Source organism: Sinorhizobium medicae (assembly GCF_007827695.1).
In the GTDB taxonomy this organism is placed as follows: domain Bacteria; phylum Pseudomonadota; class Alphaproteobacteria; order Rhizobiales; family Rhizobiaceae; genus Sinorhizobium; species Sinorhizobium medicae.
Genome location: NZ_VITA01000028.1, coordinates 1 through 50,136, shown reverse-complemented (window position 1 = coordinate 50,136; position 50,136 = coordinate 1). Strand labels below are relative to the sequence as shown.

Here is a 50,136-nt window from a genome sequence, read left to right as displayed (position 1 = left end):
GAGGCGATCGCGGCAAGGTTTCTTGCCATGTCGACCTCATCTATCCTTACACCGCGTCCGTACCGGTCGGACCGTTTGAAGACACAGCGGGCGATGGCGACCTCAGCCTGCGGGTCGAGGCGCGGCGGATCGTCCGGCTGGCTGTCATTGGCGAGGTCGATGGCAGTGTAGCCGATCTTGTCGCGAACCGCCCGGATCTGCTCAAATGCGACATCGTCGACCTCGAGGAGCTGTGAAAGACGAAGCCGGTTCACACCGGGGCGTTCGGGGCGATTTTCGTCCGCGTCCGCCGCGTACATGAAATCGGGTCCGGGGCCACCGTCCATCGCAACGAGGGCAATACGCCGTTGGTTGATCGTGGCGATGCTCGCACGCGAGACTTCTTGCGCGTTGCGGCCGAGACCGGCATGGAGAAAGCCTCGTTTCTCCACCTCCTCCAGCGTCGAAAGCACACCTGAAGGTCCGAGGTCGAAGGCATGATTGTTCGAAAGGGACAGTGCCTGAAAGCCGATGGCGCCAAGTGCATCGAGAACGGCCGGGTCGCTGCACCCGAAGAACGAACCTTTGAGCGGCCACCCGCCGTGACGCCCAAGGATCGTTCCCTCGAAGTTGGTAAATGAGAGATCCGCCTGGCGAAGGAGGGACTGAACCTCACGGAAGGCAGGAGCAGGAATGTCGCGGATATCGTGCTTGATGAGCGATTGGCCGGTTACGGCCAATGTGAACCTGTCATTCATTGAGGTGACCTTCTGTGGCTATGCGTGCGCGTTTCGAAAATTTGGCTGTCTCAGCCTGGATCCTGTCGGTGAGGCGTGCCGCGCCGCTCAGCATGTGAACCGCTGGGGTCGGGCGTTGATGAGGGCGCGGGTGTAGGGATTGTCGGATCGCGAGAAGATGAACTCGGTGGGCCCGAAATCCTCGATCCGGCCGTCCTTGAAGATGAAGACGGAGCTGCACATCGCTTGAACGATCGCGAGGTCATGGGAGATGAAGACCATTGTCATCGCCCGCTCCGCGATCGTGTCCTTCAGGAGACCGACGATCTCGGCCTGAACCGAGACGTCGAGCGCGGACGTCGGCTCGTCCGCGACGATGATCTCAGGCCGTGCCAACAGGGCGCGAGCGATACAGACACGCTGCTTTTGGCCACCGGAGAGCTGATGCGGATGGCGGGCGAGCAGGCTTCGCGGCAGACCAAGCCGATCCATCATTGCGGCCAGGTCCGCCGGCTCTTTGCTGGAGCCGGTCCTCCCGCCGAAGCGGATGCTTTCATCGAGCGTCTCGCCGATGGTCATGCGGGGGTTGAGGGAGACGGATGGATCCTGGAAGATCATCTGGACGCGGCCGAGAAGACCGCTGCGGCGGCCACTTCGCGAAACGTTGAAGGCGTGTTCCCCGATCGTGATCCTGCCGGTCGGTGCCGTATCGAGGCCCGCGAGGATGCGGCCGAAGGTCGTCTTTCCACTGCCGCTCTCGCCGACGATCCCGGTGATCGACCCGCGCGGCAGCCGGATGCCGACGTCGCGCAGGCCGAATCTCGGCTTGCCCCGGCCGATGCCCCAGGCAAAACCCTGCGGCGCGAACTGTTTCGAAAGGCCTTCCGCGACCAGAAGCGGGTTCTGGTCGCCGTCTATGGCGGAAGAGCCTGCTTGGCCGCCATCATCTTCCGCCTTGACAGTGCGTGTCGGGATGCGAAGCCTTGGGACGGCGGCAAGCAGCTTCTTCGTATAGTCGTGGCGGGGCTGATCGAGAATGGTGGCTGTGCGGTCCGCTTCGACCACCTGGCCCTTTCGCATGACGAGAACCCGGTTGGTGATTTCGGAGATCACGCCCATGTCGTGGGTGACGAGGATGATCGAGACACCGGTTTCGTCGACAAGTATCTTTAGAAGTTCCAGAACCTGCTTCTGAACCGTCGCATCGAGCGCCGACGTCGGCTCGTCGGCGATGATGATGTCGGGAGAGCCGGCAAGCGCAATGGCGATGACGACGCGTTGCCTCTGCCCGCCGGAGAACTGGTGCGGGTAATTGCGGTATCGCCGCTCCGGTTCGGGAATGCCGACACGGGCAAGCAAATCAATCGCGCGAGCACGCGCCTCGCGCTTGGAAAGCGAGCTGTCGAGCGTAAGGCAGGTTTCTTCGACTTGGGCGCCGACGCTCATCAGCGGATCGAGCGAGGCGGTGTGGTCCTGGAAGATCGCCGATATCCGCCGTCCTCGAAGCGTCTGGCGCTCGTCGGCAGTCATGCCGTCGATCGCCTTGCCATTGAACTCGATTGTTCCGGAGGTTTGCTGGAACTCGGGCGAAAGCAGCCCGAGGATGGCATTGCCGACGGTCGATTTGCCGGCGCCGGACTCGCCGATGATGCCGAGGATCTCGCCTCGCCCGAGTTCGAAACTCACGTCGGACAGGATTGGTGTTGTGGCCGAGCCCGAGACATGGCGAAGGCCAAGGTTCTGCACCCGCAGCAGGGGTGCCGTCACGTGTTCCACTGTCATAGCGAATGGTTCCTTGGATCGAGGCTGCGGCGAACGTCTTCGCCGACGAGATTGATGCTGGCGATCAGGCCGAAGAGGGCGAGGCCCGGGAACAGGCTGATCCAGTATTGGCCGGTCAGGAGGTACTGGAACCCGTTTGCGACCGCTGAGCCGAGCGAGGGCTTGTCGATCGGGACGCCCAGCCCGAGAAAGGAGAGGGTCGCCTCGAGTGCGACGGCATGGCCGACCTCGATCGGTATCAAGGTGACGGCGGGCGCGATGCTGTTCGGAAGCAGGTGGCGGAAGATGATCCGGGACGTTGGCAGCCGCATCAAGCGGGCCGCATCCATGTAAGGCTTGTTCGCTTCGCTGAGTGCGACGCCGCGGGCGATCCGGGCATAGGTCGCCCATTGCGCGATGATCAACGCCAGGATGATACGGTCTATGCCCGGCCCGAGCGTGACGATGGCGATGAGCGCAATCAGGATCGTCGGCAGGCTGAGCTGAAGGTCGACCAGCCGCATAATCGCGATGTCGACCCATTTCCCGAAATACGCGGCACTGACGCCGGCGGTCAGCCCGATCAGCGCCGCGAGCGCGCTACTGACGATCGACACCACCAGGCTGATGCGTAGGCCGTAGAGAATGGTGCTGACGATGTCTCGGCCGAGACCGTCGGTTCCAAGCAGGTAGAGATAGCCGCCGCTGCCACGTGTACCGGGTGGCGAGGACGCCTCCCAGCCGTAGATCTGCAGCGGGTCATAGGGGTTTTGCGGCGCGATTAGGGGTGCAGCGATGGCAACCAGGATGTAGCTTGCCAGCAGCAGCTTGGACGCGGTCAGGACCGGTCCGTGTCGGCGCCTCTTAAGCGCGCTTACGATTTGGGCTTTCATGACGGGTCACCTTTCATGAAGACAGGCGCACGCGCGGGTCGAGCACGGCATAGAACAAGTCGACGAGGGCATTCAGCGCGACGAAGGCGACGGCAATGAAGGTCAGCGTCGCCATCACCACGGGCCGGTCGAGGAGCTGGATGGAGTCGATCAGAAGTTTGCCGACACCCGGCCACGAGAAGATCGTTTCCACGACCACGGCAAAAGCGAGCATGCCGCCAAATTGCAGGCCGATGATTGTGACGATCGGCACGCTGATGTTTGGAAGCGTGTGGCGAAGCAGGATCCTTCGGGAGGACAGCCCCTTGGCGCGGCAAAACCTTGTGAAATCCAGGTTCTCGACTTCGATTGTTCCCGATCGCGAAAGCCGCGCGATCAGAGCGATGTTCGGTATCGCCAGCGCCAGGGCAGGAAGGACCATGTGCCAGAGCCCGTTCCCGGTCAGAAAACTCCATTCCTGACCGAGGAAGCTTGCAGTCAAGCCGCGACCACCGGACGGGAACCAGCCGGTCAGGATAGCGCCGACGAGGATCAGCATCATCGCCAGCCAGAAGGAAGGGATGCTCAGCGCCGACACGCTCGCCTTGACCATGGTTCTGTCGAACAGCGTGCCGCTGCGTCGGCCGGCCAGGAGACCGAGTCCCGTCCCGAGCGGTGCGGCGATCAGCATCGCGATGGAGGCGAGCTCAAGCGTTGCCGGCAGTTTGCTCATCACCAACTCGAAGGCGGGCAGATGATAGATGTAGGAGGTGCCGAAGTTGCCGCTGACGACATTGCCGATGAATGCGAGGTATTGGCGCCAGATCGGCTGATCAAGACCGAGCGCGATTGTTGCGGCGTGAATATCCTCGGGCGTAGCTGTTTCGATGTTGACGACATTGAAAACCGGATTGCCGACGCTGTGGACGCCAATGAAGCCGATCAGCGACATGGCGATGAGGAGCAGGAAGGCTTGCGACAGCCTGCCGAGGACAACAGAAATCAGGGGCATGATCGCTTACTCCGTCGCGGCAAGTGTCTGCATCGCCGTGGTCCAGCCGCGGGGATGCATCGCATAGGAGGCAACGCGCGGGCCGTAGCCGACGATGTGATGGAAGTGGTAAAGCGGTATGATCGGCTGATCGGCCATCACGAACTCGGTCGCTTCGGCGAGCGCCCTGTTGCGCTCAGGGCCCTCCTGGATGCTTTCCGCCCTTGCGAGCATCGCGTCGAAAGCCTGGTTGCGATAATGCCCGAAGTTCAAGGCGCCGTTCCCGCTTTCAGGGTCCGGTGAGGCCAGCAGGGCGTGGAGGATGATGTCCACCGCTTCGCCGGAAGCGCCGCCGTACCAGACGGCATAGTCGCCGGCGGCACGCTTTGTATTGAAAACCGAAAACGGCGCCGCCGCCGGCTGCACCTTGACGCCGATGCGGGCCCAGCTTTGCGCAATCGCCTGAAGGCTCTCGCCATCGCCGGGATAGCGCCCGGCCGGTCCGGCGAGAAGGAGGTTGAACCCGTCCGGGAAACCAGCCTTGGCGAGAAGCGCCTTTGCTTCGTCATACTTCGGAGCCTCCGGCTGCAAGGTTTCCGAGGTACCCGGCAAGCCGACGGGAAAGACCTGTGCTGCGGCCGTGCCATAGCCCGAGAGGATCTTGTCGACCAGAATTCCGCGATCGGTGGCCATGGCGAGCGCACGACGGACCAAGGCGTCCTTGAACGGATTGGCGATCGGCTCGCCGGACTTGTCGGTCACGCCGGGAAGCCTGTCTCGCTCCACGTCGAACTGCAGGAAGTTGATCCGCGCCGCGCCGACGCTGGCTATCCTGGCGCCGCGCTGCTTCAAAGAGGCAACGTCGCGTGCGGGAATAGCATCCGCCAGGTCGACTTCGCCGGTGCTGAGTGCCGCCACGCGGGCAGCCGGGCTTTCGATGACCCGAAACGTTACCTGCGGCCAGCCAGGCCTGCCGCCCCAGTAATCGTCGTTCCTGGCGAGCTTCAGCACCTCGCCGGAACTCCAGCTTTCGAATGTATACGGCCCTGTGCCGACCGGAGGGTGGCCGGCCCTGCCGGCATTGAGCTCTTCGGTGGTCTGGAACCCCTGTGCCGGCCGGTTCATCACAAAGATCGACGAGAACGACAGCGGCAGATTGGGGATATTGCCATTGGTGTCGATGACGACGGTGAGGGGATCGGGTGCCGAGACCGATTCGATGCCGGTCACATAGGACCGGAAGCCGCCGCTCGGGGATTTGAGGAAATCCCGTATGCGCTCGATCGTGTAGACGACGTCGTCCGCCGTCAAGGGCGAGCCGTCATGGAAGCGGACATTCTCGCGAAGCTTGAACTGCCACTGCCTGTCCGATACCGCGCGCCAGGAGACGGCGAGACCGGGTTGCAGATCGAGACGGTCATCCTGGTAGACCAGACGCTCGTAGATATGGGAGAGCAGCGAGGTGTTTTCGTTGAGATTTGCGTAATGCGGATCGAGCGTCATCAGCTTGTACGATGTCGCGATCCGAAGCTCCTCCTGCGCATGAACCGGCCCTGGAAGACCGCTCCAGAAGGTGAGCGAGATCAGCAATGCGGCAAGCCGATGTGAACAAAACCTGCTTTGAATTTGCATTTTGAAGTTCCCTCTTTTTTGAGTTTTTGCCGCAGCCGGCATCGCCGCGGTGGGGCGCTCCCCATTTCGCGTTCAGCCGTCGGCCACAAAGATCCGGATTTCACTTTTGTAGAGTATACTCTGTAGATGAATACGCTACATGGCAGGACCACTCTGGTTATGAAAGTCCGAGAAACCGTTGCACGAAATCTGAGAATTGCCAGGAACGACCGCCAGCTGAGCCAGGAGGAACTGGGGCTGCGGGCGAATGTTCACCGCACCTACATCGGCATGCTGGAGCGTGAAGAATACAATCCCACGATCGAGATGCTGGAGAAGCTTGCGACCGCCCTCGATCTTAAAGTGGTGGATTTCTTCAAAACCGATGCGAACCAATGAACAATCCGGCACCGAACAACTCTGGCAATCGTCTCCACGCTGTCTTGCGCCATATCCTCAGCCATCTCGAGATGCTCCGCGCGTTTCGGGCACCGCCAGCCGGTGAAGCCCGCTTCGGTGAAACGACATCTCTGCATCTATCTTCAGCAGGTCGGCGATGACGGCGCGCAGTTGTGGCCACGGATACTCGTCGCTGGTGACGGATGGCTGCCATCTGCTGACGATGGCATGGAGCTTGGCGGTTGCGCCGGCGAGCGACTGTGCCGGCGTCTTCCACAAGGTGTCCGCCACGATGCTTTCTGCGGTCGCCGCACGTCCCTCCGCCTCCACGGCCTCGCTATATCCGATTTCCTTATCGGCGGCCTTCCAGGCTTCGGGTGCGGTGAGCCGCGAGCCGACCGTTGCAAAGAGCTTTGTCTCGAGCCGCTGTTGTTTCACGCATGATTGGACCAGACGCTCCCGTGCGACGCACCACTCACGCCAGACTTCCAATGCCGGATCGTCATCGCACGCGTCCGGCAGCGCGTCCAACAATCGGGAAGGCCCCGGATCTGAGGTTAAAGAAGCAGCGACAAAGGAATGGAAGTCTCCCCGGGTGACCGCGGGCAAAGTTCTGCTATTGTCGGAATCAGCCATGATCCGAGCTCCTGACAGCTTGGTTGTGGTTAGGCTGTGTTCGGTGCTCGTAACACCGAGCACAGCCGCTAACTGTCCCCCCGATATACAAGGCAACTTCAACATGCGCAACAAAAATCACCATGGCATGGTGATATGAAGGGAATTCAGTGTAAATTGGCGCGGGTCGCCCTGGGGTGGGGAGTCCTCGATCTCGCGAAGGCAGCGAGTGTCTCAACCCAGACCGTCACCCGTCTTGAGCGGGGCGACCCGCTGCGGCCGGCCACACTGGAAAGCATCAAACGCGTACTGGAAGACGCTGGCATTGAGTTTATTTCGGAGAATGGCGGTGGTGTTGGCGTTCGGTTCAAGAAGGCGATGTCGTGAGGCGGCTGAAGGCGGGCGCAATCAAGTCAAAAGGCATCCGATCCGTCAACTAACCGGCGATGTGATCTCCGTTAGGTCGCGGATCTTACCGCGTCTTACGACCTCGAGGAAGCTTTCGACGCCGGCGGCATCACTGCCGTCGACGAACTGCCGAAGTCCATCGACCCCCTAGGGCAGCCGCGTGATCTGGTGCTTCGGCGTGCATCCTGTTGCCGAGGCGACTTGCGCGAGGTGTATCGACGATGCCACGCAAATCGCCGATGACCAGAGTCCTGAGAGAAGAGGCTTTTCGTTTCTGACTATTTGCCCCAGGACCCGCGATCCCGGCGGAGATCGCGGGTCTCGCTGCGGTTCACGAAAGCGGCACCTAAGCCACCTTCTGTTGGAAACTGCTCAGGACTGTTAAGTGGGGCTGCAATCACAGGAATCGCCTACCCGAAGGCGTGACGCCGTTCACCTTGCTTTGGAAATCAGCCTGGCCATCGCCATTGACGTCGCCCGATATGATCCCGGAGCGGAAGTTGAGCTCACCAGGCATTACCGCCAATGTAAGTGAAGCTCTGGTTTCCGCTCCAGGTCGCGTCCGCATCGATCGTCGCAAGATCGATGACGTCGAATTCCGACCTATGAAAATCGGTGATCAGATCGCGCCGGCCACCTACGAGCTTTCCGATTAATACCGCGGCTGGACGATACGCGTTACCCGCATCCGAAAGGGCAACAGAAGGAGCAGCTGGCGTGCTCGCAGAGCTTCGGCGATCAGCGGTACCGCGCCAAGATAAACCGGAGCGCTAAACCCTTGGGGCCACTAGAGTTTCGGCATGATTGCCCGAAGTGCGAACGCGGTACCTTAACATCCAATCGACAGATACGAGAAAGCAATCCTGGGCTCTTTAATCGCTCGAGAGATCGGAAAAGCAGAGTTGAAAGTGATTGAGTATTTCTAAATTAAGTAGTATTGGTAACTTTCTCTTGTACAACGCAGAGTATCTTCGGGCCGGCGATTTCGGCCCTCAGATCCGTTGGCGCCCTTTCGATTTATCCGCTGTCCGCCAAGTGGCTAGAGGACTTCTTTATGATTCTAAAGGGAACCAATCTGGCCGACACGATCCGCGGTTTTCTCGCTGACGACGTCATCTGGGGCTACGAGGGCGACGATTACCTCTATGGCGATGCCGGCAATGACAGAATTTTCGGTGGATCCGGGAACGACTTCATCAATGCTGGTCTCGGTAACGATTATGCCGAAGGCGGCGATGGCAATGATCGTCTTGAAGGCGGCTTGGGCGACGACACCCTGGATGGCGGTTTAGGCAACGACACCTTCGATGGTGGCAACGGCAACGATATTGTGAAGGGCGGCGACGGTCATGATCAGATACTCGGCGGCCGAGGACACGACACGATCTATGGTGGCGCGGGCGAAGAATACATCGACGCAGGCGATGGCGACGACGTCATTTACGCCGGCTCGGGCAATGATGGTTTCAGTAACCGAATAAATCCCGCAACCGGGAAACTCACGCAGCAGGCGGTCGGTGGCGGCGCCGGCAATGATACGATCTATGGTGAAGAGGGCAATGATGCGTTGAAGGGCCAGGCGGGCAACGACAAGGTCTATGGCGGTATAGGGGACGACATCGTCGACGGCGGCAATGGGGATAACTTCCTTGACGGTGGCGATGGAAATGACGTGCTGGACTCCGAGGGTGGCATCGACGTCGCCTATGGTGGCGTCGGCAAGGATAAGATCGCAGTGGGCGCCGGAAACGATCTGGCATACGGGGATGACGGCGATGACATCCTGTCGGGCGAAGCAGGTGCCGACGTCCTCCACGGCGGCACCGGCAATGACTTGATTTATGGCGGCAATGGCAACGATATCGTGCGCGGTGACGTAGGGAAAGATACCCTCGTGGGTGAGGCGGGAAGCGACATACTTTGGGGCGGGGCTGATTCCGATCGCTTTGTCTTTAAAGGAACGCCCACGCTCAGTGGTCAGGATTCGGTTATGGATTTCCAGGACGGCTTCGACATCCTAGTTATCGAGAACCTAGGGGTGACTCGCTATTCCAGTTCCGGTGCCAACGGCACTGTCTTTGCTTATGACACCACGGGCGGCGACGTGCTTATCAAGGGCAACGACTCCGTCGGTCGCGTATTCTCCATCCTTGTGGACGACCCTATTGGCACCCTCAGTGCCGCGCAGTTTTCGAAGGCCGATTTCCTTTTCGCCTAACCTAACAGCCATCTTGTGTTGGGTGGAATTTGGAAAATCATAGCTGGGGTAGGCATATTAAGAATGCATGCAGGTGCCAGGACCAAGCGCAGGCGGTGCTAGGCGCGCAGAAGTTTATCTGTCGTTTCTTTCGTCAGGCTGCCAAAAACAAATCCGGCGATGCGTCTTCCCGAGTTTTGCAAATAGAACTCTGGATGGAGAGACAAGGACGAGACGCGTCGATCTTATTGCATAAGATCTGAACCGGACATCCACGGCGAGGTTTCGGCCAGGAACAAGAGGGAAGCGGCCGAACGCCGGCCGCGTCCTGTGACTTAGTTGACCTCCGTCACGGTAAGCTTGCCGTTGACGCGCTCGGCAGCGAACTCGACGTTCGCACCTTCCTTCAGCTTCTCCAGAATTGCGTCATCCTGGACGCGGAACACCATGGTCATGGCGGGCATCTCGAGGCTCTTCAATTCCTCGTGGATCAGCGTGACTTTCTTCGCCTTGACATCGACCTTCTTGAGGGTGGCCTTTGTGAACTCCTGTGCGAGCGCGCCGTAGGCTGTTCCGACGGCGAGCGCAGTGGCGAGCGTGAGCTTGATGAGGCATTTCATGATGGACTCCTTTCGATAATCACTTCTTGGCAACGGTGACGTCGCCGTGCATGCCCGCGTCGTAGTGACCCGGCACCAGGCAGGCGATCTTGAACGTGCCATCGTTCGTGAACTTCCAGACGATCTCGCCGGACTCTCCGGCGGCGAGACGGATGGCGTTCGGATCGTCGTGCTCCATCTCCGGGAACTTCTCCATCACCGCCTTGTGCTCCATGATCTTGTCCTCCTGGTCGAGCACGAACTCGTGATCGAGCCCACCGGCGTTCTTGATCGCGAAGCGGATGGTCTGGCCCTTGCTGACCTTGAAGGTCGGCGGCGTGAAGATCATCCGGCCGTCGTCCGTCTCCTTCATCGTGACCCGGATCGTCTGGGTGGCGTTGGCCTTCTTGCCGGGCTCGCCGACCGCCATGGCTTCGCCGTGTTCGCCGGCGTGATTGCCGCCGGCGAGCGCCGGGGTGGCGAGCGCCGCGACGAGAAGTCCGAAGATATGAGCTTTCATTGTGTGATCCTTAGGTTGGTTGAACATCGGCATGCTGGATCAGCCGTGGTTTCCATGTTTTGGCGTGATCTGGGTCTTGGCGTCCTTGGCTTTGGTCGCGTCGGGGAGTTCGCCCGTCCACTCCCACGCCTGCGTTCCGGGCGGGTTTTCGTACCAGCCGGGATCAGAGTAATCGCCCGCGGAAATGCCCTCGCGCACCTTGACGACCGAGAACATGCCGCCCATTTCGATCGGACCGTGCGGTCCCCATCCGGTCATCATCGGGATGGTGTTTTCGGGAATCTCCATTTCCATCTCGCCCATGTCGGCCATGCCTTTGGTGCCCATCGGCATGTATTCCGGGCGGAGCTTCCTGATCTTCTCTGCGACCTTCGATTTGTCGACGCCGATGAAGGTCGGAATGTCATGTCCCATGGCGTTCATCGTGTGGTGCGACTTGTGGCAGTGGATCGCCCAATCGCCCTCGTATCTGGCGTCGAACTCGTAGGCCCGCATCGCGCCGACCGGAATGTCGATGCTGACCTCCGGCCATCGCGCCTCCGGGCGGACCCAGCCGCCGTCGGTGCAGGTGACCTCGAAGTCGTAGCCGTGCATGTGGATCGGGTGGTTGGTCATGGTGAGGTTGCCGACCCGTACCCGCACGCGGTCGTTCTTGGAGACCACGAGCGGGCTGATGTCCGGGAATATCCGGCTGTTCCAGCACCACATGTTGAAGTCGGTCATTTCCATGACGCGCGGCACGTAGGAGCCGGGATCGATGTCGTAGGCGTTGAGCAGGAAGACGAAGTCCCGGTCGACGGGCATGAACTTCGGGTCCTTGGGATGGATCACGAAGAAACCCATCATCCCCATCGCCATCTGCACCATCTCGTCGGAATGCGGGTGGTACATGAAGGTGCCCGACTTCACGAGATCGAACTCGTAGACGAAGGTCTTGCCGACGGGGATGTGCGGCTGCGACAGCCCGCCGACGCCGTCCATGCCGGACGGCAGGATCATGCCGTGCCAATGGATCGTCGTGTGCTCCGGCAGCTTGTTGGTGACGAAGAAGCGGACCCGGTCGCCTTCGACGGCCTCGATCGTCGGACCCGGCGACTGTCCGTTATAGCCCCAGAGATAGGCGGTCATCCCGTCCGCCATCTCGCGCTCGACCGGCTCGGCGACCAGATGGAATTCCTTGACGCCGTTGTTCATCCGGTAGGGCAGGGTCCAGCCGTTGAGCGTGACTACCGGGTTGTAGTCGGGGCCGGAGGTGGGCTTTAGCGGCGGCTGGGTCTCCGCCGTCTCCATCACGGCGGCTTCCGGCAGCCCCATATTGGACGTCTTCGCCCAGGCGGCGGTCGATACCAGGGCGGCGCTCGCGCCGAGTAGTTGTCTTCTGTTGAACATGGCCTTTTCCTTTCTCAGTGGCCGCCACCACCGCTCTCGGCGGCTGCCGCGGCTTCGGTTTCGACGGCGGCGGCACCCGCGCCGCCGCCGTAGACGGCGGGGGCGAGATTGGCTTCAGCCAGCCAGAAGTCGCGCTTGGCGTTGACGGCAAGCAGGTTCGCATTGACCTTCTCGCGGCTGTCGGCGAGCAGCTCGAAGGTGTTGGTGATCATCGCGTTGTATGTGAGGAGGGATTCCTCCTCGATCCTGGTGCGCAGCGGCACGACGCTGTTGCGGTAGTGCCGGGCAATGTCGTAGTTGGCGCGGTAGGCCTGATAGGCCGAGCGCGCTTCCGAGCGGACGTTGACGGCCTTCTCCGCGAGGAGGTTCGCCGCCCGCATATAGGCAAGTTCCGCCTTGCGCATGCGGGCTCTGCCGCTGTCGAAGATCGGAATGACGAATTCGAGTTCGGCCTGTCCGGTCGTTTCGCTCCTGATGTCGCCGTCCTCGAGTTCCCGCTCGGTCTCGAATCCCGTGAGGAGTTCGAGGTCCGTGACGTAGCGGGTCGCTTCCGTCAGCTTGTAGGATCTCGCGGTCGCTTCGAGGTCGAGCTTCGCCATCTGCAGATCGACGCGGCGCTGCAATGCTTCCGCCTCGATCGGGTCGCGCTTCATTATTCCCTTCGGCAACGGCGGCAGGCGGTTCGGAACCTGATAGTCGATACCCGAACCCCAGAGGCCCATCAGCCGCGTCAGCTCTTCCTTGGCGAGCCTTGCCTCCAGCTTCGCCTTTGCCGTTTGCCCCGCCAGTTCGGCAGAGAAAACATGCTCGCGGGCCTGCCCCTCTTTCGTGAGTGCGCCGCTCTTGCCAAGCTCCTGGGCAAGCTCGGACGCTGCGTCGGCTGCGGCCTGCGCCTGGTTGAGCTGGGCCACCGTTTCCCAGGCGGCAACCGCATTGATCCAGGCGCGCCGCGTGTCGGCGGCGAGCTGCAGGGTGCGCAGTGCCGCGTTCAACTGTGCCTGCCTGAAACGGGTGTCGGCGATTGCAATGTCCCGTTCTCGCGTGGCGAGCGCCAGGATGTTGTTGGCGATCATGCCTTCGACCGACTTGAATGCTTCGAGGCCCGGCGTGCCGATCCCGGTCAGGCCGACCGAGACCGTCGGATTGACGAGCATCGTCGATTGCCAGGCATCGGCAGCGGAATCCCCCAAGTCGGCGTAGGCGGCTTGCAGCCCCCTGTTGTTGAGGAGTGCCACCTGAACCGCCGTCTCGACATCGATCGCTTTCTTAGCCATCAGCGTCTTCACGCGGTCGGATACGACACGTGCGTGCTGCTGGTTCTGTATCCAGACCGTCTGCTTTCCTACGGCCTGGGCCGTCTTGGCTTCGACCGCGGAGAACCCGGCGTTCTTCGCTGCATATTCGCTCGCGGACACGCAGCCGCCGAGCACAAGTGGCAGGGCGAGGGCCGCAGCCCGTTTGACAGTGGCTCTCATCATGACGCGTCTCCTTCCGGAGTTTGCGCGTCGTTCCGGTTGCGCCACGGCTGGGGATCGACCGGAACGCGGTGGGTGTATCCCGAAACCGGGCTCGTATATCTGGGAGGGCGGACCTGAGCCAGGGAGGCGGCAAGGTCGCCCGACGCAATGACATCGGGAGGCAATGTGGCGGCGCATCCGCTCGTAAGAAGCGGCAGGGCGGCCACGAAAAACAGATGTTTCATGGATTTGTCCGAATAGGAGATTGCGGCAGCGTTCGAGAGCAAACCGGCTCGCGAGCACTCGTTAGACCCGTGAGAAGAGCGGGTCAGTCCTATTCAGATATTCGGGGGTCGGTGCAGCAGCGGCAGTTCGCCCTTGGTCCGGGCGTCATCGACGAACTCGCGGATGGAGGCCACGCGCGGTCTGCGGTCGGAACCCGCTTGCGCGACGATCGCCATGCTGACGCAGAAGCCGGTGCAGCATTCGGTCTTCACAAGCTTCTTTGCATCGTCCGGAGACGACTTCTGATCGTCGTGCGAATGCCCGCCAATCTTCGTTTCATCGTGGTGATCGCCCGATTGCGCAATTTCGGTGTTTGACCAGCCGCCATGCATGGAGGCAGAGGCAGCCGGCAATGAGTAAGCCGTCAGCGACACGACGATCGCCAGACGGGCCAGAATCAGCATCTTTTGCAATGTGATCTGAAACATTCTCATTCCTCGAGGACTGCAAGTCAGGAGTTGTCAATCGTCAGGCGGTTGCCAAGGCACGCGCTCGCCGCGGCGGAGCGTGCCTTGCTGTCGCAGCCAAAACCGCGGCGTCAACCGACATGGCTGCAGCAGGATTTCTTGAAGGAGGCTCTGTACCCAGCCTCTTCGATCGCGGCGATGAAAGCCTCGGATGCGACTCCGGATTCGATGGAGGCGGTTTTCGCCTCCAGGTCGACGGCGACCCTGGCGTTCCGGTCGACGGTTTTGACGGCCTTCTCGATCGTGGCGACGCAGTGGCCGCAGGTCATGTCTTCTACGTTGAGGTGATACATCGAAAAGTCTCCTTTTATCTGACTTGACCGAATGTGGAGCTTCCAACGATGGCAAGGTCAAGGGCGTGCTCAAAAAATCTGACCGTGCACCCCTTGATGATGGTGGCCAGACCAGAACAGACGAGGCAAGATAGCAAAATCGGCGCAAATGCAGGCGATGGCAGGTAGCTCTATGCCCAAAAGCGGCCGTTAAACAGGTCCACAGCATGTCGCCAGCCGCTGCTCCAGAAGCGGCAAGGCGGCTTTCCGGTGAACTCGGAGCTGAGATCGGACACTCCAGCGTCCATTTCTAGCCACAAACTGGACAGTATCATTCGGTGCAACGCGTGCGTTGACGGCGGGAAATCACTTGTAGACAGTGAGGCAGGCGCGCGGCAGTTGCTCGTCGTTTCTGGCGAATTTTGAATTGTCGCACTGCCTTGGCGAAGGCGCGGCTTGCAAGTAATAGAGTCTTGCGATGCACGCGCTTGTTCAGTCTTTGTGCCCATGTCGGCACGCCTGCTAGCGGATTTAGGATGGACGGCTGCAAGAAGTGTGCAGCAACTGGGAACGGAGCAAATGACCACAAGCGTTTTGGCAGCAAGTGGCGGCGTGAAGCAAGTCATCTGCATCAATTGGGGCACAAAATATGGAGCCCCCTTTATTAACCGGCTGTACGCGATGGTTGCTCGCAACATCACGCCGCCTTTCACCTTCACCTGTTTTACCGACAGTCGCGCAGGCCTGAACCCCGCGATACTTTGCGAAGACTTGCCGCCACTCGACGTGGAGAGCATGCCGACCAACACGAGAGGCATATGGCCCAAGGCGCGGCTCTGGGGGCCGACCTTGGGAGGACTGAAGGGCCCGGTGCTTTTTCTCGATCTTGATCTCGTGATCGTGTCGTCGCTGGATGTTTTCTTCGATATAGGGGAGGCGGACGACATAATACTGGCGAGAAACCAAACCACACCCTTTGAGCGCCTCGGGCAAACCTCCCTCTTCCGCTTTCCGGTTGGAAAACTCGTGCCGCTGCAGGACAAGTTCCGGTCCGATCCACAGAGCGTGGCCGACGAGTACCGTTACGAACAGCGCTTCGTAAGCCGCAAGGCGCCTGGGGGGATAAAGTTCTTTCCTCGGAAATGGGTTCTCCATTTTCGCCAGGACTGCCGCTGGCCATTTCCGCTCAATTACTTCTTTGCGCCACGTCTGCCGCATGATGCACGTGTCGTGATTTTTCCGCGCGGTCTGCATCCACAGCACGCGGTAGAGGGCCGATTCGGAACTAAGGGTCCCCGCAAGACCGTGTTCGAACACATCGCGGGAGTCTTCGATGCGAAGCAAAGGAAGAACAAGGGACCGCTACAGTACTTGCGACATTACATCCGTCCGACGCCTTGGGTGGCGGAACACTGGCGCGAATAATCGTGCGGCCGCACTTAGGGTCTTACTGAAGGTCGAGCTTGGAACGAATTACCGAGGCGATGCGGCGCGTTTCATCGAGCGGTTCGTAGCTGTAGGGTTCGATCTTTCCCTCAAACGGCCGGGTCAGTTGCAAAGTTTCATGCAGGTCCCGGTGATAGCGCTCGAACTTGTCCAGCCGCGGACCCGCGACGTGGGTTAACTCGAGTGTAAAGACAGGCTTGCCCGTCGCCAGGGCCTCGCAGGGCATCGTGATCGAGTCCTTTGCAATGACGAACGCGTCAGCGGCTGCCATGTAGTCGAGGTAGGGGTTCTCGCTTCGCCTGTCCCAAACAGCGATGCTTTCGCTGTTCAGTGTCGACAGGGCTTGCTGAGTGTGGTCTTCAGATCTACGAGAGACTGATACAACGATGCGCCAGCCCTCTTTCTCCAATTGTTCGATTGCGCCCTTTATGTTTTGATGGGTTCTGTCGTCGTAAACATATGCGCCATTTGAGCCGCCTACGAAGACGGCGACTATCGGGCGGCCGTCCGGCGACAATCGTCTGCGGGCGGCATCCCTAAGAGGCGCGAGCCGCGCCCAGGTAATCTGATGCGGTACGCCGACCATCGAGTGATAGTTTGGGCGCCGGTTCAATTCATCGACCCAATCGTGACGAGAGACGAAAACGAGATCATACCCTTCGATGCGCGGACGTTGAAGGTGCACTGTTACAGGCTTGCCGCCATAGGCCGCTTTTATGTCGAGGACTGCCGGTTCAGCGCGGAAACCGCAGGAGACTACGAGCTCGGGACGCTGTTCCTTTTTGCGAAACAATCTGGGTTCGAACAATTTTCTCAAGCCGCGAGTCCGACTGATCAACTTGACCACTGGCTCACGATGGAATTGTTTTCCCACGCCAAGGCACTGCGTAAGCGTTCCCGCCTTGCTTTCTGCCACAGCCCACACGCAGCTCGTGTTGGACGTTTTCACCGTTGTGTCGTCGTTATCTTGCAAACTTTAGCTCCGATATGACGCTTGTTTTCCACCCGTTCCTCGCCTTGGCTTAGATTCAGTGGCCGAGATCGATCCCATTCTGGTCGACAAAATCGATCATGCTACGGTCTTCGATGGCGTTCGCTTCGATATACGTGATGGTGGAAGTGACTTTATTCCGGTATTTCTCTGCAGAACCGTCGAAAGACCAACCTCTGTCTGTCTTTTCCTTCAGCTCCTCGATCGATTTCGCATAATAGTGATTGAGCTGCAGGAACTCTGCGGAGTAAAATTCGGCAGCCTTCCGCTTTTTCTTTGGCACCACCATCCCCGCATCATTTGCGGTTTCGTCGCCGTAGGAACGTGTTTGGAAGTGATGCACGCCAACTTTCGTGACTTCGACCGGATCGACAATGCATTTGAAATTGCTTGCGTCGAGGTTCTGCTGCATGGGATCGGAGACCCGCATTTTGTAATTGAGGCATACAGGCCCTGCTGGTCGCGAGACATGACCGCTATGGCCGAACATATGCCAGGGTAAAGAGATGTTAGGAAATCCGCTGGCTCCTCGTAATGCCTCTTCTAACGTTCGACCTTTCTTGGGCAATAAGAATTCATCAACGTCGATGAAAGCCATACGCTCATATTTACCGCCGAAGTTTAGGATCGCATGGGCGAAAGCGATCGTCTGCCCGTTCAAGAACTCGCCACTTTTTTCATCCCGCATGCGCATTTTCCAAGGGACGACGGTCAGTTCTTGGCCGGTCAGCGACCGCTGAAGCAGCTCGACCGTTCCATCAGTCGAGCCGTCATCGTAGAGATGGAAATGTCGAACACCAACCGCTTGGTGAAAGCGCACCCACTCCGCAATGTAACTGGCTTCGTTTTTCACGCAGGCGACAATTGCGATGCCGTGTCGGTTCAACTCCCCTGACGGCGGTGTGAGAGCAAGTTCTCTCGTAAGATGCCGTTTAGTCTTCAGTCCAAACATCTACGCCCCTTGGTCCCTAAACATCGAACGGCTCTCCTTCGTGCCCTTCACCCCAGTCGGCGTAGAAGGGACTTTCCAAACCTTTGACCATGCACCTTCCGAACTAGCATGCCGGCTTTGATTTGGAATACATCACCTTTATAGAGGGAGAGAGCCGAACTTGGAATCCAAGCCTCGGTAGTATGGAGAAGTCGCGCGCCGAAAGCACGCTGAAGTTGGGATGAGTGAACATGGACTTTCCCGCCTCTGGAACCACGGAGAATTTGACGACAGCGGAGCAATGGCGTGCTTTGTTTTCGAGGTATTCACACGTTATCCTCGTGGCTAACAGCGATCAGGTTAACGTCAAGGAACTTCAGGCCGAATACCCGCCGACGGCCCTCTTTGTATTTTTCAATAAGGTCTACAAGGTTCTTGATGAACAGTTTTCCGGCCGCTCCTTGCTGATTTCACGCGCTCAACCGGGAGGCGCAAATATCGTCTACCGCCAAGAGGTCGCTGACGTCGTCAAGCTGTTCGCGCCGCAGGCATTCCTGGGCATCATGAACATTCGTCTGGCGGCGAGCGAGAGATTGAACACAAGCTCCGATTACTTGGGGACGCCCACAGGACATCTGGATTTGGCCGGCTTCTGCGCTGATTTTTACCCGCAGGCCAAAGTCCCCACAAGCGGCTTCGCCATCGCCCTATGGCTGGTCGACCAGGCGCTTCCGGCAAAGATCATCCTGGAGGGATTCTCGGCACAGCGCAGCGAAAAGTGGCGGGTGGTCGCTGTCCACGATTGGACTTTCGAGCAGGTCTTCTTGCGACTTTTCGAAAGAGTGGGCAAGTTGACGATGCGCGGTGGTATCGCCACAAACAGTTACGCATCGCTTGCTTCAAGGTTCCCGGAGTTGCCCGCTGCGGAAATCTCTTCGACGATCGCAGAAGTCTTGTCATCGCGTCTGAACCAGACCGATGCACAAGTAGACAAGTTGATATCTCTAACAAACGTGTTGCGGTCGACCGACGAATTTTTACGTCGGCTGAAGCCGAAGTTTTTGAAGAAAACGAAGGCGTAAATAGCATCGAATTGACGAGTACCGATTTTCTGGTGAGGACAAATGGGATCATGGATCTCCGACGCGCGTAAGCGCATATACCGGAATCTGAAGTACCGCATCATGCGGCCGGATCCACCGGCAGCACCCTTTCGGTTCAATAGCCCCGTCGTGGTTGTAGGATCCGCGCCTGTCTCCAATAGGCCGGCCGGATTCGACGAGAGCTTCAGGATCATTACCGTGAACGGCTCGCAATCGGTCATCGCCAAGTGGGGCGTTGATGCGCCGGATATTACCATGATGATGTTCAACCAGGTCGAAGGAACCACTGCGAACGCGATCGAGGTCAGGCGTGTGCTGAAAGGGCAGCGTACAGGGACGCTCTACGTATTTCTCTGGCGCAAGGACGATCGCGCGCGTCTGGAGGAAGGTTTGCGAGCGTTCGATTACAAATACGATCGACTGGAAATCGTCGATCGATACGAGCGGATGGCGTTGCTCGATCGTGTGGCTGACTTGCGCTCCCTCGAGATGGACGCAGATTCCAAGTGCTCGAACGGTATGAACGCGGTCCTTTTTGCCCTTTACAACGGAGCACCGGCCGTCATCGTCACGGGAATAAATCCGAACTCAAGCGGTCACGTCTATAATGCTACGGGTTTGACACGTCTTCATGTTCAAATGGACAAATTCCTCGTTTCCAAGCTGATCCGTGAGGGCCGCCCCATTTTCACGGCGGATCCGCCGGTTTCGGAAGAATTAGGCATTCCGTTGTGGAGCGGTTCAAACCGCTAGTACTTTGGATATTTGCCTGCGTCGTTTTGCTCACTCAACGCCTGCGTTAGAGAAATCAATGATTTCAAATCGTCCATTTTCACGTTCCTGCATCAAGATCGCGGTTCGCCTCCTCCTGGGTCGTTCCAGGGCCCATGTTCAGGATTGGTTTCCCGGACTCAAGCTCGAACTTGCAACCGGTGATCGAGACGGCACGATCCAGTATCGAGGCGAGTTGGTAGGACGTCTCACGAGCCCGTTGCGCGCCCTGGAAGAAAAGCCGGCGAATGTGCTTATCGTCGGCTCCGGCCCCTCCGTGGCACGATGCGATCTGACCCGTGCAGACGGGTCTTCCTGCCTTCTCTTGAACGGGGCGCTACACCTTTCTCCCAGCGTAATAGCAAAGCCTCTGGCGATAGCAATCGAAGACGAACGGTTCATATGGAGACACTTCGATCTCGTGAAGCGGATTCCTGCCGGATGCGTCTGTCTGCTGTCTGTGAGCGTCATAAGGGCGATCTGCGAGTTGGATCGCACATGGCTTCGAGACAGGCCGATCGTATTGATCGATAACGTGCGAAAGCCGTACGGGGTGGCACGTCGGGACACCGCGGACCTGCGTAAGCTGCCGTATGTGAGGCTGAGCGAGGACGGCGACGTCGGCTTTTCCGAAGACCCCTTTGCCGGCATTTTCCAGGCAGGCTCGGTCGCGGTTTCAGCCGCACAGTTTGCCGTTGCCTGGAGGCCCCGCTCGATCGGCTTCGTGGGGATCGATCTCAGTAATGCCGATGAGCCGAGATACTACGAAACAACCGATAAGGCCTATTCGGGAATCGTCGCGGCCCAAAAGCGGATTGTCGACCATCTCATCATGACACGGAGCATAGCCGCCGAAAACGGTATCGAGGTCGTAAACCACTCGCCTATCTCGGCCCTTGTCGGGATGGGGTTTGGCTACGACGCCACCTTTGCCAAAGCCGAGTAGGTTTTAGCTGGCATTGCGTTGGTTGACGTTAAGCGCTGAAGCTGTATTGCAGCACCACATCGGGGCGTGAGGCGGTTAGTTGGTCGCCGCCGCCCCGATGAAACTGGCTTATGGGTGTCGCGCCATTAAGCCGAGCGCTGCGTTACATGAAGAACACGATCACGTGTAGCGAACCATTCCTCGGCGTAGTCATCGTTCTTATACTCATCGAAGTAAGGCCCTCCATCTGTGAAATGGACAAGATTTGCATCCGGTGAATATTCGTACTCGTTTACGAGCCAATTCCAGCTTGCGGGCAGTTCGCCGATCAGGTCGTCGGAATCAAGCCATTTGAACTGATGCAATTCCAGCCCAGATGCAGTATTGACGTAATCCAAATCGAGCTTTCGGCACTTGACGTTATTGAACAGGATAACGCTCGACCAGTTCTTCTTTTCGTACTTGGTTTGGACCTGGCCCAGGAACTTCGTTTCGACTTTCGGAATGTAGTCGTGTTTTACGCACATCGCTGCATAGCGATCGTCTCTCAACTCCCACAACTGGGCGATGTCAGTCCGCATGAGCATGTCGCAGTCGGCGAAAAGCGACCAGCCCTCATAACGGCTTAGATAAGGCACCAGGAACCGCGAAAAGGAAAACTCGGTAGATTGGAGAGGATTCCGCTCGCGCGTAAAAATATTCTCGACATTGTTCAGGGATATGGGCGTGAACGTAACCGGGATGGAGCTCTTTTCCAGAATACTTTGGCAAAGAACATGGTAGGCGACGACTTCCTTGCTGTCGAAGCCGATGTAAATATGAGCACCTTGCGTCATTACACCTCCGAGTATGGGTAGGCTTCAAAACGTCGTTGGTCTGGCTTGATCCTCTAAGCGGCGAAACGATTTCAACTGACGTTTGATTTGCGTCTCAACCCATTACCAGGTGTAACCAAAAAAGGCGGCGGCGTGAAGCCTTGGGCAGCGGAACGATGTGGTTGGTTGTCCGTCGTCCACAGGAGGGCGTCTGGCAATTTCCGCGAACTTCGCCTAGTAGCTTTGTCGCTGGCCCGCGATATTGCCACCAATGCGGGCGAGGGCGATGGGGGAAGAATGCGCAGTCTGCTGGTTCGAAGACCGGATCTCTTATACGTTCTGATCGCCGGTTATTGCCTGCTGAGCGTCATCCTGAAAGTTCTTAGACCGGACTCGCTTGAGATAGACGAATCCGAGCAAGCACTACTCTCACAATATCTGCTGCTCGGATACGGAGCCCAGCCGCCCTTCTACAATTGGCTTCAATATGGAATTGTGGCCCTATTTGGTATCTCCGTCGCGTCGCTCGCCATTTTGAAAAACGGTCTTCTGTTCCTCTTCCTCCTACTCTACGGCCTTACGGCCCGCCTTCTCTCCAGCAGTCCGCTCGCTCCGGCGGTGGCGGTGCTGGGCGTCCTCACGCTTCCACCGGTTTTCCTGCTGTCACAGCGCGATTTATCCCACACCGTCGCCGCGCTATTTGCCGTTTCGCTGTTCCTTTACGGCTTTTTCCGTGCGCTAAAGAACCCACCAAAGGTTGGCCACTACTTGCTTGTCGGTGTTGCTGTGGGGCTCGGGGCGATTTCGAAATACAATTTCGTTATCTTGCCGCTGGCGGCACTGCTCGCCATCCTGCCAGAGGCAAAGCTGCGCAAATATCTGTTCGACTGGCGGGTGCTCGCCTCAGTTGCGGTTTGCGCAGTGATCGTTGCACCCCATGCCTACTGGGTCGTCAATAATCTCGGACATGCCACCGGTGTCACTGTCGCTGAGATGAAGGAGGGGGCAGACAGCGCGCTGCTGCCGCACGCGATCCAAGGCCTTGTTTCGCTCGCGGTTGCGGCCCTAAAGGGCGTCGCACTGACCCTTGCCGTCTTCGGATTGCTCTTCTACGCGGATGTTGGGAAAATCCTGTGCGCCGAGAGCCTATGGACGAGGGTCGTCGGCAGGATGATTGTCGCCTGCTTCCTCATGATAGCGTTTATCGTCGTAGCAATGGATGCGACCCACATCCGTGCGAAGTGGTTGGCGCTTTTTACTGCGCTTCTCCCACTTTATCTGACACTGAAAATCGATGCCGCCGGCCTGGATCCTGCCCGGCGCCTGCCCGCACTTTTTTCGATTTCGGGCATCCTCTCCGTCGGCGTCATCTTGATGCTTTGGGCAAGGGTCTTTGTCGGACCAATGATTGGCGATTATTCCTTCGCGCACACGCCTTACAACGGTTTTGCCCGCATGGTGCGCGCTGATCCGGGTCCGCCCCGGGTCGCCATCGTGGTCGACGACAGGATCGTGGCGGGTAATCTCAGGATTCAGTTTCCCGATACCCCGATCATCCTGACCGGATTCTCTCAGGAGGCGGAGAGACACCTTCCCCCCGGTCGAATTTTGGCGGCCTGGTCGGCAGAAGGTAAGAGGCGAGCGGAGATTCCTCCGCGCATTACGGGCCTACTGCAACTCATGCCCGTCAGGATCGCCGACGCCAAGCCGGCGATCGTCTCAGTTCCTTACAACGCCGGGCGCCCGGGCGACACATACACTTTTGCCTATATTTGGGCGGACTTCCACTGAGCCGGGTTGGCGCCGATCGCGCCGCCCATGTTGCGAATGATGTCTTCTCTGTCGCGAATGAAAGGGAGGCCGATATGCTCAGAGAGTTCCAGCTCCGTCGTGAAGACATTTCCTCGATCTCTCAAACGCCTTAGAACGAAGGTGTCTTCGGCAATCTGCCGGCGAATTCCGCCCTTATCGTCGTAAGAATGGCCCATCTTGGTGACTGAGAACCCGGCAAGCGTCACGGACGGCACTCCCATGAAAAGTGCGTAGCACAGGGCGGCAACTCCATTCGTCACCTTGCCGACTTCTCCGATATCAGACGGAAGCCCGCCGCTCACCACGTTGACGATCGCTTCTCGCTCAGCTTTGGTGGCGCGCATCAGGCTCTTGTAGCGAACCTGCGGCATTGCCAGAAGTTTCAGGTACATCACCCAGATAGACTTCGTATGAAGCCATAGAAGGCCTCTCGTCCTTACATAGGGATGCTCTTCCCACGATTTCTTGCGCTTTCGAAACGTCAAATCGGCGGGTGGGAGACCCAGTGCATTGGCCGTCTTGCCAGCGTTATTGACGTCAACGCGTGCGCAATGTCCAATCAGGTCCGGCGGAATCGTGGGGGACGGCGCGGAACCGAGAATCAGCCACGGCTTGTCGACAATGCCGAGTCGTGAGAGCCAGCGGCGGTGCTTTTCTCGCAGTTTTTCAAGCGCTTCAGGTTCAATCGTCATCGCGAAATTCCATTGAACAGCTAGCCAGGCGAGAGTCACTTAAGGGACTTACATCTTTTGTCTCGCACAAGACAGGCTACGTGTCCATTCGCCGTCGGTCTTCGATTGGAAGGGGAGCCGGTATTGCAATTTTCTCAATTCTTCTGTCGATCACGCTTCAGAAAGTGTGAAATACTCGCAAATCGCACAATTTAGCCATCTTGATTTGATTTCGAAGACTTCAACGGTAAGCGACGCCTTTAAAGCGGTCGTCGACAATTTCGGACAGTCAACAAATGAACGTGGTTGTAAATGACCCAATACTGGTGTCGATCAGTCGTACGATCGCCACTGCCGCCCACGGAATCAATGCGCTGGCTGCCTGTCTAGAGGATGATGCGGTCTTGCGCGGCAGTTTTGTCGATGCAGTCGAACTCGTCGCCTCCAAGCGTGGCCGGGTCGTTGTCGCGGGTGTTGGCAAGAGCGGGCACATCGGACGCAAGATCGCCGCGACGCTAGCTTCTACCGGTACGTCCGCCTATTTCGTACATCCGACGGAAGCAAGTCACGGCGATCTCGGCATGATCACCGCCGAGGATTTGCTCATCCTCCTTTCATGGTCCGGTGAGACGGTCGAACTCGGGAACGTGCTCACTTACGCCAAGCGCTTCAATGTCCCGGTCATTTCCGTCACGTCGAATGCCGACAGCACAATCGCTCGCAACTCCACGATCCCAGTGATTCTGCCGAAAGTGCCGGAGGCATGCCCACATGGTCTAGCTCCGACCACGTCTGCAATACTGCAGTTGGCGGTGGGGGATGCTTTTGCAATAGCCTTGCTTGAGCGGAGGGGGTTTTCGGCCGAGGACTTCAAGACGTTTCATCCGGGCGGCAAGCTCGGTTCGCAGTTGCTGCTCGCCCATGAACTGGCCCATTCGGGTGAGGCTGTGCCACTTTTGCCGATCGGCAGTCCGATGAGCGAAGCAGTCATTCAGATGTCCTGCAAGGGTTTCGGGGTCGTCGGCGTCGTTGGTGGCGACGGTGAGCTTGTCGGTGTCATTACCGACGGCGATTTGCGGCGCCACATGTCACAAAATCTTTTGCTCCTCACCGTCGAGACCGTGATGTCGCACATGCCTCGCGTGATTACGCCTGGAATGCTGGCCAGTGCAGCCATGGAAATGATGCAATCGCAAAAGATCACGGTGCTGTTTCTGGTCGATGACGTTGGCCGGCCGTCGGGCATCTTGCACGTCCACGATCTTCTGCGTGCCGGCGTGGCCTAAGTCAAATGGTGCCGCCCGGAGATGGTTGACGAGCCCGCCTCCGAGGAGAGCACACCGTAAGATCTAAGGTGGACTTAAAACGCCGCTTTGGCTTTGGCAGTCCATCACGGAAATGGGAACGCGTTTGGCAGTGATTCACCGAGACTTCGACTATCGCCCGGACCTGGACGGTTTGCGAGCTGTGGCGATCTTGCCTGTGCTCCTCTTTCACGCAGGCTTCAGTTCGTTCTCAGGCGGGTTCGTCGGGGTCGACGTCTTTTTTGTCTTGTCCGGGTTTTTCATGGCGAGGATCATCCTCACCGACCTCGAGCGTGGCAGCTTCAGCTTTGCGTCGTTCTACCTTCGGCGGATGAGGCGCATCTTCCCGGCATTGTTCTCGATGATCGCCGTTTCGGCCGTTGCGGCATGGTTTTTGCTCATGCCGCAGGAGTTTCGGTATTTCGGCGATAGCGTACAAGCCGCTGCCTTATTTATATCGAACATTCTGTTCCGAAGCGAGAGCGGTTATTTCGATCTCTCCTCAGAGATGAAGCCATTGCTTCATACCTGGTCTCTGTCTGTGGAAGAGCAGTTTTACCTGATTTTTCCCGTCGCGGTTTTTCTAGCCTTCAAATTTGCACGTGGGCACATTCGCGCAATCGTGTTGGCGGTTGCGCTCTTGTCCTTCGGGGCAAGCACTTGGGGGATTGTGCACTCGCCGGAAAAAGCATTCTACTTGCTGCATTTTCGCGTTTGGGAGTTGCTGATCGGAGTCCTTGTTGCCATTGCGCCGATCTCGGATTATGGGCACCGCGGCTCACAGGCATTGGCGGCACTCGGACTTCTGGCAGTTCTCCTGGCCGTTTTCCTCTATTCTCCTGATACGCCCTTTCCCGGTATTTATGCCGCAGTGCCCTGCCTCGGTACGGCCCTTGTGATCCACGCACACTGTCGAGGCGGAGCGATAGGGCGCTTACTGGGTAATCCCGTTTCGGTCTTCATCGGACGCATCTCATACTCTCTCTACCTCTGGCATTGGCCCATAATCGTGTACTTGCGCTATGGCCTTGGTCACGAACTGACAACCGGATGGGCGCTGACCGCCGTGGCAATGTCCTTCGCGCTCGCCTTCATTTCATGGAGGTTCGTCGAGCAGCCCGCGCGGTATGGCGTGCTGGCATCCTCGCGTGTCGCGATCGTCGGCGTGAGTAGCGCTGCTATTTCTTTTGCGGTCGCCTTCGGTTTCATTGTCAATGATTTGGAAGGCATTCCCCAAAGGTTGCCCGAAAAGGCCCGAACGCTTTACCAAGCCACCTATGATGAGAGCCCCTTCTCCTCTAAACGGTGTTTCACTGATTCAAATGGAGAAGGTCTGACCCCGGTTCAGATAAGGAGAGGGGAGATCTGTCGGGTCGGAGTCGAGACTGCAGGCGAGCCGCGGTTTCTCGTGTGGGGAGATTCTCATGCCGCTGCGATCGCTCCTGCGATAGATCTTGCCGCTCGCCAATTGGGTATATCGGGCATGTTCGTTGGGCGTGGATCGTGCCCGCCCTTGCCAGATACGGATTTCGCTCCTCCGGGGGCGGTCAAGAGATGCGTCGATCACAATTCCGCAGTGATGTCGCTAATCGAGAAGAGAAAGTTCGCCTTTGTTTTCATGGTGGGCTATTGGCCCAAGTACGTCCACCGAGAAGAGCTTCCGGGTCAGGGCATCTTCTTTGACCCTGGCGTCGCACCCTCCCGGACCGATTGGTCGATTCCGGTCAGGAAGGGACTTGATGCGACTTTGACCAAGCTCGCTGGGCAGGGATCGAAGGCGATTCTGGTGATGGATGTACCGGAGATGGGATTCGACGTTCCCGAGGCCCTCGCACGAGCGGCCGCGTCTGGACGCTCGCTCGATATAGCTCCTTCTGTTGAATACACCAACAGGCGCCAAGCCTTGGCCCGGCGGGTCTTGGCGGATGCGGCCAAGTTGAGCGGAGCCTTGGTTGTCGATCCGATGAGCGAAATCTGCGACGCCTCCAGGTGTCATGTTATGCGAAAAGGCACCGTTCTTTATAAGGACGGAGATCACCTGTCGGCGAAAGGTGCGGAAAGTCTCTCAGCACTCTTCCGACCCGTGTTGAGCATGATGCGAGAGAGCGTCCAGGCTGCGAGTCGCTGAGCGGGCGGCGGCCGGTACTCGTCCACACGTGAGACAGTTCTCCGTCCAAGAATATTGCGCCGCGTTCAATCTTATACTTCGTATATTGTAAATCCGAATTGCCACTGACAAGCGCCGCTGTTAATCTCCGGTCAAGGTGTAGTCACCGGGGGGCGGAAGTTTGCATTTCGAAGATGACGGATTGCGGGTCGCGACCCTTGAGTTTCTGGTGAAAGTCCTTGCAACACAACGGCTCAGGGACGATCCCGATGCGGACCTCAAGCAGGGCGTACTCAGCGCATTTGAACGTATACCGCTGCAATTCGTCTGCAGTGAAGTGGAACGGGCCGAGATCAGAGCAAAGATGCATGCCGAGGCAAATGCAATTCTGAACTGGGCGGTGGAGGGGCGGACGACCACGATCTCGCCGATTGCGGTTAGGCCGCTATCTGCCTCGCATTACCGCCAATGGCGATAGTTCGGAACGCGCGCGCCGCTGTGATTGACCGCTCGCCGTAGTAGCGCCTGGTCGAACGGGGGACCGCCTATAGCGGCTGCTCAGCCATAGCGCGTTTCAGGAAAAGACCGTATTTCTCCGCGCCCGTTGATGCCGGATGTCCCTGCGATACGCCACCGCTCAGCACCGCGGCTGCCGCGGCATCGAGGTCCGTGTGCGGATGCACAAGCGTTATCAGAGGAGAGTATCGTTCAAGCCATTGATTCTTGTGGGTCTTAACATCGAACAGGAGAGAAGGAACGTTACAGAGGAGACTGAAGATCGCCATATGATATCGGCCACCAATGTGAAGTCGGCAAGTTGAAATTGTCTCGGCAGCACGTTCAATGCTTGCTGTCTCAGCAAAGATGCCGCCACGGTCGATGATCTCTGCCTCATATGGAGAGAATCGTTCAACTGCGTGCGTAAGAACAACAGGCCGAAGCTTCCACGCCTCGCAAGCCTTCAGTGCAGCTTTTAGAATTTCGACGTCTTCTTCGGCATTGTTTCTGGCGCCGGTGGTTATCAGGCAACCATCGCGATCCGCGACGGGCGCCGGCGATATCCGAAGAAATGCAGCATCCGCCAGAAATTCGATCCCGTAATACTCCGCCGAGATTTCGTCGCGTGCGGCCACATGGCCGAGTTCGCGAAAGAGCCCTTTGAGATAGTCCGATCGTTCGCCTTCGTAGATAGGTATCGTTCCGTTCAATACAGCAAATGGCTTCCCTAGCTTCCTGGCGGTAAGAATAGGCGTGAAGAAGGTTGCAAGCCCTTCTGCCGTTGTCCTGTGGTCCAACGATCCCTCTGGCTGAAGGATCACGAAATCGGCGGCCGTTATATGGTCAACAGCGTCTTCGCCATATGCAGTGGAAAGTCGGGTCTCAATGTCCGAGAGTTCATATCCTCCCGCGGATGTGGACTTCGGGAACTCCTTTCTGAAGGCTGCGAAGTTGAAACCGATGGACGTAATCTCAGCCGCGGGGAACGCATCTAGAATTTGTTGCTTGAGACCCTGGCTGGTCAGCCTGCATCCGATATTGACCCTGAAGTCTGTATCGTTGAACAGAGCAATCTTGATTTTCGAGCCAGACACTTCTTGCTGTCGGCAGGAGCTTGCGAGCTCGTCAACGAAGCTCTCGTAATGCCGCCAAAAGCCGGATGGATCGCCTGTCGATATATGCTCCCGGCAAATCGTGCGGGCGTCCGAGTACCTTTTGTCTGCCACGAGAAATCCTACAGCGCGCCTCGCTCTGGAAACGTCTGCCCCGCGTCCTGTAGCTGCCAGCACCAAGTGCCTTGCAGCCCTGTCAGGATTCGAATTCCTCAGTTTTTTAGCGAACCGCCAATGTATGGCGGACTTCATCCCCTCGAACAAATTCTCGTGCTTTCGATCAGGTTCAGGATAACGGCTCCTGTATAAGTGCACAAATTTCAGTCTGACATCAAGAAATTGCGGAAGGGCCTTCGAAGTCTCGCTCACACGAAGCCGAAGCCTCGCCCGCACGGAAAACATTGAAAAGGAAGTCATGGCAGAGCGGGTGGCTTCCGACCTCGTTAGCACTGAAAGCCTGTGAAGTTGCAGAAGGGAGGCGGCTGGGAGGCTGAGCCGTAGGGCTCTGCCAGAACAAGGTGCCCATGACTGGTCAAAGCGGTCACAAGGCACTATAGAGACCCGGGGACGGCGCCAGTACACGGGCACGCATGCGTGATTGCGGGGACGGGACTATTTGAACGTTAAGGATCGAAAAGAGCGCGAAGTTGATACCGAAACGATCGCTGGGATCCTAAGGCGCGTCATTGCCGAAAACGGCCGCGACCATATCCGCGGATATGCCTTTGCCATTGCCTGCCTGATGGTCGTGGCTGCAACGACGGCTTTCACGGCGTGGGTCAGTGAAACTGTGATCAACGAAGCCTTCGCCAACAAGCGCGGCGACGTCGTTCTATTCGTCTGCTTCTCGATATTTGCTGCCTTTGTGCTGAGAGGCCTGGCGACTTATGGGCAAGCCGTGGCTTTATCGAAAATTGGCAACAGCATTGTCGCAAGCTATAAGCGCCGGCTTTATACGCATCTGATGGCGTTGAGCATTGGCTTTTTCCAGGAAAAGCGCTCCGCGCACCTCACCGCCAAGATTAACCAGAACATCTCCGGCATCCGCGACGTGCTCAACATGACAGTTACGTCGGTCGCCCGCGATGTCCTGACTCTGGTCGGTCTTGTCGGCGTGATGATAAGCAAGGACTGGCTGCTCTCGCTCATCACCTTCTTGGGAGCGCCTCCGTTGCTCCTCGGGCTTCGGTACATTTCGAGGCGGCTGCGTCTGGCGACGCGCGAAGCGGTCGAGGCCAACAGTCGCGTGCTAGGCGCGATGCAGGAAACCATCCAGGGCATTTCCATCGTCAAAGCCTTCACGATGGAGGACGAGTTGGGCCGCAAGGTCGAAGGGATCATAAAGGGCGCGGAGAACCGCGCCAACCGCATCGCGCGCTTAAGCGAACGGACGGCGCCGTTGACGGAGACCTTTGCGGGCCTGGCGATTTCGGGCGTGCTTGCCTATGCGGCCTTCCGCACCATCTACAGCAACGTGGCCCCGGGTGCCTTGTTCGCCTTTGTAACGGCGCTTCTCCTGGCATACGACCCGGTGCGCCGCTTGGCTCGCCTGCAGGTCTCCCTAGAGCGCGCTGCCGTCAACGCCCGCATGCTTTACGAAATTCTGGATACAGTTCCGCATCAACGGGACCTGCCCGGGGCGAGTCGACTAGCCATCACCGAAGCGACCGTCGAGTTTCGCCACGTGCGGTTCTCATATGGGGATGGCGAGGAGGTGCTTAAGGGAGTTAGTTTCCTGGCGGAAGGTGGCAAGACTACCGCGCTCGTTGGGCCTTCTGGAGCCGGCAAATCGACGATCATCAGCCTCATTCCACGCTTCTACGATCCACAATCGGGTGTGATCCTGATCGACGGGCAAGACATAGCCGCTGTTACCAAGCAGTCTCTGCGCAACGGGCTCGCCTATGTCTCACAACAAGCTTACCTCTTTGAAGGTTCTATCCGCGATAACATCCGCTACGGCCGGCCCGAAGCAACGGACGCGCAAGTAGAGGAAGCGGCCCGGCTTGCCTATGCGCATGATTTCATACTCGCGCAGCCACAGGGGTACGATACACCTGTGGGCGAACAGGGTATGACGCTATCCGGCGGCCAGCGCCAGCGTCTCTCGATCGCGCGAGCGCTCGTCCGCAACGCGCCCATTCTGCTTTTGGACGAGGCTACCTCGGCTCTTGATACGGAGTCGGAAGCAACTGTCCAGAAGGCACTAGATCAAGCGATGAGCGGCCGCACCGTCATTGTGATCGCTCACCGGCTTTCCACCGTCGTTAATGCCGACAAGATTGTCGTGATGAACGAGGGGCTGGTCGTCGAGGAGGGGACGCACGAGGAACTCGCGCGCCGTCCGGACGGCGTTTACGCTCGCCTCCACAACATTCAAGGTGGCTTTTTGGAATTGACTGCAGGAGCCGATGCCACTTAGCTGGTGCTCGAGGCCCTACAGGCGAGCAAGGTGGATGAGCCACTGACACAGTCGGCAATCCGCCTGGGTCAGCCCGCTTCCTCATTGCGCATCGTCCTTAGGAATTAGCTTGATCGTCGAGTATTGAACTTGAACTGGGTGGGACCGACGCACGGGAGTGCAGGTGCAGTGCGGAAAACCCTTGATCCCACCCGCCGGGACTTGCTGGAGCCGAGATCGTGCATAGGATCCAGATACGGGAGGCATCTCGTCAGTTTGCTGCTGTCTTCGCCTTCGATGACAGGCGGTTTTGACGTTTCCGGCTAAGGAGTGGCCAGGCAGTGATTATATCCCATCGCCATAAGTTCATTTTCATCCACGTACCGAAAACCGCCGGCAGCACGGTTTCTGCCTATCTTGCTCGCGAATTCGGACCATGGGATCTGCAACTTGGGTCCTGGAAGGATGCACTCGGGAATGGAGCCAAAGCGAATCGGCTGGCGCTGATTGCTATGTTCTGTCACCTGTCTCCACTTAAGATCGCTCAAACCCTCATCCGCAACCACAGTGTCGATTCCTTGGCCGGTGTCGCTCTCAGCCGGCGTTTTGCAGGCAGGCTCGCGGATCATTCGAGCGCAAGCGAAATCGAGGCCTTCGATCCCTCTGCCTGGAAACAGTATTTCAAATTCTGCTTCGTACGAAACCCGTTCGAGAGGGCTGTTTCTCTTTACAATTGGCATTACAGGAAGGTCGATACCCGGCCGAGCTTCTCGCAAATGCTCTGCTTGATCGAAGCAGGTGCAGCCGAGAAAGAGCGTATTAATTGGAAGTCGTGGCAGCTCTACACCAAGAACGACGAAGTTGTTGTTGATTTCGTAGGTCGACAGGAGCGCCTCTCAGAAGATCTACGCAACGTATGCGACAGAATCGGGCTGCCTTTTGATGAACGATTCCTGACCAGAGCGAAGGCGAACCCAAGGAGGCCGGATATTCGCAGTTATTATAAACCCGGCGACCGGGAACGCGTCGAACGGCTATTCGGCGCGGAGATCGAACGTTTCAAGTATCGTTTCCCCGATTAGGTTTACGCACCATGCGGTCGCTGCGTTCGGGGAGAGGTTGGGTCGCTCCCGCTACCGCAGGAGCTGCTTGAAAAAAACCTCCATTGGACTATCGGCCTCCTCACTTGGCTCTTCCGTTCCGTTTGCCGGTTGTTCGGTTGGTGCGTCGGCTTTGGCCGCTTCCTCGTTTGGGGGGACTTCTGCAGCCGCCTCGTCGGGCTTCGGTGCAGGATCGCCACCGATGATCTCCTCGATCGAGAGCTGCTGTTCTTCTTGTTTGAAAGCCTTGTCTTTTAGCGCCTTGTCCAGCGTGCCGCCGAGCAAATCCCTAACGGCTGCGCCAGCGCCGTCTCCGTTTAGGAGGTCTCCAATCGGCAACTTGTCGATCGGCAGTCCGAAATCCTTGAGCTTGGCCAGTGCGGCATCGGGATTCTTCAGCAAGTCCGAAAGGTCCGGGTAGATGCGAGGTGCGGCGAAGCTGCCTTCGACCACGACGGGGACGCCGACGCCGTCTGTCGAGATTTCGGCGCCCTGGCCTTGAAGCGAGGCGACGATGCGGGGTTCCAGCCGGAAGTTCAGGGTGCTTTGCGCGAGGTCGGCCGCGCCCTTCCCGGTCATGCGGACCAGCGGGCCGACAAGCTTGATATCCTCGGTGCGCGCGACGCCACCCTCGATGGCAAAGGAGGCCCCAAGTTCGGTGAAGGTGGTCGCTTTGCTGTCGTCCTGTTTGAAGCCGGACGACATCAGCCGCACGAGGTTGTTGTAGACATCGGCGATGTCGATGCCGCGAATGGCGCCATCCGCGAAGGTTACCTCCGCGGTGCCCTGCAGCGATTTCGCGAGCGTCTTGGTCGTGCCGCCCGCACCGGTCACGTCGAACCGGGCGTTCAATGCGCCCTCGAGATATCTGAAACCCGCCATGTCGGTCAGCAACGGCGCGGACGAAGCGCGCGAGATGGAGGCCTGGAAGGCGATAGATGGCTCCGGCTGCGAGCCGTCTGCCTTCAGGCTCGCGACAACATGTCCGCCGTAAAACGGACTTTCAGGCAGCGTCAGGCTTGCGACGCCTTCGGAGACGACCAGCATGGTGGTGACCGGCCCGGCAAAGACTCTGCCATAACCGAGCTTTTCGGCATTGATCCCGATTGTCGCATCGACCGATCGGAGAGATGAAAGATCCAGCGGAACATCGGCGCCTATAACCGCCTTCGCTTTTGCTTTGGCTTTCGGCTGAGGCGCGGGTGCGCCCGCTCCCGCGAGCCGCGCAAGATCCAGCTCCGCGAAGTCTAGCGACGTCTCGATCTTCAGCGGCGTCGCGAATTCCACGGAGCCGTTGCCCTTGGCTTCGATGCCGTTGACGGAAACGGAGGCCTTGTCGAAAGAGAAGCCCTGCGCGCCTGAAACGACGTTGCCGCTGAACGCCAGCGGGCCGACGCTCTCCGCACCGCTCTGCCCAAAGCCCGAAAGGAAGGCAGAGAGGTCGGCAACGGAAAAATCGAGCCTTCCGGCATAGGTCCCCGGCAAGGCGGCTTTGCCATCGAGAGACAGGCGTGCGTCCGGCATCTGCATTTGGAGCTTGAGCGGGATGCCAAGGGAGGCGAGATCGCCCGTCAGCAGAGTATCTGCAGCGGGAATTTGCAGATCCACGTCAACCGGCTTGTTGCGCCATTCCAGCCGGCCCTCCAAGCGCACCGGTTTGCGGAGGCTTTCGATCCGGGCCGAGATCTTCTTCGCCTTCACCTCCCGCATCGTTTCATCGGCAAGGGGCAGCGCGAAGCTTGCATCGCGCAGGCCGATCGTCCCGGTCAGATCGATCGTCTTTCGGATGGAGTCCGCGTCAAGACCGCGAAAGGTGAAACCGGCGTCGATCGTCAGGGCACCGGAAACCGGGACAGACCGATCCGCGAGGACTGAAAGACTGCCTATGTCGAGACCCTCGCTGGAGAGACGGCCCCGGAAGAGAGGATCGTCGGAGCGCACGTCCGTAGCGACGTTCGCGGTCACGACACCGGCATCGATGCCCAACTGTCCGAGTTCCACTGCCAAGTTTCCGTCCTTGAGTTCGGCCGAGACGGAAACATCCGACGCGGACATCTCGCCGAAGGTGATAGCAGCCGCGTTGATGCTCACATCGGCATCGAAGCCGGTCAGGAACTGCAAGCCTGCCTGATTGCCGACGTCCGTTTTCGTGCCTGTAGGGGGCACTTTCGACGGCGACGGTGCCGGCGTGGTATCGACGAACGGCGTCAGGTCGAGCCTGTCCGCGTCGAGATCGGCAAGGAAACGCGCACGCTTGCCGGGCAAGAAGAGCGCGTTCAGCCCGAAGGCCTGTTCGCCGGTTTCGACTTTACCGCCGCGGATCTGATAGCTGCCATTCGCGTTCAGGGTCACTTGTCCGCTGGCCGAAAGGCTGGTCAGCCCCGGCGCGGGAGCGGGGTCTGCCTCGACCCTCAGGTCGAGGTCCGCAGGCTGGCGTCCCAGCAAGGACCGCAAGGTCGATATTGTGAAGCTGGCCTCGTAGTTCCGTTCCCCCATGCGGGCCGACGCGGAAAGAGAGAAGGTGTCATCGATATCGGGAACAGATAGCGTCAGCTCGACATCGGAAACGACCTCCTCGGGGCGTGCTGCGCTTCGCCGTATGAACGTGCCGGAGGTAATCGAGACCGAGTCGACAGCGCTTCGTTCGAGCAGCGCGGCGAGATCGGGAAGCGGGTCGCTCGAGCGGGCCTCTCCGCTGCCTTCTTGTGCCGGCGTCGTTTCATCCGCCGCCTTTTCGTCAAGAATTATGACCGGCCGATCCAGACTGATCTCCTCGATGCGCAGCCGATCCGCCCAGAGGGAGGAAAATGCGACCGAGCCGGTCACCTGCGCAAACTCCGCTGTCACCCCTTCAGCTTCCGCGGAGAGCGTCACATCTTCGGCCACGACCGCCAGAGAGGGGAAGGCGGAGAACTTGACGGGGCCGTTGAACGCGATCGAGCTGCCGGTCGCCGACGACAATTGCCTGCCGAGTTCGGCACGCATCCAATCGCTGGAAATCAGGCTGGGCAGAATGGCAATTGCGGTGACCGCGAGCGCGGCAGCACCCAGTACACAAAGTATGACGCGCCGCATCGCACTCTCCTGGTTGTGAAAGCCTTTGATTCGCTATCGTTTTCCATAAAGCGCGATTTCGCAAACGTCTTTCTCCGCTCAGATGTTCTCGGGCGTGTAGATGTCGAATGGCAGGAAGGTTTGGCCGGGCACGCTCGCGGCCTCCCGGTCGATCGCGCCGATCATCAGGCTCACCGATTCCCGGGCCAATGCCGAGGCGGGCGTCGAGATCGCCATAAGCAATGTTTCATCGGCAAGTGCCGCGCGCGATTCCGGCGTCAGCTCGTTGACGACGACGAGCAGCTTGCCCTCGAGCCTTTCCTCCCGGATCGCCGAAATGGCACCCTCCATGCCGCCGCCACAGACATAGAAACCGAGGACATCGGGGTGGCGTTGCAGAAGATCGAGCGTTGCCTCATGGGTGATCTCGGGCGTGTCGAGGTTCACCATCGTGTCGAGGACTTCGAATTCCGGTGCGTTCTCTCGAAAATACGAGCGAAAACCGATCTCCCGCAGCTCGTGTCCGTGGAAGCGGTGGCTGCCGACGAAGGCGGCGACCTTTCCCGGCCGCTTCGCCGCCTTGGCGATCATCCATGCCGCCGTTCTGCCGACCTTCTGATTGTTGAGGCCCACATAGGCCTCGCGCACGCCGGCGGCAAAGTCGGAAAGCAGTGCGACGACGGGAATGCCGCGATCCCTGAGGTCCTCGACCGCGGCGGTCACGGCCGGATAATCCGGCGACACCAGGGCGATCGCCTGATTGCGCGCCGCCATGGCCTTCAACTTTTCGATGATCCCTTGCGGCGTGGAGCTTGCGACGAAATCCACCTGCGGAACGGCACGCACATGCGTCACCGCAAGGGCCGCGGTTTCGATCTCCTTTGCGAGCGCCTTGTAGAATGATTGCTCCGGCTTCTGCAGGAGAAAGCCGAGCCGAAATTGCGGCAGGTCCTCGAAAACCCGTTGGCGAAGCAGGCCGACCGCGTGGTAGCCGATCGCCTTTGCCGCATCGTAGACGCGGCGCGCCGTTTCCTCGCGCACGGGATGACGGCCGTTCAGCACCCGGTCGACCGTTGCAACGCTCACGCCTGATGCGCGGGCCAGATCCGCAATCGTCGGCCGTCTCGTCATGCCTCCTCCGTGATACTATTCCCTCACAGGTGACGTAGTCACTTGCAAGAATTTGATAGAATATATCATGACTGCATTGAGAACCGTCGAAAGTCAACTATCCTCGGAACATCGAATGAAGGCGCCGATCGGGAGTGGGCGCTGTTCGAAGGCTGCAGCGGCCTTGCGCATCTCACGAGAGTCGCGGCACTGTAGGGGAGGCAGGGGATGACGGCAGTTCCGACCAAGCGCGATTACAGCCTGCTCGGCCGCGATGCCGAGGCAGCCGTTGCAAGCGGCCTCGCTGCGGCCGAGTGGTACCACACGGAAATTCCCCGCAAGCAGATGAAAGAGCTGATGAAGCGCGAGGATGGACCTGCCATCCGCGATACCGCGATCTGGCTCGGCAGTCTGGTCCTTCTCGGCGGTTTTGGCATCTATTTCTGGGGCAGCCTGTGGGCGGTGCCGTTCTTCCTCGCCTATGGCGTGCTTTACGGCTCCGCTTCCGACAGCCGCTGGCACGAATGCGGCCACGGCACGGCCTTCAAGACGATGTGGATGAACAACGCCGTCTACCAGATCGCCTGCTTCATGATCATGCGCAATCCCGTCACCTGGCGCTGGAGCCACACGCGCCATCACACCGATACGGTGATCGTCGGCCGTGACCCCGAGATCGCGGTCATGCGGCCGCCGGATCTGCTGCGCCTCGTGCTCAACATCTTCGGCATCATCGATGTCTGGCATGCCGTGGTCGACATGGTCAGAAACGCCTTCGGCGTGATTAGCGCCGCTGAGAAGACATTCATTCCGGAAATGGAGCAGCCGAAGGCGATCCGCGTCGCCCGCATCTGGCTTGCCATCTATCTGGCGACGATCGGGCTCTCGCTCTATCTCGGCTCTATCCTGCCGCTGATGCTTATCGGCCTGCCGCGGCTCTACGGCGCGTGGCACCATATAATGACCGGCCTCCTGCAGCATGGCGGGCTTGCCGACAACGTGACCGACCACCGTCTGAACAGCCGCACCGTCTATATGAACCCGGTCAGCCGCTTCGTTTACTGGAACATGAACTACCATGTGGAGCATCACATGTTCCCGATGGTACCCTACCACGCGCTGCCGAGGCTGCACGCCATGATCAGGCACGACCTGCCGGCGGCGAACCCTTCGATCCTTCACGGCTACCGTGAGATGATCCCGGCATTCCTCCGGCAGCTGCGCAACGAGGATTATTTCCTGAAACGCGAATTGCCGCCGACGGCGAGGCCCTATCGCGAAGAGCTGCACAACGACCGGCTCGTTTCTGCCGCCGAGTAAGCGGACCGAGGCTTACCAATCACCATTGAAGGAGGAAACCATGAGCTCGAACTGGGTCGAGGTCTGCGCGGCCGACGAGATCGACGAGGAGGACGTCATCCGTTTCGACCATGATGGACGCACCTTTGCCGTCTACCGCAGCCCCGACGACGAGTATTTCGCGACAGACGGGCTCTGCACGCATGAGCAGATCCATCTCGCCGACGGCCTGGTGATGGACGACATCATCGAATGTCCGAAGCATAACGGCCGCTTCAACTACAAGACCGGCCAAGCCAGGGGCGCCCCCGTCTGCGTCAACCTCAGGACCTATCCGGTCAAGGTGGAGGCCGGCAGCGTTTTTATCGGTCTGTCTTAGGTCTGTTGTGATTAGCGTCGTGGAACTTCTTCCTCTGGATCATCCTCGTGTTCTGGTCATCCACCCAAGTCGTCATCCTCGGGCTTGACCCGAGGATCCACGTGCAACCACAAGGGCGACGTGGACGATGCGTGTGTGCAGGGTGATCGCGCGCAATGCCCCAGATGGTCTTGAGATTGGGTCGCTTGTGAATGGATCCTCGGTCAAGCCCGAGAATGACGACTGAGTCAAGCCCGAGGATGACGACCGAGGGAAGGCAAACCCGGCGAGGGCCCAGTAGACAAGAAACGTGGCCGCAAAAAACGGAGGAGAACATGAGGCAGATCGTTATCGTCGGCGCCGGCGAATGTGGCGCGCGGGCAGCCTTCGCGCTCAGGGAGCAAGGCTTTGACGGAGAGATCACCCTGATCGGCGCCGAGCCGCTCCTTCCATATGAGCGGCCGCCGCTTTCGAAGGATGGCCTGGCCGCTGCCGCAGCGCCCAAATTCATTGCGGCGCCCGAGCGCTACCACGAGGCGAAGATTGCGGTGCTGACCGGCACTGCGGTCGACGCCATCGACCGTGCGCGGAAGACCGTCACGCTTTCGGACGGGCGATCCGTCGCCTATGACCGGCTGCTGCTTGCCACCGGCGCCCGGCCGCGCGCGTTCCCGGGCATGTCTTGCAGCTCCGCACGCATCCGCATGCTGCGGACGCATGCCGATGCGCTGACGATCCGCGCCGCACTCGCGCCCGGCCTCAAGCTTGCCATCATCGGCGGCGGCTTCATCGGACTGGAGCTTGCCGCGACGGCCCGCAGGCTCGGCGCCGAGGTCGTGCTTGTGGAAGGCCTGCCGCGCATTCTCTCCCGCGGCGTACCGGAGGAGATCGCCGCCGTCGTCGCCAAGCGGCACCGGCAGGAAGGCGTGGAGATCATCTGCGGCGCGGGCATCGCCGCCATCCAGGAAGGCGCAGGCGGCGCAAGCCTCCTGCTTGACGGCGGCGGCAGGATTGACGCCGATCTTGTTATTGTCGGCATCGGCGCAGTGCCAAACAGCGAGCTCGCCGGGGCTGCGGGCCTCATGATCGATAACGGCATCGCCGTCGACGAGAGGCTTTGCACCTCGGACCCCGACATTCTTGCCGCAGGCGACTGCTGCTCCTTTCCGCTTTCGCATTATCGCGGACGGCGGGTGCGGCTCGAAGCCTGGCGCAATGCCCAGGACCAGGGGGCGCTCGCCGCGGCCAACCTGATAGGCGCGGGCGAACATATCGCCAGCGTGCCGTGGTTCTGGTCGGATCAGTATGAGCTTACGCTGCAGATATCGGGCCTCGCCGAAGGCACCGCCGCGACCGTCCGCCGCGACCTGGAGGAGGGGGCCTTCATCCTCTTCCATCTCGATGGCGAAGGCCGGCTGATCGCCGCAAGCGGCATCGGCCCCGGCAATGCCGTCGCCCGCGATATACGCCTGGCCGAAATGCTGATTGCCGCAGGCGCGAAGCCGGATCCGCTGGCCCTTGCGTCACCCGAAATCAGGCTCAAAAAGCTGCTGGCCGCCTGAGCGCAGCCCGCGCTCTGCCTTTCCAATTCAGGAGCATGTCATGAGACACCGCCGACCCACCGTAGCCGATCTCCTGTCGATGAAAGGAAGGCGCCAGCTCACCATGCTGCGCGTCGTGACGCTGGAAGAGGCGGACGCCGCGGAGAAGGCGGGGATAGACCTCGTATCGGTGCCGCCGGCCTTGCTCGGGCCCGCCTTTCGCGAGGCGGCCCCTTCCGTCTTCGCCTTTCCGGGGCTCGAATATGGAGACTACGTCACGGCGGAAGACTATATGCGCGCCGCGTTCCAGGCGCTGAAGGCGGGCGGCGATGCCGTCTATTGTGCGGCCAGCCTCTCGACCGTCCGGCGAATGCGCGAGGAGGGGATTCCCGTCTGCGGCCATGTCGGGCTGATTCCCTCCAAGGCGACCTGGACCGGGGGATTTCGCGCCGTCGGCACCACGGCCGCAAGCGCCCTCGAGGTCTGGCGCCAGACGAAGGCGCTTGAAGAGGCGGGGGCCTTTGCGGCCGAGATCGAGGTGGTGCCGGACGGCATCGCCGCCGCGATCAGCGCCCGCACCTCCATGCTGATGCTGTCGATGGGAGCGGGCACGGGCTGCGACGGACAATATCTCTTCGCCGAGGACGTGCTGGGAAGCAATCGCGGCCACTATCCGCGCCACGCCAGGACCTACCGCAACTTCGCCGCCGAATACGACCGCCTGCAGCAGGAGCGCATCGCCGCCTTCCGCGAATTCGCTTCCGACGTCCGCTCCGGCGCCTATCCGGAAAAAGGCCATCTTGTCGGTGTTGAGCAAAAGGAGCTGAGCGCTTTCCTCGCCGAACTCGAGGGCGGGCGCTGAGCGAGACGAGCTCACCTCCCAGTGGGGCCGCCTGGCCGCCTTGATCGTCATGGATCGAGGCGGTCTTCTTTCTGCTCCTGGCTGCGACGCCAAAGATTTGCCAGCAACGGCGGATTGTGGAATATGGCGGCGAAAGCGGAATGCCCCTGTCTCGGGTCCAAACTCGAGGATGAACTTCTCCCCTCAAACGGTGAGATGGAAGCTCAGAGGGCGCCGCAAGTCTCCTTCGCCCCGCCTGCGGGGAGAAGGTGGCCGGCAGGCCGGATGAGGGGCAGCAAGCACCCCGCATCCATCGATGAATCCGATCGAGGCGGGACGTGAAGCTAATTCAACAACATCTCCGGGTGACGGCGGCACTCATCGTGCGGGAAATGTCGACGCGCTTCGGCTCGAAACCGGGCGGGTACCTCTGGGCTATCTTCGACCCTGTCGCTCATGTGGCGATGATGACGGTGATCTTCCAGGCGATCGCCAGGACGCCGGCACTGGGCTTGAGCTTTCCGCTGTTCTTTGCGAGCGGATATCTGCCCTTCGCCTTCTATCAGCGCATGTCTTCCTTCATGGCCGGCACGGTGAAGGCCAATAAGGCGCTCTTCTCCTATCCGATCGTCAGCCCCTTCGATGCAATCGTTTCGCGCTTTATCCTGCAGCTCATGACCGATACCCTGGTGACGATCCTCATTCTTGTGATGATCCTCGAACTCAGCGGCGTCGCCCAGCCGATGGACATTGCCGGCATGATCGAAGCCGCGGGTGCTGCCGCCCTGCTGGGCCTCGGCATGGGCACGATCAACATCGTGATGTTCGCCCGGTTTCCGCTCTACGAGCAGATCTTCGGCATCATCAACCGCCCGCTCTTCATGGTATCGGGCGTCTTTTTCCTGCCGGACTCGCTCCCGCACCCTTTCCGCGATTACATTCTCTATAACCCGCTCGTGCACATCATCATGTGGTTCAGGGCAAGCATCTATCCGGAATACCGCGCCTACGGACTGGACAAGGGATACGTTATCGAGTTCGCTCTCGTCTGCGCAGTTGCGGGGCTGGCGCTGTTGACGACGTCGACGCGGGAGATACGGGAGGATAGGCTTTGAGCGTGACCTATCAGGCGGCGGCAACTGCCGCGCGTTTCATCGAGTGCAGAAGTTCGAGCGCTTCTTCGAAGGTGATCGCTTACTTCAGTTGAGGACGAATTATCATCCCGTATAGAGAATAGGCAGCAGAAAACACGATGACGGTAGGCGGCGATCGATAGCGAGCAGATGCCGATCTCGGAGAGAAGGGCGCAGGCGACTACGGGAAATGCAAGTAGGTATGTGGCGCATGAACCTGCATGCGTTGCCCGCTGTCTCCATTGAACGCGGAGGAGGTATGCTAAAACTCCTCGTTTATTATCTCGTCGGCGCGGGGCCTCGTGTCGTCATACTTGTTGGGTAGTCGATAATAACCCTAATCCTTTGCTATGGGGAACGGCTTCGAGAGGAACTGAAGGAAGGGCGGCCTCTTCATCTCACGTATCCGGCGCTTGATTGACTTGTTGTCGGGGGCGAGGAGGCGCGCTTTTTCGAGACGTGAAAGGGCGATGTTCCTGTTCCCCATTGAGAAAAGCGCCTCGGCGGCTGCGCGGTAATGGGTTGCTCTATTGGGCTGTATCGAGCAGGCGGCGTCAAACATGAGGGCGGCCTCCTGATACCTCTTGGCGTGAAACGCACTCCGTCCTTTGCGCGAGGCCTCATCCGCACTTTGGGGGGCTCCAGATGGGGAAGCCTGCCGCTCTGTGTGCTTATTACTCCGTATCCACTCACGGAAAAGATCGTAGAGGGGAGCATTGGGGTTGACGATCCGCTCGCGGTCGTCGGTGTCGAGGACGCGCGCACCAAGGAGGTTTACGCGGTAGTAGTCGATCCTCTCTGTTATCGAGAGAGTAGCGTTGTCCGTGTACGACTTCTCGGTGACGGTGAATTTGCCGAAGCTGTAGAAATCTTCGAGTAAGTAGGACAAGAACCGGAGCCGGCTGTCTTGGTCGACGGTGAAGCCCTCTTTAAGAAGGCGCAGGACGTCGCCAGCCTTGGATGCGCCACGGTTCAGAGCGTCGTCAGCATAGAAGGCTTGGGCGGTATAGATGCACGGCCGGTCGAACAGGATAGACAGGACGCCTACGCCGGAGTTCATAAGCAGAACGTAATCCGTGAGTTCCAGCAGGTCCTTGATGTGCATGTTGCCGACGTCGATGGCGCCGGGGACGGTCTCTTGAACTGACGAAAGCGGATGCTTTTTGAAGACCACCACCCAATCGGGTGGCAGCCTCTTTGTCACGTCCCGAACGAGGTCAACGAAGTTATCGAATGATCCGATCGGGCCGGCGAAGTGATTGACGGTCGTGTCCGAGCGGGATTGGAAAGGAACAAACAGGACCTTCTTTTGCGGCGGGATGCCGAGTTTTTGAAGCGCGGCACGTGCGCCGATGCGCTCACCCTGTTTTTCAAGAGCCGAGCCCGAGGAAGTTTCGGCCGAAATGTAATCCTGCACCCGCCGCAGACGACCGGCGTCAAGTTCTGCAGGCCAGTGCTCGCGGCGATAGCGCGTGCTTTCACAGCAAAAGCCGGTATCGTCAATGAACATGGAGTCGGTAAGCGCGCCACGCTCAACGACGTAGAAGGGAATTCCCGCCGATCGCACTCGGTTGTAAACGGACAGCCGCATGTCATTGGCGTAGGGGTTTGTGAAAATCACCCGGTTGATGCCGTTGGCGCGGACATGCTCGATGATGTCCCGCTCCTGGAAGTCTTGATACCCCTTAACCTCCAGATCGCCCCACAAAGGCAGGAGAGCGGGGTTATAGGCGAAGGTGCCGCGCCCGAATATCAACGACCGGCCGCGCTTGGCATCCGGCAGAGAGGGCAATGTGTGGCCCTTGGCGTCGAAGGACTCATTGCTGCTCTGAAATATAGCTTTGTTTGCCCGATGGAGTTCCGGGTTGCGCCAGGCCGTGTCTCTCGGGTGGTGGGCGTGAAAGATGTAGATCGATTTGCGGGCGAGAAGCTCGCCATGCAAGCGGAACTGTGCGCGCCAACCTCGATAAGTTGGGTTGTGGGCGTATCCACCTTCGATGAGCCAACGATGGTCCTTCGGAGACATGAACTTGTTGGTGCCACGCGTCAGCCGGTAGGCGAGTTCCAGATCTTCCAGCCCCCAACCCTTGAACTGATCGTTCGAGCCGCCGATCGACAGATAAAACATGCGGTTGATAACGAGCGCCGAACTGGCGGGTAGGGCGAAATCAACAAGCGGCCCGCCAGTCAGGTGGTCGTGAAGAATTTCATTCTTCGATAGCGTTCCAGCAAGGGCCGCCTCGGTCGCTTGTTCGCTCAGATAGAGGCAGGGGACAGTAAGGAAGCGGTTCGAGTGCGTATCGAGCCCCTGAACGTGGATCTCGTCGATAATGTCCTGATAGAAACCGGGATAAGGAAAAAGGTCGACATCCTCGAACATGATGAATTGCGAACGGGACAGCGAAGCGCCGATGTTTCGGGCGCCTGCGAGGCAGAACAGGTCCTTCTCGGTGTTGTGGCGAACGTAGTCGAACCCGATCTCGGCACATGCGGCCTTCAATCGTTCTGCGTCCTCAAAGCTGGAGCCCTCGTCAATTACAAGGAAGGTCACAGAGTCGGGCATCCGAGTGTCTAACGACCTGAAGCGAAGCCGCTCGATCATGTCGTAATGTGCTGCGACCCTGATCGTTATCAGTACGGTAAGGACCGGGGACTCGGCAGCCGAGTTCCGGACCAGGGCGGGTTGCTCATACCGCATAGGGAAGCGACCTTTCTGTCATTGAAAGCGCCGGGAAAATTCAGAAGCTGGCCGTCATTGTCAACCCACAAAAGCGCAAGGCTCGTTTGATCTGTAGATCATTCCGTTTCGAGCGCCGTTTTTCGTTACCCAAAACGACCAACAACAACACACTTGCTTTGCGTTTTCTTCACTCTTCGCTACTGAAGGCTAACGATCAAAAACGCTCGGGAGGGGAAATGTCTGTTGCGATGCATAACGCACTGCTGGAATCAGAAACACGGCAGGCGAAGCTACTTTTCGAATTGGATTGGCGGGTCGATGACCCGTCTACATACATTCTAGACGATGTAGACACGCCGTGCGAGCGGTCGACAAAAATGCGCGCAAAATATTATCAGGAGCTGCACGACGAAAACGATGCTTACCAGGTAAACAACTGGCTTGTCGCCGAGAAGGCATCGATCCTGAAGGCAAAACCAAAGACGCTGGTCGAGGTCGGTTGCGGGAACGGGGCTTTCTCTCTTTCCACCGCGGAGGACCTGGAGAAGGTCTTCGCCGTCGACTGGGCCTTGTCTCCGAAGTTTGGCGACCGACCTGAGAATGTCGAATTCGTGCAGGCTGATGTAACCCAGGATCGCTTGCCTAAAGCGGATGTTGTTTGTTCTGCAGACGTGCTTGAGCACTTCACGCCTTGGAACGTCACCAGGGTTCTTGAGAATTGCGCGAGTGCAGCGGCGCTGCAGTATCACGTCATCGCCTGTTACGACGACGGGCATAGTCATCTCACGGTGATGTGGCCCGCTGCGTGGCTCGCCTCATTCTGGCGGTATTTCCCGGACGCGCGCCTGACAAGGATTGACTGCCGGCGGGAGAAGCACACGCAACTGGTCTGCGTCATCACAAATATTACATGATGCCATCACTTCACCAGAGGATGGTGGGGGCCCTCGCCAAGGATGAAGAGGGCCTTCCTGCTCGAATAACTACACAACAAAGAAATCGCTCGCAGTCATGCCGAGGTTCGTGCCGACCGTGGCGAAATGAACAGAACCGCCCGCTCCGTCGCCATCGCTGTCGTAGAGCAGCCTTCCGGTGTCGCTATCATAAATAATTCGGTCGTCGGCGTCAGCAGCTAGGCCCGTGGTATTCGTTACGAACTGCGCCGCAGTCAACGTGCCGGTGCCGACGATCCCCGTAAAGACCGCATTCTCCAATCGGATCGTATCATCCGCGACAACGAACCCGTTGATCGTGTCGACGTTGTTCGTGGCATCCAGAGCGTTACTGAAATTAAATGTGTCTAAGCCGGCTCCGCCGGTCAGGCTGTCATTGCCGAGGCCCCCATTGATCAGGTCGTTGCCGAGGCCCCCGTCAATTATATCGTTGCCGGCAAAGCCGCTGAAAGTGTTGTTGCCGGTATTGCCACTCAGGGTGTTGTTCAAGGCATTGCCGGTGCCGTTTATGTTCCCGGTGCCAAGGAGCACAAGGTTCTCCACGCCACCTTTGGCGACCGCGGTGTTGCCGAGATTGAACGAGACTGTGGATTGAACGGTGTCCGTACCCGCGCCCGAGTCGGCGGCTTCGTCAACGATATCGCCGGTGTTGTCTACGAAATACGTATCGTTTCCTATGCCGCCGCGCATGTTGTCTGAGCCGCCACCGCCATTGATTGAATCATTGCCCGCGAACGTGCGGAGGAAGTTGGCTGCCGAACTGCCGACGATTGTATCCTTGAATTCAGTTGCTCGGATATTCTCGATGCTGGTGAGAGTATCCCGGGATCCAAAGCCGTCGGTCGCAATACCGGTACTGAGATCGATGCTCACACCCTTTGTGGCGCCTCGCTGGAAATCGCGGTCGTATCGAACGGTGTCGATGCCGGCACCACCATTGATATTGTCGCGTCCGCCAAACCCAAAAAACGTCTCATCGACCGAGGACCCCATCATCGAGTCCGAGAACTGGGTTCCTCTGAATTCCTCGAAATTCTGGAAGGTTTCCGAAAAACCGAACTGATCAACGACGGTCCCGGCCGTGGCGTTGAGGTTGATGCCTCTTATCGCTGTCGGGGAGTCATAAGCGTCCTGGAAGTTCAGAATATCAAAACCGGCTCCTCCATCGTAGGTGTCTGCACCGCCGCCGCCTGTGACAAGGTCATTACCCGCATTGCCGTTGAGGACATCGTTTCCAAGGCGCCCCCAGATTTCATCATTACCGAGGGAGCCGTTGATCGTATCATTGCCGCTCGCGAGCCAACTCTCGAGTCCAGAACTATCGAACGCGGCCGATGCGTCTTGGAAAAGTTCAAGCGAAATATTCAGCCCGCTAATTGTTTGTATCAATCCCGTGCCGTTGTTCAGAAGAACCTCAATCGATGTGATTGTTCCTCCGACGGCATCGCCACTCGCGTCAAAACTGAACCCCGTGCCCACGAGCTTCATCTTGAGACCGTTGTCGAGCCGATAAAGCACCGAAGTGCTGGTAGTGGTTGAGCGACTCGCCGTGCTCATGTCCACGAGCTCGCCAAAGGACGGGTTAACGCTGACGCCACTCAACGGTGGGTTGTATTGATTTGGGTAAAGTCCTGCTGGGAAATGATACGTAATTGTAGCCATGATTTCCTCCGGGAGCCGGGACGTTTCCGGCCAAAAAAAATGGTGAACATGAATAAAAAATGCATGCGTTTTCGAGCAACTATAAGCTGCCAAAAATATCAGACGGCGGCTTGGTTGTCACATAGCCCATTTTGGGTAGACACGCATGACCGCCGCGAGTTCGTTTTTCTGAACAAGTGCGACCAGAGGCAATGAATCGTGAAGAGCGTATACGGATGAACGGTTCTGGCGCGGTTTTTAGCGATTCTGGCGGATGCTCGTCTTTTTGGATCGACTGCCGAAGACGATCACACGCAACTCGCCCCAGTGATTTCAAACATAACGGAGCAGACCGTATCTAGGGCATTTGGGGAGTAGCCGAAGCGTGTTTCATGAAATGGAGAAGTTCCAGCGCCTCTTCAAATGAAATCATCTTCTTCTCATGCGGATGGAAATATTTGGGATAGAGTAGATAGGCTGCAGCGAACACCTCTTCCACGCTACGCTTCGCCGAGCGGCGCAAGCAGGATTGGCGATCATCAGTAAGTCCCCAACCCGCATAGAACGGCATGCCAAGGCAAGTTACCTTTATTCCTCTTATCAGCGCTTCGAATCCCGAGAGTGAGGTGATCGTATAAACGTGATCGATTGTTTCGAAGGCATCCGCCAAAGCAATGTCGTCATCGAGAACCTGCGCGATTGGTCTAACCTCTTCCGGACTCGATCGGGCGAGTCTGGTGCCGTGCAATACTTCCGGATGCGGCTTGTAGATTACTTGTGCATCTGGGTTCTCTTGAACGGCGAGACGGACGAGATCGTTGTTAGTCATCGGGCGCGAACAGCCCTTGATGATCGACATGTCATCCTCTACTTGACCTAGAACCAGTATTCGCTTGCGGTCTTTCGGGCCGTAGATACGGTGGACATCGACGTCTTGGGACGTGTTGTACTTGCTCAACCGGCTGCTGACCAAGCGGTTCATTCCCGTTCGTGCTCGCAACAGCAGAGCTGGGTCCGCCGAAAAGTGGTAGGTCTCTATGAGGCGTTCAAGTGTCGACTGTGAGCTGGGGTCGTAGTAAAGGACAGGAGAATCGAAGCAAAGAGAAAGTGGTGGCGCCTTGCTGGCGCCCAAAGCAACTGAGCGAATGAATCCGTCTTCTATTCGGATGAGATTAACGCGACTTAGCCTTGAGAACCTTTCGATGAAGGGAGGGTGCTTGTAGCCCCATACATATATTTTCGGATCCTTTGATACTAATATCAACGGTGCCCAGACCGCGTGAAATTCCAGCCAGGAAATTGTCCGCCTTTGGCAATATATCCTTTCTTCGGGAAGCCAGCTTCTAATGAAGTCCTTCCAAGGGCTTAGCCCAAAGACAAATGCTGTGGTCATTTTCGCGACGGCCTTTCGACTGTTCCCTGCCGTGGATCTGCGGAGAAGACATAGTTTGACAACAAGGGCACTCTTGCTCGTTTTAATATGTATTTCTCCGGCTTAAACGAGACTCCCAATCCAGCGAGGTTCGTACGATGAAGTTAAGGTCATCGTGGCAAGGCTCCCAGGCAAGTTCTCGGGTAATCCTCATCGGATCTGCCACGACGGATACAGCATCACCCGGGCGCCTCTCGACAATTCTTACGGGGAAGTCGACGCCGGATGCTTGCTTCACCTGATGCAAGACGTCCAGAACTGAAAAGCCTCGGCCATATCCGCAGTTCGCGACAATGGAGCTGCCTCCTGCCCGCATCCGCTCCAGGGCCCTTAAATGTGCGTTTACCAGGTCGGTGACGTGGATAAAGTCACGGATGCAAGTGCCATCGGGAGTGGGATAATCGGCGCCGTAAACGTCAATTCCGTTGCGTTTCCCCAATGCTGCTTCGCAGGCGACCTTGATTAGGTGCGTAGCGCCTGCGGTTGATTGGCCTGTGCGCCCATGAACGTCTGCGCCCGCGACGTTAAAATAGCGCAGCACCGTGTATGTGATGTCATGAGCAAACGCCGCGTCCTTGAGCATTATCTCGGTCATCAGCTTGGACGAACCATACGGCGATTCCGGCCGTAAAGGCGCGGCTTCATTGACCGGACCGTTTCCGTCTGGAGTACCATAGACGGCTGCGGTCGAAGAAAAAACAAAATAGCTGATTTTGGCTTTCACTGCTGACGCGATCAGCGCCCGTGACTTGACCGTGTTATTATCATAGTACGTCAAAGGATCGGCGACAGACTCGGGAACCACGACTGACCCGGCAAAGTGGATGATTGCTTCAATATCATGGCTAGCAAAAATCCTGTTCAGAAGCTCAGAATCGCCGATATCGCCTTCATAAAATTTGGCTTCCGGCGCTACCGCCCAGCGAAACCCAGTGGAGAGACGATCAAGGACAACAACGTCTTCGTGCGCGTCGAGAAGGCACCAAACCATGTGGCTCCCGATGTATCCGGCACCACCTGTTACCAAAATTGTCATTTAATCACTCCTGCAGTGTTCGTTCGGGGACGATTTGGGACCAATTAGACCAGAATTGCGTGGATAGGAACTCCGGGGCCGAGCTTCATAGACGCATGGACGGCGCTTTTGGCGGCTTCGAGGCAGGCCAGTTGGCTTTCTGGCTACCCCGTCTCGCGGAGTCATTATGGACCTAGCGGGCATCGTTCAATGCTTGACGAATGCGTCTAATAGGCACATCCACGACGAATCCTTTGGGACGAAGACACTAGTCGCAGCCGCATTCACTTTCTTCTCTTTCTAAGGAGCTGTATGACAGCGCAAGTGCGTGGTCACGAATACTTCTGTTTAGGTGGATAATCCGGTCAACGGACTCCACGGAATAGCGAAAAGGAAAAACCGTTGAACGCATTTATGCAGGCGAAAGCGGATGGAAATGCCGGTGGCACCGTGCTGGAGTCGATCGGCAGGACGTTGGCGACGGCGACGAACGGCATCAGGGCGCTTGCCGACCATCTGTCGAGCGACAAAAC

Annotated in this window: 43 protein-coding genes and 2 pseudogenes; 20 read left to right on the top strand and 25 right to left on the bottom strand. The window is 58.5% G+C overall.

Annotated elements, in window-relative coordinates; translation table 11 throughout:
• The 5 genes from FB009_RS29550 to FB009_RS29530 form a co-directional block, all read right to left on the bottom strand.
• Positions 1-737, bottom strand: a 737-nt coding sequence (locus tag FB009_RS29550) for a CapA family protein (protein ID WP_186447691.1), incomplete at its 3' end; no start/stop codon positions are given.
• A gap of 87 nt (positions 738-824) precedes the next feature.
• Entirely contained in the window at positions 825-2,498 is a 1,674-nt protein-coding gene (locus FB009_RS29545; protein WP_101804589.1) for a dipeptide ABC transporter ATP-binding protein, read from the bottom strand.
• On the bottom strand, positions 2,495-3,370 hold the full coding sequence (locus FB009_RS29540; protein WP_028053660.1) for an ABC transporter permease: 876 nt from the start codon (positions 3,368-3,370) through the stop codon (positions 2,495-2,497). Before FB009_RS29540 ends, FB009_RS29545 begins: the two co-directional genes overlap by 4 nt.
• A 13-nt stretch (positions 3,371-3,383) precedes the next feature.
• On the bottom strand, positions 3,384-4,361 hold the full coding sequence (locus tag FB009_RS29535) for an ABC transporter permease (RefSeq protein ID WP_028053659.1): 978 nt from the start codon (positions 4,359-4,361) through the stop codon (positions 3,384-3,386).
• A 6-nt stretch (positions 4,362-4,367) separates the two neighbouring features.
• Positions 4,368-5,972, bottom strand: coding sequence for an ABC transporter substrate-binding protein (locus tag FB009_RS29530; protein WP_145162652.1), 1,605 nt, complete (start codon positions 5,970-5,972; stop codon positions 4,368-4,370).
• Positions 5,973-6,131: 159 nt separating this feature from the next.
• Between FB009_RS29530 and FB009_RS29525 the strand changes: the two genes are divergently transcribed.
• Positions 6,132-6,350, top strand: coding sequence for a helix-turn-helix transcriptional regulator (locus tag FB009_RS29525; protein WP_024325565.1), 219 nt, complete (start codon positions 6,132-6,134; stop codon positions 6,348-6,350).
• 57 nt (positions 6,351-6,407) lie between these two features.
• Here the strand turns inward: FB009_RS29525 and FB009_RS29520 are convergent, their stop codons facing one another.
• Positions 6,408-6,986, bottom strand: coding sequence for a hypothetical protein (locus FB009_RS29520; RefSeq protein ID WP_127581645.1), 579 nt, complete (start codon positions 6,984-6,986; stop codon positions 6,408-6,410).
• A 135-nt stretch (positions 6,987-7,121) separates the two neighbouring features.
• Here FB009_RS29520 and FB009_RS29515 point away from each other — a divergent pair, with 135 nt between their 5' ends.
• Positions 7,122-7,352 carry a helix-turn-helix domain-containing protein gene (locus tag FB009_RS29515; RefSeq protein WP_101792801.1) on the top strand — a complete coding sequence of 77 codons (231 nt, stop codon included), beginning with the start codon at positions 7,122-7,124 and terminating at the stop codon, positions 7,350-7,352.
• A gap of 418 nt (positions 7,353-7,770) precedes the next feature.
• Here FB009_RS29515 and FB009_RS29510 read toward each other — a convergent pair.
• Positions 7,771-8,014, bottom strand: a pseudogene (locus FB009_RS29510) (calcium-binding protein); the annotation flags it as partial.
• 413 nt (positions 8,015-8,427) lie between these two features.
• Here FB009_RS29510 and FB009_RS29505 point away from each other — a divergent pair.
• Positions 8,428-9,591, top strand: coding sequence for a calcium-binding protein (locus FB009_RS29505; protein ID WP_101804832.1), 1,164 nt, complete (start codon positions 8,428-8,430; stop codon positions 9,589-9,591).
• Positions 9,592-9,905: 314 nt separating this feature from the next.
• On the opposite strand, the gene FB009_RS29500 is transcribed toward FB009_RS29505, so the two are convergent.
• The 7 genes from FB009_RS29500 to FB009_RS29470 all read right to left on the bottom strand — a co-directional run bounded on the left by FB009_RS29500 (position 9,906) and on the right by FB009_RS29470 (position 14,580).
• Positions 9,906-10,190, bottom strand: a complete 285-nt coding sequence (locus FB009_RS29500; protein ID WP_101804829.1) for a copper-binding protein — start codon at positions 10,188-10,190, stop codon at positions 9,906-9,908.
• 19 nt (positions 10,191-10,209) lie between these two features.
• On the bottom strand, positions 10,210-10,689 hold the full coding sequence (locus tag FB009_RS29495) for a cupredoxin domain-containing protein (protein WP_102045300.1): 480 nt from the start codon (positions 10,687-10,689) through the stop codon (positions 10,210-10,212).
• A 39-nt stretch (positions 10,690-10,728) separates the two neighbouring features.
• Positions 10,729-12,078: a multicopper oxidase family protein gene (locus tag FB009_RS29490; RefSeq protein WP_101804828.1), complete on the bottom strand. Its 1,350-nt coding sequence runs from the start codon at positions 12,076-12,078 to the stop codon at positions 10,729-10,731.
• A 14-nt stretch (positions 12,079-12,092) separates the two neighbouring features.
• On the bottom strand, positions 12,093-13,556 hold the full coding sequence (locus FB009_RS29485) for a TolC family protein (RefSeq protein ID WP_127581642.1): 1,464 nt from the start codon (positions 13,554-13,556) through the stop codon (positions 12,093-12,095).
• Positions 13,553-13,780, bottom strand: a complete 228-nt coding sequence (locus FB009_RS29480; protein ID WP_101804830.1) for a hypothetical protein — start codon at positions 13,778-13,780, stop codon at positions 13,553-13,555. The genes FB009_RS29485 and FB009_RS29480 overlap by 4 nt, the downstream gene beginning before the upstream one ends.
• A 93-nt stretch (positions 13,781-13,873) precedes the next feature.
• On the bottom strand, positions 13,874-14,254 hold the full coding sequence (locus tag FB009_RS29475) for a hypothetical protein (protein WP_028053649.1): 381 nt from the start codon (positions 14,252-14,254) through the stop codon (positions 13,874-13,876).
• A 104-nt stretch (positions 14,255-14,358) separates the two neighbouring features.
• Positions 14,359-14,580, bottom strand: coding sequence for a heavy-metal-associated domain-containing protein (locus FB009_RS29470; RefSeq protein ID WP_101777342.1), 222 nt, complete (start codon positions 14,578-14,580; stop codon positions 14,359-14,361).
• Positions 14,581-15,138: 558 nt separating this feature from the next.
• Between FB009_RS29470 and FB009_RS29465 the strand changes: the two genes are divergently transcribed.
• Positions 15,139-15,984: a hypothetical protein gene (locus FB009_RS29465; RefSeq protein WP_012061933.1), complete on the top strand. Its 846-nt coding sequence runs from the start codon at positions 15,139-15,141 to the stop codon at positions 15,982-15,984.
• Positions 15,985-16,006: 22 nt separating this feature from the next.
• On the opposite strand, the gene FB009_RS29460 is transcribed toward FB009_RS29465, so the two are convergent.
• Positions 16,007-16,978: a mitochondrial fission ELM1 family protein gene (locus FB009_RS29460; protein WP_101792795.1), complete on the bottom strand. Its 972-nt coding sequence runs from the start codon at positions 16,976-16,978 to the stop codon at positions 16,007-16,009.
• A gap of 55 nt (positions 16,979-17,033) precedes the next feature.
• Complete coding sequence (locus FB009_RS29455; protein WP_101804827.1) at positions 17,034-17,948, bottom strand: glycosyltransferase family 92 protein; 915 nt, start codon at positions 17,946-17,948, stop codon at positions 17,034-17,036.
• Between the two features lie 230 nt (positions 17,949-18,178).
• Between FB009_RS29455 and FB009_RS29445 the strand changes: the two genes are divergently transcribed.
• Genes FB009_RS29445 through FB009_RS29435 form a run of 3 tightly spaced genes read left to right on the top strand, consistent with a single transcriptional unit; the run spans position 18,179 to position 20,747 of the window.
• Positions 18,179-19,009 carry a 3-deoxy-manno-octulosonate cytidylyltransferase gene (locus tag FB009_RS29445; RefSeq protein WP_102045299.1) on the top strand — a complete coding sequence of 277 codons (831 nt, stop codon included), beginning with the start codon at positions 18,179-18,181 and terminating at the stop codon, positions 19,007-19,009.
• A 42-nt stretch (positions 19,010-19,051) separates the two neighbouring features.
• A complete protein-coding gene (locus FB009_RS29440; RefSeq protein ID WP_101804825.1) occupies positions 19,052-19,783 on the top strand; it encodes a membrane-anchored protein in 732 nt (243 codons plus the stop codon).
• 58 nt (positions 19,784-19,841) lie between these two features.
• Positions 19,842-20,747, top strand: a complete 906-nt coding sequence (locus FB009_RS29435) for a glycosyl transferase (RefSeq protein ID WP_101804824.1) — start codon at positions 19,842-19,844, stop codon at positions 20,745-20,747.
• A gap of 125 nt (positions 20,748-20,872) precedes the next feature.
• On the opposite strand, the gene FB009_RS29430 is transcribed toward FB009_RS29435, so the two are convergent.
• Complete coding sequence (locus FB009_RS29430) at positions 20,873-21,562, bottom strand: glycosyltransferase family protein (RefSeq protein ID WP_101804823.1); 690 nt, start codon at positions 21,560-21,562, stop codon at positions 20,873-20,875.
• Between the two features lie 132 nt (positions 21,563-21,694).
• On the opposite strand from FB009_RS29430, the gene FB009_RS29425 reads away from it, so the two are divergent.
• Entirely contained in the window at positions 21,695-23,332 is a 1,638-nt protein-coding gene (locus tag FB009_RS29425) for an ArnT family glycosyltransferase (protein WP_162304041.1), read from the top strand.
• On the opposite strand, the gene FB009_RS29420 is transcribed toward FB009_RS29425, so the two are convergent.
• Positions 23,308-24,045 (bottom strand): hypothetical protein, encoded by a 738-nt coding sequence (locus tag FB009_RS29420; protein ID WP_127581640.1) that lies wholly within the window; start codon positions 24,043-24,045, stop codon positions 23,308-23,310. The two genes, FB009_RS29425 and FB009_RS29420, sit on opposite strands and share 25 nt — an antisense overlap.
• 275 nt (positions 24,046-24,320) lie before the next feature.
• Here FB009_RS29420 and FB009_RS29415 point away from each other — a divergent pair, with 275 nt between their 5' ends.
• From FB009_RS29415 to FB009_RS29405, 3 genes are all read left to right on the top strand, one after another.
• Entirely contained in the window at positions 24,321-25,310 is a 990-nt protein-coding gene (locus FB009_RS29415) for a KpsF/GutQ family sugar-phosphate isomerase (protein WP_101777335.1), read from the top strand.
• Between the two features lie 112 nt (positions 25,311-25,422).
• The gene (locus FB009_RS29410; protein ID WP_101804821.1) at positions 25,423-27,456 is read left to right on the top strand and encodes an acyltransferase family protein; all 2,034 of its coding nucleotides are present in this window, start codon (positions 25,423-25,425) and stop codon (positions 27,454-27,456) included.
• A gap of 160 nt (positions 27,457-27,616) precedes the next feature.
• A complete protein-coding gene (locus FB009_RS29405) occupies positions 27,617-27,913 on the top strand; it encodes a hypothetical protein (protein ID WP_012061922.1) in 297 nt (98 codons plus the stop codon).
• A 67-nt stretch (positions 27,914-27,980) separates the two neighbouring features.
• On the opposite strand, the gene FB009_RS29400 is transcribed toward FB009_RS29405, so the two are convergent.
• Entirely contained in the window at positions 27,981-29,309 is a 1,329-nt protein-coding gene (locus tag FB009_RS29400; protein ID WP_162304040.1) for a polysaccharide pyruvyl transferase family protein, read from the bottom strand.
• 352 nt (positions 29,310-29,661) lie between these two features.
• Here FB009_RS29400 and FB009_RS29395 point away from each other — a divergent pair, with 352 nt between their 5' ends.
• On the top strand, positions 29,662-31,467 hold the full coding sequence (locus tag FB009_RS29395; RefSeq protein ID WP_101804819.1) for an ABC transporter ATP-binding protein: 1,806 nt from the start codon (positions 29,662-29,664) through the stop codon (positions 31,465-31,467).
• 320 nt (positions 31,468-31,787) lie between these two features.
• Complete coding sequence (locus FB009_RS29390; protein WP_028053636.1) at positions 31,788-32,528, top strand: sulfotransferase family 2 domain-containing protein; 741 nt, start codon at positions 31,788-31,790, stop codon at positions 32,526-32,528.
• Positions 32,529-32,579: 51 nt separating this feature from the next.
• Here the strand turns inward: FB009_RS29390 and FB009_RS29385 are convergent, their stop codons facing one another.
• Complete coding sequence (locus FB009_RS29385; RefSeq protein ID WP_102045296.1) at positions 32,580-35,621, bottom strand: AsmA family protein; 3,042 nt, start codon at positions 35,619-35,621, stop codon at positions 32,580-32,582.
• Between the two features lie 78 nt (positions 35,622-35,699).
• The gene (locus tag FB009_RS29380; protein WP_101804816.1) at positions 35,700-36,731 is read right to left on the bottom strand and encodes a LacI family DNA-binding transcriptional regulator; all 1,032 of its coding nucleotides are present in this window, start codon (positions 36,729-36,731) and stop codon (positions 35,700-35,702) included.
• Between the two features lie 207 nt (positions 36,732-36,938).
• Here FB009_RS29380 and FB009_RS29375 point away from each other — a divergent pair, with 207 nt between their 5' ends.
• The 5 genes from FB009_RS29375 (at position 36,939) to FB009_RS29350 (ending at position 41,864) form a co-directional block, all read left to right on the top strand.
• Positions 36,939-38,030 (top strand): fatty acid desaturase family protein, encoded by a 1,092-nt coding sequence (locus FB009_RS29375; protein ID WP_101804815.1) that lies wholly within the window; start codon positions 36,939-36,941, stop codon positions 38,028-38,030.
• A 40-nt stretch (positions 38,031-38,070) separates the two neighbouring features.
• Complete coding sequence (locus FB009_RS29370) at positions 38,071-38,388, top strand: MocE family 2Fe-2S type ferredoxin (RefSeq protein WP_101804814.1); 318 nt, start codon at positions 38,071-38,073, stop codon at positions 38,386-38,388.
• A gap of 314 nt (positions 38,389-38,702) precedes the next feature.
• Positions 38,703-39,929 carry an NAD(P)/FAD-dependent oxidoreductase gene (locus FB009_RS29365; protein ID WP_101804813.1) on the top strand — a complete coding sequence of 409 codons (1,227 nt, stop codon included), beginning with the start codon at positions 38,703-38,705 and terminating at the stop codon, positions 39,927-39,929.
• Positions 39,930-39,969: 40 nt separating this feature from the next.
• Positions 39,970-40,770 carry a 3-methyl-2-oxobutanoate hydroxymethyltransferase gene (locus FB009_RS29360; protein ID WP_101804812.1) on the top strand — a complete coding sequence of 267 codons (801 nt, stop codon included), beginning with the start codon at positions 39,970-39,972 and terminating at the stop codon, positions 40,768-40,770.
• A gap of 317 nt (positions 40,771-41,087) precedes the next feature.
• Entirely contained in the window at positions 41,088-41,864 is a 777-nt protein-coding gene (locus FB009_RS29350) for an ABC transporter permease (RefSeq protein WP_101804810.1), read from the top strand.
• Between the two features lie 355 nt (positions 41,865-42,219).
• Here the strand turns inward: FB009_RS29350 and FB009_RS29345 are convergent, their stop codons facing one another.
• On the bottom strand, positions 42,220-44,580 hold the full coding sequence (locus FB009_RS29345) for a galactosyltransferase-related protein (protein ID WP_101804809.1): 2,361 nt from the start codon (positions 44,578-44,580) through the stop codon (positions 42,220-42,222).
• Positions 44,581-44,798: 218 nt separating this feature from the next.
• Between FB009_RS29345 and FB009_RS29340 the strand changes: the two genes are divergently transcribed.
• On the top strand, positions 44,799-45,476 hold the full coding sequence (locus FB009_RS29340; RefSeq protein ID WP_101804808.1) for a class I SAM-dependent methyltransferase: 678 nt from the start codon (positions 44,799-44,801) through the stop codon (positions 45,474-45,476).
• Positions 45,477-45,545: 69 nt separating this feature from the next.
• Here FB009_RS29340 and FB009_RS29335 read toward each other — a convergent pair whose 3' ends face one another.
• The 3 genes from FB009_RS29335 to galE all read right to left on the bottom strand — a co-directional run bounded on the left by FB009_RS29335 (position 45,546) and on the right by galE (position 49,624).
• Complete coding sequence (locus FB009_RS29335) at positions 45,546-47,177, bottom strand: calcium-binding protein (protein ID WP_162305080.1); 1,632 nt, start codon at positions 47,175-47,177, stop codon at positions 45,546-45,548.
• Between the two features lie 337 nt (positions 47,178-47,514).
• Positions 47,515-48,549 carry a capsular polysaccharide export protein, LipB/KpsS family gene (locus FB009_RS29330; RefSeq protein WP_101804806.1) on the bottom strand — a complete coding sequence of 345 codons (1,035 nt, stop codon included), beginning with the start codon at positions 48,547-48,549 and terminating at the stop codon, positions 47,515-47,517.
• Positions 48,550-48,631: 82 nt separating this feature from the next.
• Positions 48,632-49,624 carry a UDP-glucose 4-epimerase GalE gene (galE, locus tag FB009_RS29325; RefSeq protein WP_101804805.1) on the bottom strand — a complete coding sequence of 331 codons (993 nt, stop codon included), beginning with the start codon at positions 49,622-49,624 and terminating at the stop codon, positions 48,632-48,634.
• 393 nt (positions 49,625-50,017) lie between these two features.
• On the opposite strand from galE, the pseudogene FB009_RS33450 reads away from it, so the two are divergent.
• Positions 50,018-50,136: pseudogene (locus FB009_RS33450) on the top strand (KpsF/GutQ family sugar-phosphate isomerase); the annotation flags it as partial.

Excerpts from the sequence above, each read along its gene's own strand:
- FB009_RS29495 (WP_102045300.1), bottom strand. The coding sequence starts at position 10,689 with ATGAAAGCTCATATCTTCGGACTTCTCGTCGCGGCGCTCGCCACCCCG.
- FB009_RS29485 (WP_127581642.1), bottom strand. The coding sequence starts at position 13,556 with ATGATGAGAGCCACTGTCAAACGGGCTGCGGCCCTCGCCCTGCCACTT.
- FB009_RS29530 (WP_145162652.1), bottom strand. The coding sequence starts at position 5,972 with ATGCAAATTCAAAGCAGGTTTTGTTCACATCGGCTTGCCGCATTGCTG.
- FB009_RS29490 (WP_101804828.1), bottom strand. The coding sequence starts at position 12,078 with ATGTTCAACAGAAGACAACTACTCGGCGCGAGCGCCGCCCTGGTATCG.
- FB009_RS29500 (WP_101804829.1), bottom strand. The coding sequence starts at position 10,190 with ATGAAATGCCTCATCAAGCTCACGCTCGCCACTGCGCTCGCCGTCGGA.
- FB009_RS29335 (WP_162305080.1), bottom strand. The coding sequence starts at position 47,177 with ATGGCTACAATTACGTATCATTTCCCAGCAGGACTTTACCCAAATCAA.
- FB009_RS29455 (WP_101804827.1), bottom strand. The coding sequence starts at position 17,948 with ATGTTTGGACTGAAGACTAAACGGCATCTTACGAGAGAACTTGCTCTC.
- FB009_RS29410 (WP_101804821.1), top strand. The coding sequence starts at position 25,423 with ATGGGAACGCGTTTGGCAGTGATTCACCGAGACTTCGACTATCGCCCG.
- FB009_RS29465 (WP_012061933.1), top strand. The coding sequence starts at position 15,139 with ATGACCACAAGCGTTTTGGCAGCAAGTGGCGGCGTGAAGCAAGTCATC.
- FB009_RS29345 (WP_101804809.1), bottom strand. The coding sequence starts at position 44,580 with ATGCGGTATGAGCAACCCGCCCTGGTCCGGAACTCGGCTGCCGAGTCC.
- FB009_RS29430 (WP_101804823.1), bottom strand. The coding sequence starts at position 21,562 with ATGACGCAAGGTGCTCATATTTACATCGGCTTCGACAGCAAGGAAGTC.
- FB009_RS29340 (WP_101804808.1), top strand. The coding sequence starts at position 44,799 with ATGTCTGTTGCGATGCATAACGCACTGCTGGAATCAGAAACACGGCAG.
- FB009_RS29330 (WP_101804806.1), bottom strand. The coding sequence starts at position 48,549 with ATGACCACAGCATTTGTCTTTGGGCTAAGCCCTTGGAAGGACTTCATT.
- FB009_RS29515 (WP_101792801.1), top strand. The coding sequence starts at position 7,122 with ATGAAGGGAATTCAGTGTAAATTGGCGCGGGTCGCCCTGGGGTGGGGA.
- galE (WP_101804805.1), bottom strand. The coding sequence starts at position 49,624 with ATGACAATTTTGGTAACAGGTGGTGCCGGATACATCGGGAGCCACATG.
- FB009_RS29540 (WP_028053660.1), bottom strand. The coding sequence starts at position 3,370 with ATGAAAGCCCAAATCGTAAGCGCGCTTAAGAGGCGCCGACACGGACCG.
- FB009_RS29370 (WP_101804814.1), top strand. The coding sequence starts at position 38,071 with ATGAGCTCGAACTGGGTCGAGGTCTGCGCGGCCGACGAGATCGACGAG.
- FB009_RS29365 (WP_101804813.1), top strand. The coding sequence starts at position 38,703 with ATGAGGCAGATCGTTATCGTCGGCGCCGGCGAATGTGGCGCGCGGGCA.
- FB009_RS29420 (WP_127581640.1), bottom strand. The coding sequence starts at position 24,045 with ATGACGATTGAACCTGAAGCGCTTGAAAAACTGCGAGAAAAGCACCGC.
- FB009_RS29520 (WP_127581645.1), bottom strand. The coding sequence starts at position 6,986 with ATGGCTGATTCCGACAATAGCAGAACTTTGCCCGCGGTCACCCGGGGA.
- FB009_RS29445 (WP_102045299.1), top strand. The coding sequence starts at position 18,179 with ATGGACTTTCCCGCCTCTGGAACCACGGAGAATTTGACGACAGCGGAG.
- FB009_RS29545 (WP_101804589.1), bottom strand. The coding sequence starts at position 2,498 with ATGACAGTGGAACACGTGACGGCACCCCTGCTGCGGGTGCAGAACCTT.
- FB009_RS29480 (WP_101804830.1), bottom strand. The coding sequence starts at position 13,780 with ATGAAACATCTGTTTTTCGTGGCCGCCCTGCCGCTTCTTACGAGCGGA.
- FB009_RS29505 (WP_101804832.1), top strand. The coding sequence starts at position 8,428 with ATGATTCTAAAGGGAACCAATCTGGCCGACACGATCCGCGGTTTTCTC.
- FB009_RS29470 (WP_101777342.1), bottom strand. The coding sequence starts at position 14,580 with ATGTATCACCTCAACGTAGAAGACATGACCTGCGGCCACTGCGTCGCC.
- FB009_RS29475 (WP_028053649.1), bottom strand. The coding sequence starts at position 14,254 with ATGAGAATGTTTCAGATCACATTGCAAAAGATGCTGATTCTGGCCCGT.
- FB009_RS29535 (WP_028053659.1), bottom strand. The coding sequence starts at position 4,361 with ATGCCCCTGATTTCTGTTGTCCTCGGCAGGCTGTCGCAAGCCTTCCTG.
- FB009_RS29440 (WP_101804825.1), top strand. The coding sequence starts at position 19,052 with ATGGGATCATGGATCTCCGACGCGCGTAAGCGCATATACCGGAATCTG.
- FB009_RS29385 (WP_102045296.1), bottom strand. The coding sequence starts at position 35,621 with ATGCGGCGCGTCATACTTTGTGTACTGGGTGCTGCCGCGCTCGCGGTC.
- FB009_RS29360 (WP_101804812.1), top strand. The coding sequence starts at position 39,970 with ATGAGACACCGCCGACCCACCGTAGCCGATCTCCTGTCGATGAAAGGA.
- FB009_RS29380 (WP_101804816.1), bottom strand. The coding sequence starts at position 36,731 with ATGACGAGACGGCCGACGATTGCGGATCTGGCCCGCGCATCAGGCGTG.
- FB009_RS29415 (WP_101777335.1), top strand. The coding sequence starts at position 24,321 with ATGAACGTGGTTGTAAATGACCCAATACTGGTGTCGATCAGTCGTACG.
- FB009_RS29525 (WP_024325565.1), top strand. The coding sequence starts at position 6,132 with ATGAAAGTCCGAGAAACCGTTGCACGAAATCTGAGAATTGCCAGGAAC.
- FB009_RS29375 (WP_101804815.1), top strand. The coding sequence starts at position 36,939 with ATGACGGCAGTTCCGACCAAGCGCGATTACAGCCTGCTCGGCCGCGAT.
- FB009_RS29435 (WP_101804824.1), top strand. The coding sequence starts at position 19,842 with ATGATTTCAAATCGTCCATTTTCACGTTCCTGCATCAAGATCGCGGTT.